The 55,331-nt window shown below is 71.6% G+C and carries 53 protein-coding genes and 1 pseudogene (2 of these 54 running past the window's edge); 27 read left to right on the top strand and 27 right to left on the bottom strand.

Annotated features, from left to right (window positions below; genetic code table 11):
* The 4 genes from narH to ACZ7MF_RS04360 form a co-directional block, all read right to left on the bottom strand.
* On the bottom strand, positions 1–1,417 hold the 5' portion of the coding sequence (narH, locus tag ACZ7MF_RS04375) for a nitrate reductase subunit beta (RefSeq protein ID WP_471474423.1). Its footprint begins 272 nt before the window's first position; only the first 1,417 of its 1,689 coding nucleotides appear in the window; the start codon lies at positions 1,415–1,417; the stop codon falls past the left edge of the window.
* Positions 1,417–5,124, bottom strand: a complete 3,708-nt coding sequence (locus ACZ7MF_RS04370; protein ID WP_471474422.1) for a nitrate reductase subunit alpha — start codon at positions 5,122–5,124, stop codon at positions 1,417–1,419. The genes narH and ACZ7MF_RS04370 overlap by 1 nt, the downstream gene beginning before the upstream one ends.
* A 217-nt stretch (positions 5,125–5,341) precedes the next feature.
* Positions 5,342–6,127, bottom strand: a complete 786-nt coding sequence (locus ACZ7MF_RS04365; protein WP_471474420.1) for an SDR family oxidoreductase — start codon at positions 6,125–6,127, stop codon at positions 5,342–5,344.
* A gap of 172 nt (positions 6,128–6,299) precedes the next feature.
* Complete coding sequence (locus ACZ7MF_RS04360) at positions 6,300–7,340, bottom strand: NAD(P)-dependent alcohol dehydrogenase (protein WP_471474419.1); 1,041 nt, start codon at positions 7,338–7,340, stop codon at positions 6,300–6,302.
* A 166-nt stretch (positions 7,341–7,506) separates the two neighbouring features.
* Here ACZ7MF_RS04360 and ACZ7MF_RS04355 point away from each other — a divergent pair, with 166 nt between their 5' ends.
* The gene (locus ACZ7MF_RS04355; RefSeq protein WP_471474418.1) at positions 7,507–8,382 is read left to right on the top strand and encodes a helix-turn-helix domain-containing protein; all 876 of its coding nucleotides are present in this window, start codon (positions 7,507–7,509) and stop codon (positions 8,380–8,382) included.
* 91 nt (positions 8,383–8,473) lie between these two features.
* On the opposite strand, the gene ACZ7MF_RS04350 is transcribed toward ACZ7MF_RS04355, so the two are convergent.
* Positions 8,474–9,109 (bottom strand): SDR family oxidoreductase, encoded by a 636-nt coding sequence (locus ACZ7MF_RS04350; RefSeq protein WP_471474416.1) that lies wholly within the window; start codon positions 9,107–9,109, stop codon positions 8,474–8,476.
* Positions 9,110–9,289: 180 nt separating this feature from the next.
* Positions 9,290–10,198, bottom strand: coding sequence for a helix-turn-helix domain-containing protein (locus ACZ7MF_RS04345; protein ID WP_471474415.1), 909 nt, complete (start codon positions 10,196–10,198; stop codon positions 9,290–9,292).
* A 362-nt stretch (positions 10,199–10,560) separates the two neighbouring features.
* On the opposite strand from ACZ7MF_RS04345, the gene ACZ7MF_RS04340 reads away from it, so the two are divergent.
* The 3 genes from ACZ7MF_RS04340 to ACZ7MF_RS04330 all read left to right on the top strand — a co-directional run bounded on the left by ACZ7MF_RS04340 (position 10,561) and on the right by ACZ7MF_RS04330 (position 13,736).
* Entirely contained in the window at positions 10,561–11,493 is a 933-nt protein-coding gene (locus ACZ7MF_RS04340) for an alpha/beta hydrolase (RefSeq protein WP_471474414.1), read from the top strand.
* Positions 11,494–11,629: 136 nt separating this feature from the next.
* Positions 11,630–12,523 (top strand): alpha/beta hydrolase, encoded by an 894-nt coding sequence (locus ACZ7MF_RS04335; RefSeq protein ID WP_471475190.1) that lies wholly within the window; start codon positions 11,630–11,632, stop codon positions 12,521–12,523.
* 46 nt (positions 12,524–12,569) lie between these two features.
* On the top strand, positions 12,570–13,736 hold the full coding sequence (locus tag ACZ7MF_RS04330; RefSeq protein WP_471474412.1) for a low temperature requirement protein A: 1,167 nt from the start codon (positions 12,570–12,572) through the stop codon (positions 13,734–13,736).
* 68 nt (positions 13,737–13,804) lie between these two features.
* Here the strand turns inward: ACZ7MF_RS04330 and ACZ7MF_RS04325 are convergent.
* Positions 13,805–14,223, bottom strand: a pseudogene (locus ACZ7MF_RS04325) (IS5 family transposase); the annotation flags it as partial.
* 73 nt (positions 14,224–14,296) lie between these two features.
* Here ACZ7MF_RS04325 and ACZ7MF_RS04320 point away from each other — a divergent pair.
* Positions 14,297–14,797, top strand: a complete 501-nt coding sequence (locus ACZ7MF_RS04320) for a hypothetical protein (protein ID WP_471474411.1) — start codon at positions 14,297–14,299, stop codon at positions 14,795–14,797.
* Between the two features lie 13 nt (positions 14,798–14,810).
* Here the strand turns inward: ACZ7MF_RS04320 and ACZ7MF_RS04315 are convergent, their stop codons facing one another.
* A complete protein-coding gene (locus ACZ7MF_RS04315; RefSeq protein ID WP_471474410.1) occupies positions 14,811–15,041 on the bottom strand; it encodes a DUF397 domain-containing protein in 231 nt (76 codons plus the stop codon).
* Positions 15,013–15,876: a helix-turn-helix domain-containing protein gene (locus ACZ7MF_RS04310; protein WP_471474409.1), complete on the bottom strand. Its 864-nt coding sequence runs from the start codon at positions 15,874–15,876 to the stop codon at positions 15,013–15,015. Before ACZ7MF_RS04310 ends, ACZ7MF_RS04315 begins: the two co-directional genes overlap by 29 nt.
* 115 nt (positions 15,877–15,991) lie before the next feature.
* On the opposite strand from ACZ7MF_RS04310, the gene ACZ7MF_RS04305 reads away from it, so the two are divergent.
* Both ACZ7MF_RS04305 and ACZ7MF_RS04300 read left to right on the top strand, forming a co-directional pair.
* Entirely contained in the window at positions 15,992–16,210 is a 219-nt protein-coding gene (locus tag ACZ7MF_RS04305; protein ID WP_471474407.1) for a hypothetical protein, read from the top strand.
* On the top strand, positions 16,207–16,620 hold the full coding sequence (locus ACZ7MF_RS04300) for an ATP-binding protein (RefSeq protein ID WP_471474406.1): 414 nt from the start codon (positions 16,207–16,209) through the stop codon (positions 16,618–16,620). The genes ACZ7MF_RS04305 and ACZ7MF_RS04300 overlap by 4 nt, the downstream gene beginning before the upstream one ends.
* 3 nt (positions 16,621–16,623) lie before the next feature.
* Here the strand turns inward: ACZ7MF_RS04300 and ACZ7MF_RS04295 are convergent, their stop codons facing one another.
* Positions 16,624–17,226, bottom strand: a complete 603-nt coding sequence (locus ACZ7MF_RS04295; RefSeq protein ID WP_471474405.1) for a TetR/AcrR family transcriptional regulator — start codon at positions 17,224–17,226, stop codon at positions 16,624–16,626.
* Positions 17,227–17,316: 90 nt separating this feature from the next.
* On the opposite strand from ACZ7MF_RS04295, the gene ACZ7MF_RS04290 reads away from it, so the two are divergent.
* A complete protein-coding gene (locus tag ACZ7MF_RS04290) occupies positions 17,317–18,099 on the top strand; it encodes an MBL fold metallo-hydrolase (protein ID WP_471474403.1) in 783 nt (260 codons plus the stop codon).
* Positions 18,100–18,129: 30 nt separating this feature from the next.
* Here the strand turns inward: ACZ7MF_RS04290 and sigJ are convergent, their stop codons facing one another.
* Positions 18,130–19,044 carry an RNA polymerase sigma factor SigJ gene (gene sigJ, locus ACZ7MF_RS04285; RefSeq protein WP_471474402.1) on the bottom strand — a complete coding sequence of 305 codons (915 nt, stop codon included), beginning with the start codon at positions 19,042–19,044 and terminating at the stop codon, positions 18,130–18,132.
* 182 nt (positions 19,045–19,226) lie between these two features.
* Between sigJ and ACZ7MF_RS04280 the strand changes: the two genes are divergently transcribed.
* Entirely contained in the window at positions 19,227–19,748 is a 522-nt protein-coding gene (locus ACZ7MF_RS04280) for a carboxymuconolactone decarboxylase family protein (RefSeq protein ID WP_471474400.1), read from the top strand.
* A 25-nt stretch (positions 19,749–19,773) separates the two neighbouring features.
* Here ACZ7MF_RS04280 and ACZ7MF_RS04275 read toward each other — a convergent pair whose 3' ends face one another.
* From ACZ7MF_RS04275 to ACZ7MF_RS04260, 4 genes are all read right to left on the bottom strand, one after another.
* The gene (locus tag ACZ7MF_RS04275) at positions 19,774–20,457 is read right to left on the bottom strand and encodes an ABC transporter ATP-binding protein (RefSeq protein WP_356860327.1); all 684 of its coding nucleotides are present in this window, start codon (positions 20,455–20,457) and stop codon (positions 19,774–19,776) included.
* Between the two features lie 33 nt (positions 20,458–20,490).
* Positions 20,491–21,990, bottom strand: coding sequence for an ABC transporter permease (locus ACZ7MF_RS04270; protein WP_471474399.1), 1,500 nt, complete (start codon positions 21,988–21,990; stop codon positions 20,491–20,493).
* 150 nt (positions 21,991–22,140) lie between these two features.
* Entirely contained in the window at positions 22,141–23,385 is a 1,245-nt protein-coding gene (locus tag ACZ7MF_RS04265) for a L,D-transpeptidase (protein WP_471474398.1), read from the bottom strand.
* 230 nt (positions 23,386–23,615) lie between these two features.
* Positions 23,616–23,969 carry a hypothetical protein gene (locus tag ACZ7MF_RS04260; RefSeq protein ID WP_016327131.1) on the bottom strand — a complete coding sequence of 118 codons (354 nt, stop codon included), beginning with the start codon at positions 23,967–23,969 and terminating at the stop codon, positions 23,616–23,618.
* 109 nt (positions 23,970–24,078) lie between these two features.
* Between ACZ7MF_RS04260 and ACZ7MF_RS04255 the strand changes: the two genes are divergently transcribed.
* A complete protein-coding gene (locus tag ACZ7MF_RS04255; protein ID WP_471474396.1) occupies positions 24,079–24,408 on the top strand; it encodes a hypothetical protein in 330 nt (109 codons plus the stop codon).
* Positions 24,409–24,547: 139 nt separating this feature from the next.
* Here the strand turns inward: ACZ7MF_RS04255 and hutH are convergent, their stop codons facing one another.
* The 3 genes from hutH to ACZ7MF_RS04240 all read right to left on the bottom strand — a co-directional run bounded on the left by hutH (position 24,548) and on the right by ACZ7MF_RS04240 (position 28,247).
* A complete protein-coding gene (gene hutH, locus ACZ7MF_RS04250; protein WP_471475188.1) occupies positions 24,548–26,086 on the bottom strand; it encodes a histidine ammonia-lyase in 1,539 nt (512 codons plus the stop codon).
* 129 nt (positions 26,087–26,215) lie between these two features.
* The gene (locus tag ACZ7MF_RS04245) at positions 26,216–27,364 is read right to left on the bottom strand and encodes a GGDEF domain-containing protein (protein WP_471474394.1); all 1,149 of its coding nucleotides are present in this window, start codon (positions 27,362–27,364) and stop codon (positions 26,216–26,218) included.
* A gap of 82 nt (positions 27,365–27,446) precedes the next feature.
* Positions 27,447–28,247: an enoyl-CoA hydratase/isomerase family protein gene (locus ACZ7MF_RS04240; RefSeq protein ID WP_356860315.1), complete on the bottom strand. Its 801-nt coding sequence runs from the start codon at positions 28,245–28,247 to the stop codon at positions 27,447–27,449.
* 210 nt (positions 28,248–28,457) lie between these two features.
* Here ACZ7MF_RS04240 and ACZ7MF_RS04235 point away from each other — a divergent pair, with 210 nt between their 5' ends.
* Positions 28,458–29,123 (top strand): hypothetical protein, encoded by a 666-nt coding sequence (locus tag ACZ7MF_RS04235; protein WP_471474393.1) that lies wholly within the window; start codon positions 28,458–28,460, stop codon positions 29,121–29,123.
* Positions 29,124–29,163: 40 nt separating this feature from the next.
* Here ACZ7MF_RS04235 and ACZ7MF_RS04230 read toward each other — a convergent pair whose 3' ends face one another.
* The gene (locus tag ACZ7MF_RS04230; protein WP_115743890.1) at positions 29,164–30,306 is read right to left on the bottom strand and encodes an adenylate/guanylate cyclase domain-containing protein; all 1,143 of its coding nucleotides are present in this window, start codon (positions 30,304–30,306) and stop codon (positions 29,164–29,166) included.
* Between the two features lie 115 nt (positions 30,307–30,421).
* On the bottom strand, positions 30,422–31,297 hold the full coding sequence (locus tag ACZ7MF_RS04225) for a biotin--[acetyl-CoA-carboxylase] ligase (RefSeq protein ID WP_471474391.1): 876 nt from the start codon (positions 31,295–31,297) through the stop codon (positions 30,422–30,424).
* Between the two features lie 110 nt (positions 31,298–31,407).
* Here ACZ7MF_RS04225 and ACZ7MF_RS04220 point away from each other — a divergent pair, with 110 nt between their 5' ends.
* From ACZ7MF_RS04220 to ACZ7MF_RS04205, 4 genes are all read left to right on the top strand, one after another.
* Positions 31,408–33,000, top strand: coding sequence for an acyl-CoA carboxylase subunit beta (locus ACZ7MF_RS04220; protein WP_471474390.1), 1,593 nt, complete (start codon positions 31,408–31,410; stop codon positions 32,998–33,000).
* A gap of 9 nt (positions 33,001–33,009) precedes the next feature.
* Positions 33,010–33,219, top strand: coding sequence for an acyl-CoA carboxylase subunit epsilon (locus ACZ7MF_RS04215; RefSeq protein ID WP_471474388.1), 210 nt, complete (start codon positions 33,010–33,012; stop codon positions 33,217–33,219).
* 111 nt (positions 33,220–33,330) lie between these two features.
* Entirely contained in the window at positions 33,331–33,459 is a 129-nt protein-coding gene (mmpB, locus tag ACZ7MF_RS04210) for a morphogenic membrane protein MmpB (protein WP_159324043.1), read from the top strand.
* Between the two features lie 33 nt (positions 33,460–33,492).
* Positions 33,493–34,116: a nucleoside triphosphate pyrophosphatase gene (locus tag ACZ7MF_RS04205; RefSeq protein WP_471474387.1), complete on the top strand. Its 624-nt coding sequence runs from the start codon at positions 33,493–33,495 to the stop codon at positions 34,114–34,116.
* Here the strand turns inward: ACZ7MF_RS04205 and ACZ7MF_RS04200 are convergent.
* Positions 34,085–34,570 carry a hypothetical protein gene (locus ACZ7MF_RS04200; RefSeq protein WP_471474385.1) on the bottom strand — a complete coding sequence of 162 codons (486 nt, stop codon included), beginning with the start codon at positions 34,568–34,570 and terminating at the stop codon, positions 34,085–34,087. The genes ACZ7MF_RS04205 and ACZ7MF_RS04200 overlap by 32 nt on opposite strands.
* 374 nt (positions 34,571–34,944) lie before the next feature.
* Here ACZ7MF_RS04200 and ACZ7MF_RS04195 point away from each other — a divergent pair, with 374 nt between their 5' ends.
* Positions 34,945–36,717 (top strand): acetyl/propionyl/methylcrotonyl-CoA carboxylase subunit alpha, encoded by a 1,773-nt coding sequence (locus tag ACZ7MF_RS04195; RefSeq protein WP_471474383.1) that lies wholly within the window; start codon positions 34,945–34,947, stop codon positions 36,715–36,717.
* A gap of 102 nt (positions 36,718–36,819) precedes the next feature.
* Here ACZ7MF_RS04195 and ACZ7MF_RS04190 read toward each other — a convergent pair whose 3' ends face one another.
* Positions 36,820–37,809: a DeoR/GlpR family DNA-binding transcription regulator gene (locus tag ACZ7MF_RS04190; protein ID WP_471474382.1), complete on the bottom strand. Its 990-nt coding sequence runs from the start codon at positions 37,807–37,809 to the stop codon at positions 36,820–36,822.
* Between the two features lie 178 nt (positions 37,810–37,987).
* Positions 37,988–39,436, bottom strand: a complete 1,449-nt coding sequence (locus tag ACZ7MF_RS04185) for an NAD(P)H-quinone dehydrogenase (RefSeq protein ID WP_471474380.1) — start codon at positions 39,434–39,436, stop codon at positions 37,988–37,990.
* A gap of 86 nt (positions 39,437–39,522) precedes the next feature.
* On the opposite strand from ACZ7MF_RS04185, the gene ACZ7MF_RS04180 reads away from it, so the two are divergent.
* The 3 genes from ACZ7MF_RS04180 (at position 39,523) to ACZ7MF_RS04170 (ending at position 43,055) form a co-directional block, all read left to right on the top strand.
* Entirely contained in the window at positions 39,523–39,960 is a 438-nt protein-coding gene (locus ACZ7MF_RS04180; RefSeq protein ID WP_104634037.1) for a gamma-glutamylcyclotransferase family protein, read from the top strand.
* 93 nt (positions 39,961–40,053) lie between these two features.
* The gene (locus ACZ7MF_RS04175; RefSeq protein ID WP_471474379.1) at positions 40,054–40,878 is read left to right on the top strand and encodes a purine-nucleoside phosphorylase; all 825 of its coding nucleotides are present in this window, start codon (positions 40,054–40,056) and stop codon (positions 40,876–40,878) included.
* Between the two features lie 521 nt (positions 40,879–41,399).
* Positions 41,400–43,055: a phospho-sugar mutase gene (locus ACZ7MF_RS04170; RefSeq protein ID WP_471475187.1), complete on the top strand. Its 1,656-nt coding sequence runs from the start codon at positions 41,400–41,402 to the stop codon at positions 43,053–43,055.
* A 94-nt stretch (positions 43,056–43,149) separates the two neighbouring features.
* On the opposite strand, the gene ACZ7MF_RS04165 is transcribed toward ACZ7MF_RS04170, so the two are convergent.
* Complete coding sequence (locus ACZ7MF_RS04165; RefSeq protein WP_471474378.1) at positions 43,150–43,854, bottom strand: PH domain-containing protein; 705 nt, start codon at positions 43,852–43,854, stop codon at positions 43,150–43,152.
* Positions 43,855–43,969: 115 nt separating this feature from the next.
* Between ACZ7MF_RS04165 and deoC the strand changes: the two genes are divergently transcribed.
* Genes deoC through ACZ7MF_RS04150 form a run of 3 tightly spaced genes read left to right on the top strand, consistent with a single transcriptional unit; the run spans position 43,970 to position 47,317 of the window.
* A complete protein-coding gene (gene deoC / locus ACZ7MF_RS04160) occupies positions 43,970–44,965 on the top strand; it encodes a deoxyribose-phosphate aldolase (RefSeq protein ID WP_471474376.1) in 996 nt (331 codons plus the stop codon).
* A gap of 5 nt (positions 44,966–44,970) precedes the next feature.
* Positions 44,971–46,425, top strand: a complete 1,455-nt coding sequence (locus tag ACZ7MF_RS04155) for an aldehyde dehydrogenase family protein (protein ID WP_471474375.1) — start codon at positions 44,971–44,973, stop codon at positions 46,423–46,425.
* Positions 46,418–47,317 carry an aldehyde dehydrogenase family protein gene (locus ACZ7MF_RS04150; protein WP_471474374.1) on the top strand — a complete coding sequence of 300 codons (900 nt, stop codon included), beginning with the start codon at positions 46,418–46,420 and terminating at the stop codon, positions 47,315–47,317. Before ACZ7MF_RS04155 ends, ACZ7MF_RS04150 begins: the two co-directional genes overlap by 8 nt.
* 69 nt (positions 47,318–47,386) lie before the next feature.
* On the opposite strand, the gene ACZ7MF_RS04145 is transcribed toward ACZ7MF_RS04150, so the two are convergent.
* Together ACZ7MF_RS04145 and ACZ7MF_RS04140 are read right to left on the bottom strand one after the other, a co-directional pair.
* Complete coding sequence (locus ACZ7MF_RS04145; protein ID WP_471474372.1) at positions 47,387–49,423, bottom strand: bifunctional serine/threonine-protein kinase/glutamate ABC transporter substrate-binding protein; 2,037 nt, start codon at positions 49,421–49,423, stop codon at positions 47,387–47,389.
* Positions 49,424–49,590: 167 nt separating this feature from the next.
* On the bottom strand, positions 49,591–49,995 hold the full coding sequence (locus ACZ7MF_RS04140; RefSeq protein ID WP_471474371.1) for a hypothetical protein: 405 nt from the start codon (positions 49,993–49,995) through the stop codon (positions 49,591–49,593).
* A gap of 192 nt (positions 49,996–50,187) precedes the next feature.
* On the opposite strand from ACZ7MF_RS04140, the gene ACZ7MF_RS04135 reads away from it, so the two are divergent.
* Positions 50,188–50,790 (top strand): uridine kinase, encoded by a 603-nt coding sequence (locus ACZ7MF_RS04135; RefSeq protein ID WP_471475186.1) that lies wholly within the window; start codon positions 50,188–50,190, stop codon positions 50,788–50,790.
* Between the two features lie 231 nt (positions 50,791–51,021).
* Here ACZ7MF_RS04135 and ACZ7MF_RS04130 read toward each other — a convergent pair whose 3' ends face one another.
* Positions 51,022–51,753, bottom strand: coding sequence for a SigE family RNA polymerase sigma factor (locus tag ACZ7MF_RS04130; protein WP_356860279.1), 732 nt, complete (start codon positions 51,751–51,753; stop codon positions 51,022–51,024).
* A gap of 208 nt (positions 51,754–51,961) precedes the next feature.
* Here ACZ7MF_RS04130 and afsQ1 point away from each other — a divergent pair, with 208 nt between their 5' ends.
* The 4 genes from afsQ1 to ACZ7MF_RS04110 form a co-directional block, all read left to right on the top strand.
* Positions 51,962–52,639, top strand: coding sequence for a two-component system response regulator AfsQ1 (gene afsQ1 / locus ACZ7MF_RS04125; RefSeq protein ID WP_003974066.1), 678 nt, complete (start codon positions 51,962–51,964; stop codon positions 52,637–52,639).
* Positions 52,636–54,252, top strand: coding sequence for a two-component system sensor histidine kinase AfsQ2 (afsQ2, locus tag ACZ7MF_RS04120; RefSeq protein ID WP_471474370.1), 1,617 nt, complete (start codon positions 52,636–52,638; stop codon positions 54,250–54,252). Before afsQ1 ends, afsQ2 begins: the two co-directional genes overlap by 4 nt.
* Positions 54,252–54,863: a hypothetical protein gene (locus ACZ7MF_RS04115; protein ID WP_471474368.1), complete on the top strand. Its 612-nt coding sequence runs from the start codon at positions 54,252–54,254 to the stop codon at positions 54,861–54,863. Before afsQ2 ends, ACZ7MF_RS04115 begins: the two co-directional genes overlap by 1 nt.
* 126 nt (positions 54,864–54,989) lie before the next feature.
* Positions 54,990–55,331, top strand: the 5' portion of a protein-coding gene (locus ACZ7MF_RS04110) for a VanZ family protein (RefSeq protein ID WP_471474367.1). Its footprint extends 210 nt past the window's final position; the window shows 342 of its 552 coding nt (coding positions 1–342); the start codon lies at positions 54,990–54,992; its stop codon lies beyond the right edge, outside the window.

The raw sequence follows: 55,331 nt of genomic DNA, 5'->3' as shown, positions 1-55,331 counted from the left end.
CGGTGCCGCCGGGGTCGGGGACGGAGCCGGTGTAGGCAGTCGGGATGACGTACCGCTCGTCGTACTTGGCGAGGGCGAGCAGCCGGTACAGCTCCAGGATGCCCGGCTCGTCGAGGCCGACCGCCTCGGCGATCCGCGGGTCCTGCTCCTCGCCGAGGTTGACGCGCCGCATGTGGGAGCGCATCGCGGCCAGCCGGCACAGGGCCGCCTCGACGGGCCCCGGATCGCCCGCGGTGAAGAGTTCGGCGAGGTAGCCGAGGGGGATGCGCAGCGTGTCGATCGCGCCGAACAGCGCGGCCGGGTCCTCCCCGTCGTGCCCGGTGCCGCTGAGGGCGTCGACGACCGGGGAGAGCGGCGGGACGTACCAGACCATCGGCATGGTGCGGTACTCCGGGTGCAGCGGCAGCGCGACGCGGTAGCGGGTGATCAGCGCGTGCACCGGGGAGCGGCGCGCGGCCTCGACCCAGTCGTGCGGGATGCCGGAGGCTTCCGCCGCGCGGGCCACCTCGGGGTCGTCGGGGTCGAGGAAGCAGCCGAGCTGGGCCTCGTACAGGTCCTTCTCGTCGGTGACGGAGGCGGCGGCGCCGACCTTGTCGGGGTCGTAGAGCATGACGCCGAGGTAGCGCAGCCGGCCGACGCAGGTCTCGGAGCAGACGGTGGGGTCCCCGGCCTCGATGCGCGGGTAGCAGAAGGTGCACTTCTCGGCCTTGCCGGTGGCGTGGTTGAAGTAGACCTTCTTGTACGGGCACCCGCTGACGCACATCCGCCAGCCCCGGCAGCGGTCCTGGTCGACCAGGACGATGCCGTCCTCGACGCGCTTGTAGAGGGCGCCGGAGGGGCAGACGGCGACGCAGGACGGGTTGAGGCAGTGCTCGCAGATGCGGGGCAGGTAGAACATGAACGCCCGCTCGTAGTCGAGCCGGACCTGCTCGCTCATCCGGGCCAGGAGCGGGTCGGCGGCGAGCTGGTCGGGGCCGCCGCCGAGGTCGTCGTCCCAGTTGGGGCCCCAGGTGATGGCGGTGGGGTGGCCGTCGATCGCCGAGCGGGGCGGGGCGGTGGGGATGTCGTCGCCGAGGGGGGCGGTGGTGAGGTTCTCGTAGTCGTAGGTCCAGGGCTGGTAGTAGTCGTCGAGGGTGGGGAGTTCGGGGTTGGCGAAGAGGCGGGCGAGACGGCGGGCGCGGCCGCCGGTGCGCGGGACGAGGCGCCCGCCCTTGAGGTGCCAGCCGCCCTTCCACTTGTCCTGGTCCTCGTGGCCGCGGGGGTAACCCTGGCCGGGGCGGGTCTCGACGTTGTTGAACCAGACGTACTCGGTGCCGGTGCGGTTGGTCCAGGTCTGTTTGCAGGTGACCGAGCAGGTGTGGCAGCCGATGCACTTGTCGAGGTTCATGACCATCGCCACCTGTGCCATGACGCGCATCAGTACGTGACCTCCTGGGAGCGGCGCCGGATCGTGGTGACGGCGTCGCGCTGGTTGCCGGTCGGGCCGTAGTAGTTGGGGGCGAAGGAGAGCTGGCCGTAGCCGCCGATGAGGTGGGTGGGCTTGACGAGCAGCTTGGTGAGGGAGTTGTGGACGCCGCCGCGGCGGCCGTTCGCCTCCGACTTGGGGACGTTCACCAGGCGTTCCTGGACGTGGTACATCAGCACCGTGCCGTCCGGGACGCGGTGCGAGACGATCGCGCGGGCGACGACGACGCCGTGTGCGTTGACGGCCTCCACCCAGTCGTTGTCGGCGGCGCCGATCGCGGCGGCGTCGGCGGGGCTCATCCAGACGACGGGGCCGCCGCGGGCCAGGGTCTGCATCAGCAGGTTCTCCTGGTACTCGGAGTGGATGGACCACTTGGCGTGCGGGGTGAGGTAGCGGACGGTCACCGCGCGGCCGTCGCCGGTCGGTGTCGGGGCGTCGCCCAGCTCGGCCAGGTTCAGCGGGGGCCGGTAGACCGGGAGTTGCTCGCCCAGCTCGGCCATCCAGTCGTGGTCGACGTAGAAGTGCTGGCGCCCTGTGAGGGTGTGCCAGGGCTTCTTGTGCTCGGTGTTGACGGTGAACGGCGAGTAGCGCCGGTCGGGCGCCTCCTTGCCGGACCATTCGAAGCTCGCCCCGACCTGCACGGGCCGCTCCTGGGTGTCGGAGAAGACCACGCGCCGCTCCCCCACCGACGCGGCCAGCTCCGCGAGCCCGGCGCCGGGGCCGACTCGGTCGGCGAGGCGGTCGAAGCCCTCGGCGGCGAGGCGGCCGTTGGTGGTGCCGGACAGGGCGAGGATCGCCTCGCAGAACTTGACGTCGGTGTCGAGCAGGGGGCGGCCGTGGGCGGGTCCGGCGGGGGCGGTGCCGCAGCGGGCGGCGAGCCAGCGGGCCTCCTCGTGCGGGTTGACGGTGACGCCCTTGACGGTCATGCCGTGTTCCTCGGCCAGCGGCCCGAAGGCGGCGAGCCGGTCGGCGACGGCCGTGTAGTCCCGTTCCACCAGCGAGACCTGAGGGGCGTTGCGGCCCGGCTCGATGGGAGTGCGGCCGTCGCGCCAGTCGGTGACCCGGCCGCCGGGCTGGGCCGTCTCGCCGGGGGTGTCGTGCTGGAGGGCGGTGGCGACCAGGTCGTGGGCCGTGTCGAGGCGGCCGGCGGCGAGTTCGCCGAAGCGGCGGGCGAGGGAGTGGAAGATCTCGAAGTCGGTGCGGGCCTGCCAGGGCGGGTTGATCGCGGGGCTGAAGGCGTGCACGAAGGGGTGCATGTCCGTGGAGGACAGGTCGTGCTTCTCGTACCAGGTGGCGGCGGGCAGCACGAGGTCGGAGAAGAGCGTCGTGGAGGTCATCCGGAAGTCGAGGCTCAGCAGCAGGTCGAGCTTGCCCTCGGGGGCGTCGTCCCGCCAGGCCACCGAGCGCGGCCGGTGCTCGGGCGGGGCCTCGTCGCTGGTCGCGCCGTCGCGGGCGCCGAGCAGGTGGCGCAGGAAGTACTCGTTGCCCTTGGCGGAGGAGCCGATCAGGTTGGCCCGCCACACGGTCAGGACGCGCGGCCAGTTGCGGGGCGCGTCGGGGTCCTCGCAGGCGAAGTCGACGGCACCCGAGCCGAGTTGCTCCGCGATCCAGTCGCCCGGCTCCTGACCGCTCTGGCGGGCCCGGCGGCCGAGGTCGAGCGGGTTGGCGTCGAAGGTCGGGTACGACGGCATCCAGCCGAGCCGGGCGGACTGGGCGACCAGGTCGGCGGTGTGCAGCCCGGCGAGGGTACCGGGCGCGGTGGGTGCGGCGAGGGCGTCGGCGGCGTGGGACTCGTACCGCCACTGGCCGGTGTGCAGGTACCAGTACGGGGTGCCCGCCATCTGCCGCGAGGGCCGGACCCAGTCGGCGGCCGTGGACAGCTGCTGCCAGCCGGTGTACGGACGGACCTTCTCCTGGCCGACGTAGTGCGCCCAGCCGCCGCCGTTGACGCCCTGACAGCCGGTGAGGATGAGCAGGGAGAGGAAGGAGCGGTAGATGGTGTCGGAGTGGAACCAGTGGTTGGTTCCGGCGCCCATCACGATCATGCAGCGGCCCCGGGTCTGCTCCGCGGTGCGCGCGAACTCCCGGGCGGTGCGGACCGCCGCGTCCGCCGGGACCGAGGTGATCCGCTCCTGCCAGGCGGGGGTGCAGGGTTCCTCGGCGTCGTCGTAGCCGGTGGGCCACTGGCCGGCGAGTCCGGGCCGGGCCACGGCGTACTGGGCGAGCAGCAGGTCGTAGACGGTGGTGACGAGCCGGCCGCCGATCTCCCGCGCCGGTACGCCGCGCACGACGGTGGCGCCGGGTTCGTCGAAGCGGGGCAGCACGACCTCGACACCGTTGTCGCCGCGGCCGCCCGTGTGCCCGTGCAGGGTGAGGAGCGGGTCGACCCCGCCGAGGTCGAGGTTCCAGCGACCGGCGCCGCCCTTGCCCCACCGGTCGCCGAGGGTGCCGTTCGGGACGACGACGTCGTCGGTGTCGGCGTCGATCAGCACCGGCATCCAGGCCCGCGCCCCGGCGTCGGCGTGCCGGCCGAGCCCGAGGTCGGCGGCGGTGACGAACTTGCCGGGTGTCCGTCGGCCCTCCGTGTACTCGTCGAGGGCGACGAGGAAGGGCAGGTCGGTGAAGCGCTTCACGTAGTCGGCGAAGTAGGGCACCTGCCGCCGCACGAAGAACTCGGTGAGCAGCACGTGCCCCATCGCCATCGCCAGCGCCCCGTCGGTACCGGGGTGCGGGTGCAGCCACTCGTCGGCGAACTTGGTGGCGTCCGCGTAGTCCGGCGAGACGACGACGACCTTCTGGCCCCGGTAGCGGGCCTCCGCCATCCAGTGCGCGTCGGGGGTGCGGGTGACGGGGACGTTGGAGCCCCACAGCATCAGGTGGGCCGCGTCCCACCAGTCGCCCGACTCCGGTACGTCGGTCTGGTCGCCGAAGACCTGCGGGGAGGCGATCGGCAGGTCGGCGTACCAGTCGTAGAAGGAGATCATCGGGGCGCCGATGAGGGAGTGGTAGCGGGCGCCGACCGCGTGCGAGGCCATGGACATGGCGGGGATCGGGGAGAACCCGGCGACCCGGTCGGGTCCGTACTCGGCGATGGTGTGCACCTGGGCGGCGGCGGCGATCTCCAGCGCCTCGTCCCAGTCGACGCGGACGAAGCCGCCGTGGCCGCGGGCGCGCTGGTAGCGGCGGCGCTGGTCGGGGTCGCCGGTCAGCTCGGCCCAGGCGGCCACGGGATCGCCGCCGTGCCGGCGTTTGGCGTCCCGGTACATTTCGACGAGGACACCGCGGGCCAACGGATGGCGAACACGGGTGGGCGAGTAGGTGTACCAGGAAAAGGAAGCGCCGCGCGGACAGCCTCGCGGCTCGTACTCGGGCCGGTCGGGGCCGACGCTCGGATAATCCGTCTGCTGGGTCTCCCAGGTGATCAGACCGTCCTTGACGTACACCTTCCACGAGCAGGAACCCGTGCAGTTGACGCCGTGCGTGGAGCGCACGACTTTGTCATGCGCCCACCGCTCCCGATAAGGACTGTCATTGACTTTCTGGTCCGTGCGGTACACGGCCCTCAGGTCGAGGGTGGTCGGGGACTTCCGCAGCAGCTGACCGGCCTTCAGCAGCCGGTCGGCGGCGTCGGCCGCGGCCTTCGCCCTGCTTCGCACCACGTTGCCATCTCCTTGCGAACGCGACGGAGCAATGCCCGTCGGGTTCCGGCGGGCATGCTGTGTGCCGCATTCAGCATCCCGCCGAAATTCGCTTGCAGAAACGGTAATTCAGTGCCCTTTGCGGAGGTGGGGGCGAAGGTTTTCATTCGCTTTGCAATAGTTGTCATGCGCATATTCTTCGACTGTGCCGACTTTCGGCCAGAAATTCCGGGAGACCTCATACGGCCACCCTCTCCGCCAGGAATTCGGCCCACGTCACCTTGCCGACCAGTGCGTCTTCCAGGGTGAGGTTCTCGCCAGAACGGTACGCGCGCCCCGCTTTCCCGGGAATGCGCACCGGCAGCTTCGGGCGCCGGCGTCCGCCGCGCGCATCGAGGTAGGAACGGGCCAGCGTGGCCAGATCGTGGACCTCGGGCCCGGTCATGTCGGGCACCCGGCCGGACGGCTCGGCCAGCGTCAGCTCGGCCAGGCGCGCGGCGACCTCGCGGGCGGCGACCGGTTGCAGACGCAGTCCCCCCGGGGCCGGGAGGACCGGCAGCCGGGTCATCTTCTCGATCATCGTCAGCGTCAGCTCGTGGAACTGGGCCGCCCGCAGCACCGTCCAGCCGATCCCCGAGCCGGCGATCGCCCGCTCCGACTCCAGCTTGGTGCGCAGCCAGGCCAGCGGGACGCGGTCGGCGCCCACGACCGAGATGTACACGAGGTGCCGTACGTCCGCACCGGCCGCGGCGCGCACCAGGGTGCGGGTCGCCTCGTCGTCGCCCTTGGGGCCGCCGGCCAGGTGCAGGACGGTGTGCACGCCGTCGACGGCGGCCTCGACGCCCTCGCCGGTGCTGAGGTCGCCGGTGACGTACGTGATGCCGTCCGCGTCGGGGCGGGGGCGCCGGGTGAGGACGCGGATGTCCCGACCCGTCGCCCGCAGCAGCGGGACGACGTGGCCGCCGAGGGTGCCGGTACCGCCGGTGACGAGGAGGGGCGTCGTGGAGGTCGGGGGGTGGGTCATGACTGCTGCTCCCGGTGTCCGTGGCGTCCGGGAGGCGGGGTGGGGGCCGATGTGGGACCGCCCCGCCCGGACGTCCGCCGTGTGTGGTGGCGGTATGACCCGGGGCGGGGCGGCTGTGTGACAGGAGGGGGGGAGGAATTCCGAGGAATCTTCCCGGGGGATCGAACCGGGGTCAGATCGTCGCGGTGTCGATCACGAAGCGGTAGCGCACGTCACTCGCGAGAACCCGCTCGTAGGCGTCGTTGACCTCGGACGCGGCGATCAGCTCGATCTCGGCGCCGATGCCGTGCTCCGCGCAGAAGTCCAGCATCTCCTGGGTCTCGGCGATGCCGCCGATCATGGAGCCGGTCAGGGACTTGCCGCCGCCGAGCAGCGCGAACAGGTTGAGGGAGACGGGCTCCTCGGGGGCGCCCACGTTGGCCAGCGTGCCCTCCGTCTTCAGCAGCCCCAGGTAGGCGGCGAAGTCGAGCGGGGCGGAGACCGTGGAGACGATCAGGTCGAAGGTGCCCGCCAGCTCCTCGAAGGTGGCCGGGTCGCTGGTGGCGTAGTAGTGGTCGGCGCCCAGCTTCAGGCCGTCGTCCTTCTTGCGCAGGGACTGCGACAGCACGGTCACCTCGGCGCCCAGGGCGTGCGCGAGCTTGACGGCCATGTGGCCGAGGCCGCCCAGGCCGACGACGGCGACCTTCTTGCCGGGGCCCGCGTTCCAGCGCCTGAGCGGGGAGTACGTGGTGATGCCGGCGCACAGCAGGGGCGCGGCCTCGTCCAGGGAGATGCCCTCGGGGATGCCGAGGACGAAGTTCTCGTCGACGACGACCTTCTCGGAGTAGCCGCCGTAGGTGGGCTCGCCGTCCTTGCCGATGCCGTTGTACGTCATCACGTTGCCGCCGGTGCAGTACTGCTCCCGGCCGGCCTTGCAGTTCTCGCACTCGCGGCAGGAGTCGACCATGCAGCCGACGCCGACGCGGTCGCCGACGGCGAACCTGGTGACGCCGGGGCCGACGGCGGAGACGACGCCCGCGATCTCGTGGCCGGGGACCATCGGGAAGATGGCCTCGCCCCAGCCCTCGCGGACCTGGTGGATGTCGGAGTGGCAGATGCCGGCGAACTTGATGTCGATCAGGACGTCGTGCTCACGCACCTCGCGCCGCTCGATGGTGGTGCGCTCCAGCGGTGCCTTGGCGGCGGGTGCTGCGTACGCGGCGACAGTGGTCATGCCGGGTTCTCCGGGATTCTCTTGGCGTGACTGGGTGATGCTTCCACCCTGCCTGCGACCTGCGGATCCACCCAGACCACGGCTTTGCGTACGACCGGCGTGCGTACCACTGACGGGGACAGGCTCGGTGCGTACGACCGGGAATACGTCCGGCAATACTGGAAGCATGGACGGACAGCTTGACCGGCGGGCCGAACTGAGCGAGTTCCTGCGCACCCGGCGGGCTCGGCTGAAGCCGGAGGACGTGGGCCTGGAGTCGTACGGGCGGCAGCGCCGGGTGCCCGGGCTGCGGCGCGAGGAGCTGGCGCAGCTGGCCGGGGTGTCGGTGGCGTACTACACCCGCCTTGAGCAGGGCAACGGGCAGAACGTGTCGGCGGAGGTCCTGGACGCGATCGCCCGCGCGCTGCGGCTGACGGACGCGGAGCAGGCGCACCTGACGCACCTGGCGAAGCCGAAGCAGCAGCGCCGGCGGGCCGGGGCGCCGCGTGGCAAGCAGCCGGTGCGGGTGGCGCTGCTCCAGCTCCTGGAGTCGATCGACACGGTGCCCGCGTACGTGACGGGCCGCCGCTCCGAGATCCTCGCCTGGAACCGGATGGCTGCGGCCCTCTTCGGCGACTGGGGCAGGCTGCCGGCCGCCGAGCGGAACTGGGCGCGGCTGGTCTTCCTGAACCCGGACTACCGCGAGCTGTTCCTCGACTGGGACCAGAAGGCCTACGACATGGTCAGCTTCCTGCGCATGGACGCGGGCCGGCACCCGGACGACCCGCGACTGTCCGCGCTCGTCGGTGAGCTCTCGGTGAAGAGCGAGGAGTTCCGCCGCCTGTGGGCCACGCACGACGTCAAGGAGAAGAGCTACGGCGTCAAGCGGATGCGACACCCGCTGGTCGGCGACCTGACCCTGTCCTTCGAGACGTTCCGCCTGGTCGACGACGACGAGCAGGCCTTCATCACGTACCACGCGGAGCCCGGCTCACCGTCGGCGGACGCACTGCGCCTGCTGGCGAGCTGGGGGACGGACGCGGCGGCTTCACTGCCGGCGTGACGGTGTGTCCGGGAGTCCTGGGGGGACAGGACGTCTCCGGCGGATCATGTGACCTTCTGGCCGGTCGGCCATTGGTCGGGGGGTGTCGGCGTCAGCCGAAGACGGGGCGATCGCCGTCCGTGCCTGGCTTGTCCACTCCCAGGTTCGCGCCCACCCATTCGGTGGGGTGCTTGATGATCTCGACGGCGAGGGCGGCCACGGACTTGCGGGACACGACCGTGCCCTTGAAGGGTTCGTTCCGGTTCGTGGTCTCGAAGTCGATCTCGTCCTCGTCCGAGAGCCATGCGGGGCGCAGGATCGTGTAGTCGAGACCGGAAGCCGCGACGGTTTCCGCGGCACGGCGGTAGGTGTCCAGGACCGGGGCGCCGATCGTCCGAGTGTTCCAGCGGCCGAACTCACCGGGTACCTCGTCGTGGATTCCCAGGGCGGTGACGAAGATCAGGCGTCGTACGCCGGCGTTCCGCATGGCGGTGACGATGTGTTCCGCCTGGACGTCGAGATCGCCGGCCAGGTTCGCGTAGACCACGTCCTGCCCGCGCACAGCCTTATCCAGAACCTCGGTGTCCAGGACATTGCCTTCGATGACGTGTGCACCGGTCGGCACGTACGCGAGACGATCACGGCTGCGCGCCAGCAATGTCAGTTCGGCGTCTTCCTTTTCCAGCATTTCCACCGCCCAGCGGGCGATTTGCCCGCCAGCTCCCAGGATCAAGACCTTGGTTGCCATTCCAGTACGCTCCCTACGGGTTCGGTGCCTACTTTTGCCACCTGTACGAGTCCACCGTGACATGGGGCGGGAGCTTTCGGGAGGGTAGGAATTCCTACCCTCCTGGACAGGTCCGGAGCGTAAGCGCTGGGCGTCGATTCCTCCGGTGGTCCGGCGGTGTCCATCGCGTAGGGACGAATTTCAGTGGCCGCTGTCGTGGCGGCGCGTGCTTTCCGGTCTGTCGGGCTGCGAATCCCGCGCGGCGGCCAGGGTGTGGGTGGCGGCCCAGGAGGCGAGGAAGGCCAGCGCTTCGTGGCTGGGCGTGCCCGGTTCGGCACTCCAGACGACGAGTTGCTGGTCGGGGTCGGTGGCACAGGCGAGTGTCTCCCAGTCGAGGGTGAGTTCACCGACGAGCGGGTGGTCGATCTTCTTCACTCCGGCGGTCTGGGCGGCGACGTTGTGGGCGGCCCACCACCGGCGGAAGTGCGGGTCCTTTATCGACAGGTCTCCGACGAGTTCGCTCAGGCGGGGGTCGTCGGGGTGGCGAGCGGCTTCCATGCGCAGGAAGGCCACACAGTCCGGCGCTATGGCACTCCAGTTCTTGTAGCGCGCTCTGATCTCGGAGTCGGAGAAGACCAGGCGGGCGTAGTTGCGCTCCTTCGCGGAGAGCTGGGAGAAGTCGGTGAGGAGGGCTGCCGCGAGGGGGTTCCAGGCGAGGATGTCCATACGGCGGCCCAGGACGATCGCGGGGAAGCCGAGGGCGTCGAGGAGGCGCCGGGTCGGGGGGCGCACCTTCTGGGTTGCGGGTCGCTGTGGGCGAGGGGCGTCCTTGCCGGCCAGTTCGAGGAGGTAGGTCCGCTGGTCGTGGTCAAGACGCAGCACGTCGGCCAGCGTCGCGAGGACCGGCGCGGACGCCTTGAGACGGCCCTGCTCCACGCGGGTGTAGTACTGGACGCTGATCGAGGCGAGCTGGGCCACTTCTTCGCGGCGCAGCCCCGGGACCCGGCGCGGCCGGCCGTCATCGGTGAACCCGATGTTCCCGGGCTTCAGATCGGCTCGTCGCGCCTTGAGGAACTGCCCGAGCTCGTTGTGGTTCGCGTCCCTGCCCATGCGACCACAGTAAGGCCGCGATCACCCGCCACGAGGCACTGCCGGGGGTAGAGACTCATACCCCCCTCGTGCCCCTTGGTCGCGCCGGTATTTCCCCCTGCCGTCAAGCCGCGGAAGACCGAATTTTTCTGCCCCTTCGTGAGCGTCACCCTTTCCCAGCGTGTTCGGTGTGTGCCCGGACGATGGGCGACCGGGGAAGGGGGGTATGGATCCTTACCCTGTACCACGGCCGGTGGATATGTGACGGTGGATTCACCGCTGGATCCGATCGCCGCGGAGAACACGAGGGTCGGCTGGAGCGCACCATTTCGGCGTCCCGGTAATTCTCGCGGAACGACATCGCTTTTCAGGAGGCGTCAGCCGTGAAAACCGTCACTTTCAAGAACAAGCACGTGGACGTCGCCGCGAACATCCACTTCCCGCCCGGCTTCGACCCCGCCCAGAAGTACCCGGCCATCGTCAGTGCCCACCCGGTCGGCAGCTGCAAGGAGCAGACCTCGGGGTCGGTGTACGGCAAGGCGTTCGCGGAGGCGGGCTTCGTCGTCCTGGCCTTCGACGCCGCTTTCCAGGCCGGCAGCGGCGGCGAGCCCCGCCAGCTGGAGGATGCGACGTGGCGGGTGGAGGACTTCCGCTGCGCCGCCGACTACCTCGTCACCCTCGACTACGTCGACGAGGACCGTATCGGCGTCTTCGGCATGTGCGCCGGCGGCGGCTACACCTGGGCCGCCGCAATGACCGAGCGCCGCTTCAAGGCGGTCGCAACGGTCACCGGAGTCAACCTGGGCCGGCTGCTGCGTCAGGGCGACATGTCTCCGGACGCGGCCGTCAAGACGCTGGAGGCCATCTCGGCCCAGCGCACCGTCGAGGCCCGCGGGGGCGAGCAGCGGCTCGACAGTTCCCTGCCGCCGTCGGTGGAGAAGGCCAAGGAGCTCGGCATGGTTCCGCCCCTCCACATCGACGTCGCGGAAGCCACCGAGTACTACAAGACTCCTCGGGGCGCCCACCCGAACGGAACCAACCTGTGGTCGTTCTCCTCCATGGCCCCCACGGTCTGGTTCGACGCCTACCACCTCGCGGACAAGCTGCTGACCCAGCCCCTGCTGCTCGTCGTCGGCAACAAGCCGGGTGAGTTCGGCGCCTACCGGGACGCCTTCGAGGTCTTCGACAAGGCCGCCTCCCAGGACAAGGAAGTACTGGTGATCCCGGGCGTCTCCCACTACGACCTCTACGACAAGCCCGAGGCCGTCGGGCCCGCACTCGACGCGCTCATCCCGTTCTTCAACAAGCACCTCTGAGCCGCCCGTCCTCGCCTTCTTCGACAGGGACGACCGCGCCCGCAGACCGCACTCTCCGGCCGGCTCGGCCGAGCACCCTCACGCCGCTCGTCCGGCCCGCCCTCATCGCACGACCTACCGGGAGCCACCCGTGAGCATGCCTTCACCCGAGACGATCGCCACGAGCATGGCCCAGGGGTTCGCCTACACCCGCCGTGTCCCGGTCCTGCGCCGACCTGACGAGTACGGCCTCTCCCACGAGGACGTCACGTTTCCCTCGCAGGACGGCACCCCGCTGGAGGGCTGGTTCATCCCGGCCGAATCCGACAAACTCGTCATCGCCAACCACCCGATGCCGGCCAACCGCTACGGCTACCCCGGGCATCTGCCCCAGTACGCCACCCCCTTCGCCGACTTCGAGGTCAACTTCCTGCCCGACTACAAGAACCTTCACGACGCCGGCTACAACGTCCTCGCCTACGACCTGCGCAACCACGGCCGCAGCGGCGAAGCCAACGGGGGCTTGGTCGGCATTGGCCAGTTCGAGTACCGCGACGTGATCGGCTCGGCGCACTACGGGCGCGAGCGCATGGGCGTCGACAACACCCGTATCGGCTTTCTCTCCCGTTGCCTGGGGGCGAACTCCACCATCGTCGCGATGTCCAGGCACCCCGAGGAGTTCGAAGGCGTCCGGGCCCTCGTCGCCGTTCAGCCGGTGTCCCTGCGCGCACTCGCGGAGACCGCCCTGGCCCGGGTGCCCGGCGGGATCGGACTGCTGGAGACGGAACTCAGGAACCTGACCGGCTTCGACCTGGATGAGCTCTCCCCGCTGGAATACGCGAAGGACGTCCGCGTGCCCACGCTCATCGCCCAGGTCCACGAGGACTCCAGCACCCGGCCCGAGGACGTCCAGAGCATCTACGACAACCTCGCCGCCGAGGACAAGGAGCTGCACTGGATCGAGGGGACCACCCGCCGCTTCGACGGCTACAACCACTTCCCCGAGCACCCCGGCCGGATGATCGACTGGTTCGCCACCCACCTCACCTGATCCTCCCCGGGCCCACCCGAAACCGAGGCTCGTAGGAGACCCCGCCATGAGCAGTCTTCCCCAGACCTTGCGACTGCGGCGCGAAGTCTCGCCACTGGAACTCTTCTACGACCTCGTCTTCGTCTTCGCCGTCTCCCAGCTCTCCCACCACCTCCTGGAGCACCTCACCTGGCGCGGCGTCGCCGAGACCGCCGTCCTGCTGGTCGCCGTCTTCGGCACCTGGGCCTACACCAGCTACGAGGCCACCTTCCTCGACATCCACCGCCAGGTCACCCGCTGGATGATCGTCGTCGCCATGGGCCTCGGGCTCTTCATGAACGCCGCGCTCCCCGGCGCCTTCGACGACCGGGCCTGGGTGTTCGTGATCCCGCTCCTCGCCATCCTCTTCTTCGCCGGCACCGTGACGGCCCTGGCGGCCCGCACCGACGCCCTGCGCGAGCACTTCCGCCGCACCCTGATCTGGATGGCAGCGTCCGCACCGCTGTGGATCGTCGGAGCCGCGGCGGGCTCCGGCCCGCGGCTGTGGTGGTGGGCCGCCGCCGCCCTGATCGACCTCACCGGCACCTGGTTCGCCCACCCTCTGCCCGGCAGCACCCTCAGCAGCCGCGAACTCGCCTTCGACGCCGAGCACATGATCGAACGCCTCCGCCTGTTCTTCATCATCCTGCTCGGCGAAACCGTCCTCACCACGGGCCGCGCCATGACCGAGGCACTCGTCGACCTGCCCAGCGTGCTCGCGACCGCCGGCGTCTTTACCGCCCTGGTGTGTCTGTGGGCGGCCTACTTCGGCGGCGGCGAGGACGTCCTCACCGACTCCGTCACCCACAGCCCCGACCCCGTCCGTTCGGTCCGCCACGGCGTCAACAGCGCCTATCTGGTCCTGGCCGCCCTGGTCGCCCTCGCCGTCGGCAGCGAACTGGCCATCGCCCACCCCACCGAGCACGGCTCGCTCACCATCGCACTGCTCCTCTTCGGCGGCCCCGTGCTCTACCTCGCCACCACCGCCTGGTTCTTCGGCACGACCACCGGCGGAGCCTGGAAGGAACGCCTCCTCGCCTGCCTCGCCCTCACTGCCGCCGGCGTGGCCGCCGTGTGGCTACCCCCGCTCGCCTCCCTCGCCCTCCTCGATCTCATCCTCATCACCACAGCCCTCACCCTCATCCGCACCCACCAACGCCTGACGGACTCCCTGAAAGCAGCAACCACGGAATGAACCGCGACCAGAGAACCGCATGCCGCACCGCGCAGTTCGCATGACGCCCCTGGAGTCTGTACGGCGGATCACTGACGGATCCAGCGCCGGATCGCTGCGGCGGTCACGGTGCCGTGAAAGACATGGGCCCGCTTGTCGTAACGGGTCGCGACGGGGCGGGTGTTCTTGAGCCGGTTGATGGTCCGCTCGACCTCGTTGCGGCGGCGGTTGGCCCGTTGGTCCTTCGGTTCCGGGATCGTGTTCCGAATGTGGCGTCCTCGCAGGTAGCGACGGTCCCGGCGGGAGCCGTATGCCTTGTCGCCGCTGACGTGGTCCGGCCGGGTCCGGGGCCGTCCACCTGACAGGCGGGGAACCCGGATCCGATTCAGGACCTCGGTCATCTGCGGAGCATCGCCCCACTGACCTGGTGTGAGCACGAGGGCCATGGGTCGGCAGCCACCTCGCCGGCGAGGTGGATCTTGGATGTCAGACCGCCCCGGGACCGCCCGCCCCATGTCCTGACCAGCAGCCGTCTGGCCAGGAGGTCACATGATCCGCCGGACAGGCCCTAGCATGGGGTGGTGTCGGATCCCGTGTGGCCGCTGTCCCCGGACGAGATACCCGAGTTGAGAACCGACAGTGGCATCGGCACCATGCTGCTGCACAACTCACGGCCGGATGCCGGCGGCCGGTTCTTTGCCACCGCATGGTTGGTGATCTTGTTCCCGGTCCTGCCGCGGGGCCGCTACTACGTGCGGCAGGGGGCGAGCAGCGAGTCTCCGGCACTCGGCGGGACGGTGCACACGACGCGCTACGAGTTCTTCGGAAGGTCCTCCATCCGAATGAGCGAAGTCATCCGATGTTACGTGTTCGGGTGGCTCGTCGTGCCGGTCTTCTTCTTGCTCCCTGCCGTGGCTGTCCTGTGGTGGTTGACGCACGACTCCGGCTGGTCCTCCGGGCTTTGGGGGTTTCTCGCGGTGGCCGTCTGGGCGACCCTGGGCACGCTCCTCTTCATTCAGTACAGGAGGCGCTGGCGACCTGTGCGCGAAGCTCACTGGGTTCCGGCCGGGCCGTCTGTCTGATCCTGGCCCGACGTCACACCGTGAGCGCGCCCCGGCTCAGCGCGGCGACGAAGGGCGCCCAGGCGCGGGCGGTGAGGAGGAGGACGGGGCCATTCCCGTCGCCGTCGCGGGAGACCTTGGAGTCCCGGACGGGGACCAGGCCGGGGACGCCGTCGGCGACTTCGAGGCAGTCGCCGCCGCTGCCGTTGCTGTAGGTCGACTTGCGCCAGAAGGCATCACTCAAGTCGATCCGGTCGCTCGCCATTTCGGTATTCCCCTGCCGCCGCCTTGATCCTGGCCAGGGACGTCTCTGGTGACAGTGCGACGGCCCTGAGCCGATCGTACGACTTGCGGTACTCCTCTACGAGCGCCGGATCATCGATGGTGACACCGTTGTGCAGCGACTCCGTGTACACCAGCGGCGGAGCGTCCGGAAAGGACATGAGCTTTGCGGTGCCAACCATGAAGGGGTGCGGGCCGCATGTCCGCAGGAGGATCTGCGGAACGATACGTCGACGCTCGGCGAGCCTCACGACCCGGTCGAGCTGTCCGGCCATTTCTCGTGACGGCAGGATGGGGTCCAGCAGCAACGACTCGTGAAGGATCGTCCAGTACGACGGGGTGTGGTGGTCCTCCTCGAAGAGGCTGGCACGCGCCATCCTGGCGCTGACCTTCGGCTCAACGTCTTCATCGAGGGCCAGGGGATGAGTCGCCAGGACAACGGCCCGCGCGTACTCCGGGGTTTGAAGCAACCCGGGAAAGAGGCTGGGACACCACTCCTCAATGGCCTTGGCGCGCTTCTCCGCCTCAAGCACCTGCTCGAAGTACGCGGCGTGCCCCGCCCGCCGCGCCTTCCGCACATCCTCGCACCGCCGCTCGAAGAACCCGTCCGTCCCCAGCACCTGGTCCGCGTGCCGGGCCAGGTCCAACGGCATGCGCCGCTCGCCGCGTTCGATGTCGCTCAGGTGCGACTTGCCGTAGAAGCTGCCCTCGACCAGCGCCTCCAGCGACAGTCCGGCCCGCTCCCGCTGGTACCTCAACTCCTTGCCGTAGAAGGTCGGGACGCTCGTCGAGCCGTCGATGTCCTTGCGCTGTGCCACCGCACAACTCCTTCCGCACTCCGGGCTGCCGACGCGAGATCCCTTTCACGGTAGGGCGCCAAACGTCACTGTGTGAGGCGTTCGTCACAGAGCGCACACGGAAAGGTGCCCGTTCATGACCCAACCGCCCCGTCCGCAGGACGACATGCCCCGCTGCGTGGAGGAGCTCCGCGCCGCCCTCGCCCTGCACGGCATCGCCCTCCCCTCCCTCGGTCTGGATCTGCCGACGTTCGCCGGCGCGTACGCCCCGCCCGCCGGTCTCGTCTCGCTCGGCAACTGCAACGCGGCCACCGCCCGTGCGCTCGCCGCGGTCCTGCGCCAGGCGGCGCCGTGACGATCTGGGAACTGAGCCTGCTCGCCACGCCGGAGGCCGTACCGGAGGTGCGCCGCCTTCTGCACCGTTACGACCACGACGTCCGCCTGTGCGTGACCGAGTTGCTGACGAACGTCATCGACCACGTGGGCGAGGGCACCCCCGCGACCGTCCGCATCGCCGTACTGCCCACCGGCCGCACGCGCGTGGAGGTCGCCGACCCCGACCCACGCGCCCTGCCCCTCCTCGCCGGACCGGCCGGTGCCACCGACGAGTCCGGGCGCGGCCTCGCCCTCCTCGACGCGCTGGCGCTGCGGTGGGGCGTGGAGCAGTGCGGGCACGGCAAGACGGTCTGGTGCGAGCTGGCGGGAGAGCCGCCGCTCGACGCCGTCCGGGCACCCGCCGCCCCGGCGGTCCGGGGCGGACGGTGAGGGTCAGGACTGGTCCAGGGCCCGTTCGATCGCGCGGCGGGCCCGGTCCGCGGCCGTCCGGTCGTGCTGGAGCTGCATGGCCGCGTTGAGCGCCAGCCCGGCCGCGACGATCTCGAACAGCGCCTGGTCGACGTCGAAGTCCGCGGGCAGCTCGCCGCTGTCCACCGCCGTGGTCAGGTCCGCCCGCAGCTGCCCCCGCCAGCGCGACCACACCTCGGCCACGGCGTCGCGGACCCGGCCGGGGCGGCCGTCGTACTCGCTGAGTGCCGCGGTCATCAGGCAGCCGCCGGGCAGCAGCGGTTCTTCCAGGTAGCCCACGGAGTTGGCGCAGACCGCGCGCAGTCGCCGCAGACCCGGCGGCTCGCCGAGTGCCGGCTCGACCACCCGGTGCCAGAAGTCCACGAACGCCTTGTCCAGCGTGGAGATCTGCAGCGTCTCCTTGGTGCCGAAGTGCTTGTGCACCCCGGACTTGCTCATCTCCAGCTCCTCGGCGAGCCGGCCGATGGTGATGCCGTCCAGCCCTTCCTCGGAGGCGATCTCGGCGGCACGGCCGAGGATCCGGCCCCTGGTGGCCTGCGCTTCGGCCGCTGAGCGTCGTGGTGACATGGGACGAATATAGCGTACGGTCGTTCGCTATTGATTTAGCGAACGACCGTACACTAACGTCCGGAGCTCCACCGACCGAAGGAGTGCGGGATGCGAGTGCGACGACTGGGCTGGGCCGGACTGGAGATCGAGGCGGGCGGCGAGCGACTGCTGATCGACTACGTGCGGGACCTCTCGCCGCTGTTCACGGGGTGGAAGCCCGGCGAGAACGTGGCGGTGCCGGGCGGGAGGGCGTCCGCCGCGCTCGTCACCCACCTGCACCGGGACCACACCGACGCGCCCGCGCTCGCGGACGTGCTGACGCCGGGGGCGCCGGTGCTGCGACCGGCGGCCGGTCACGGTGACGACGTGGACAACGTGACGACGCTCCTGGCCGAGCGAGAGCTGGTCCGGCACCGGCTGGCGGCCGAGGTCGTGGACGTCTGGTCCTCGCGCGACCTGGGGCCGTTCCGCGTCACGGCGGTCCCCGCTGTGGACGGGCTCGGCGACCCGCAGGTGAACTGGGTGGTGGAGGCCGACGGGCGGCGGATCTTCCACGGCGGCGACACGATGTTCCACGGCTTCTGGTGGCTGGTCGCGCGCCGGTTCAGCCCGTTCGACGCGGTGTTCCTGCCCGCCAACGGCGCCGTGGTCGACGCACCGCACCTGCAGCCCCCGAGCCCGGTGCCCGCCGCGTTGGACCCGCGGCAGGCCGCCGCGGTGGCGGAGATCCTCGACGCCCGGCTCGCGGTGCCGATCCACTACGAGCCGGAGCAGCCGGACAAGATCGCGGGCTACGTCGAGGTGGCCGACCCGGAGGCCGAGTTCCGCGCGCACGCCGGGCGGCGCGCACACGTACTGACCGTCGGGCAGTGGCTCGACCTGGCCACGTGACCGGGCACCGTCCGCCCGGCCTCCGCCGGCTCACGCGGCCGGGACCGTCGCCCAGGAGCGCAGCTTCTCGGGGTTGCGCATCGCCCACAGGTGGCGGACGCGCTGGTCCGAGACGCCGAAGGAGTACACCGTCACGACCGCGCCGTCCTGGCAACCGACCAGTCCCGGCCGCCCGTTGACCGTGCGTTCGAGCAGCGTCTGCCCGGACTGCCGCGGGCCGAAGCGCAGCAGGCCGCGCACGATCCGCTCGCTGCCCCGCACGGGGTGCTCCAGGGCGCGCACCACGCCGCCTCCGTCGCCGACCGCGGTCGCCTCGGGGTCGAGGAGCCGGATGAGCGCAGCGACGTCGCTGATCTCCCAAGCCCGCTTGAGAGCGCGTACGACGGCCGCGTCCTGCGCCGTCGACGTGGCGGCGGACTCCCGTGCGGTGCGGATCCCCCGGCGCGCCGTGGACGCCAGCCGGCGGCAGGCGGCGGGCGTGCGGCCGACGATCCTGGCCACCTCGGGGAACGGATAGCGGAAGACGTCGTGGAGGACGAAGGCGACCCGCTGGGCCGGGGACATCGAGTCCAGGACGACCAGGAAGGCCATGCCGACCGACTCGTCGAGGGTGATCAGATCGGCCGGGTCGGAGGCGATACCGGGGGCCCGTGCGGCGTTCCGCTCGGCGGGGTCGGCCAGCGGCTCGGGGAGCCACTGCCCCACGTAGTGCTCCCGCCGGGCCCGGGCGGAGCGCAGGTGGTTGAGGCAGACCCGGCTGACGACCGTGGTGAGCCAGGCCCCCGGGGTCCCGACGGCCTCCCGCCGGCCCGCCGGCATCGCGTACCAGCGGGCGTACGCCTCCTGGACGGCGTCCTCCGCGTCGGCCAGCGAGCCGAGCATCCGGTAGGCCACGTTGATCAGTTGCCGCCGCTCGCCGGTGACCGGCGCGGATCGGGTGGTCATTGCTTCCGACGCTCCTTCTGCCGCGTGCGCGCGTGTCCTCACCCCCCTACGACGCGACAGCGCGGCCAGGTGTGACATGCGGGCCGGAGCCCCCGGTCCGGGGCGGGGGCTCACACTTCGGGCCGCCACGGTGTCGGAGGAGTGGAACGACGTCCGAACCGACTTCGAGGAGCGACTCCGCCATGACCACCACCGAGGACACGACGACCACCACCGCGGGGCAGGACGGGACACGGTCCCGCCTGCCCGACCCCACCGGGCTCTACCCGGAGTTGCTGGCCCTCTCCGCGGCCGTGCAGAAGGCACTCCGCAACGGTCCGGTCCCGCAGGCCACCCTCGCTCTGATGCGCCTGCGCACCGCACAGCTCATCGGCAGCACCTACCACGGCGTCGCGGCGACCGACGCCCTGCGCAAGGCCGGCGAGGAGGAGCGGCGCATCACGGCCGTGGCAACCTGGCAGAGCGCCCCCTGCTTCACCGGTCCCGAGCGTGCCGCGCTGGAACTCGCGGAGGCCGTCCTCACCCCGAACCCGTTCGGGGACCGGGTGAGTGACGACCTGTTCGCCCGGCTGTCCCGGCACTACGACACCGACGGGATCTGGCACCTCACCCTGTTCCTGGGCCACATCAGCCTGTTCACCCCGGTCGCCCTCGTCGGCAAGCCGGTGCCCGGCCGGCCCCCGGGGAAGAACTACACCGACTGACGCACCGTCACCGATCGTGCCCCGGTCAGGCCGAAGCGTTCTCCTTGACGGTGATGCGGCCCTTGCGGATGGTGGCCACACGGGGGGCCTTCCTGGCGATCGCCGAGTCGTGGGTGACCATGACGAAGGTGAGGCCCAGCTCCTTCCACATGCGGTCGAGTACGTCCATGATCTCGTCGCGGGTCGACTCGTCGAGGTTTCCGGTGGGTTCGTCGGCGAGGAGCACCTTGGGCTGCTTCACCAGGGCGCGGGCGATGGCGACACGCTGCTGCTGGCCGCCGGACATCTCGCCGGGGAGGTGGCCGAGGCGTTCGCCGAGGCCGACGGAGGCCAGGGCCTCGGCCGCCTTCTCGCGCCGGTCCCTCGCCCGCACGCCGAGCGGGACCAGAGCGGTCTCGACGTTCTCCTGGGCGGTCAGGGTCGGGATCAGGTTGAAGGACTGGAAGACGAAGCCGATGCTCTCGCTGCGCACCCGGGTCAGTCGGGCCTCGGGAAGCCCCGCGAGATCGGTGCCGTCGAGGACGATCTCGCCGGAGCTGGGCCGGTCGAGGCCGCCCAGCATCTGGAGCAGGGTGGACTTGCCGCCGCCGGTGGGGCCCTGGATGACGAGCCGGTCGCCGTCGGCGATGGTCAGGTCGACGCCGTCGAGGGCGTGCACGACGGCCTTGCCGCGGGTGTAGCGCTTGGTGACGCCGCTGAGTTCGTACATGGTGCGACTCCTGGAGTACGGGGAAGGGGGGCGCTACTCGACGCGGCGCAGGGCGTCCGCCGGGCGCAGCCGAGAGGCGCGCCAGCCGCCGAAGCCGCCGGCGACGAGCCCGCCGGTCACGGCGAGGGCGACCGCGAGGGCGATGGTGGCGAGGCTGACGGGTGCGGTCAGCGCGATGTCGAGGGTCTTGGCGGCGGCCTGTCTGCCGGGGCCGCCCAGCCCGCCTCCGCCGAGGCCGCCGCCGGGACCGCCCGCACCCCCGCCGCCGCCCGCGCCGCCGCCTAGCTGGGCCTGCAGCGTCGGGCTGACGGCGGTGACGGCGTACGCGCCCGCGAGCCCCAGCGCGATGCCGAGGGCGCCGCCGACCAGGCCGTTGACGAGGGCCTCGCCGATCACCTGCCGGGTGACCCGGCCCGAGCGCCAGCCGAGCGCCTTGAGCGTGCCGAACTCGCGCACCCGGCGGGAGACGGCGGAGGAGGTGAGCAGACCGGCGACCAGGAAGGCGGCCACCAGGACCACGATCGACAACCACTTGCCTACGCCGGTGGCGAGCGAGGAGGCGGTGGACAGGGAGCCGGAGACGGTGTCGGCGAGGTCGGCGGAGGTGGTGACCGTCGTACCCGGGACGTTCTTCTGGATGGCGGACTTGACGCCGTCGATCCGCTGCGAGTCGGTCGCCTTGACGTAGATGGTGGTGACCTTGTCCTTCGCGTCGCCCAGCGTCTGGGCCTGCTTCAGCGGCAGGTAGAGGTCGGCCGCCGCGTCGCCGCTGTCGGCGGTGGCGATGCCGACGATCTCGAACTTCGTGTCCTTGACGGTGACCGTGCTGCCCGTCTTGAGCTTCTTCTCCTTGGCGTACGCCGAGTCGGCGACGGCGACCTTCGCGTCGGTCTCCGACTCCTTGAAGGTGCGTCCGCCGGTGATGGTGGACGTGGTCAGCGGGCCGAGGGCGGGCTCGGTGACGTCGGTGCCGTAGACGGAGTAGCTGTTGACGTCGAAGTCGGCGCCGCCGCCCTGGACGCGGCCCTGCGGGGACTGCCCGCCGCCCGGGCCGCCGCCCTGGCCCGTGCCGCCCGTGCCGCCCGTGCCGCCGCCGGAGGCATCCTGCTTGAACTGGCCGCGCGAGAACTCGCCGCTGACCTTGACGACTTGCAGGCTCAGGCCGCCCACCGCGTCGGCGACGCCGCTCTGCCCGGCGACCTTGCCGACGGTCTCACTCGCCAGCGACTGGAAGCCCTGCACCATGACGCGGTCGGTGCTCTGCTCCTCCTCGGAGCCGTCGTCCTGCGCGTCGAAGCGGAAGCGCGGCCGTTCGGCGGTGCCGCCGGAGGAGGCCTCGGCGGCCTTGGTGACGGTCATGTCCGTGCCCAGCCCGTACAGGGACTGCAGGACCTTGTCCTGGGCCCGGCTCATTCCGGAGGAGACGGAGTCGACGACGATGACCAGCGCGATGCCCAGCGCCAGGCCCGAGGCGACGACGAGGGCCGCCTTTCGGCGGCGGCGCAGCTCGCGCCTCAGGTACGTGAAGAACATGGCCGCAACGTAGGGACGGCCCGTGATGAAGGGATAAGGCCCGCGTAAGAGAAGGATGAGAAGCCGGGAAAGGCGCGGGCGCCCGCCACTCCCGTGCGGGGAGTGGCGGGCGCCCGTGCGAAGTAGCCTCGGCCCTCAGGGAGTTCGGCGTCAGACCGCCGAACCCGCCTTCCACTGGGCCCAGTCCATGTTCCAGCCGTTGAGGCCGTTGTCCGGGGCGATGGTCTTGTCGCCGGTGTTCTGGACGACGACCACGTCACCGATGATCGAGTTGTTGTAGAACCAGGCGCCCGGCGTGTTCGGGTCGTCGGCGCCCTTGGCGTCGGCCAGGCCCACGCAGCCGTGACTGGTGTTGACGCTGCCGAAGATGCCCTTGCCCCAGTAGTTGCCGTGGATGAAGGTGCCGGAGGTGCTCAGGCGCATGGCGTGCGGCACGTCCTTGATGTCGTACTCGCCCTTGCCGTCGTCGTCGGTGAAGCCGACGGTCGAGCCGTCCATCCGGGTCTCCTTGAACTTCTCGGAGATCACCATCTGGCCTTCGTAGGTCTTGTTGTCCGGGGAGCCGGCGGAGATCGGGATGGTCTTGACCGTCTTGCCGTCCTGCGTGACCTTCATCTGCTTGGTCTTCGCGTCGACGTAGGAGACCTGGTTGCGGCCGATCTTGAAGGTGACCGACTTCTGCTGGACGCCGTAGACGCCGTCGGCGCCCTCGACCCCGTCGAGCGCCAGCTTGAGGGTCACGGTCGAGCCCTCCTGCCAGTAGTTCTCGGGGCGGCAGTCCATGCGCTGGGTGGAGAACCAGTGGCAGGCGACCTCCTGGCCGCTGCTGCTGTTGACCGTGATGCCCTTCTGGACGGCGGCCTTGTTGGTGATCTGCTTGTCGAAGTTGATCGACACGGGCATCCCGACGCCGACGGTCTTGCCGTCGTCCGGGGTGAAGGTCCCGATGAAGCTGTTCTCCGGGGAGACCGTGGTGAACGACGCGTTCTCGTGGGCGGCGCGGCCCTCGGAGTCCTGCGCGGTCGCCGTGATCTGGTACTTGGTGGCGCGCTCCAGCTGGCCGCCGGGCTTCCAGCTGGTCTTGTCGGCGGATATCTCGCCCTTGACCTCGGTGCCGTCCGAGGCGGTCATCTTCACCTCGGTGAGCGTGCCCTTGCTCACGGTGACGCCGGCGGAGTTGTTGATGGAGGCGTTGTCCGAGCCGCCCTTGGGCGTGATCTTGATCTGCGCCTCGGACGTCTTCTTGGCCGCCGCCTCGTCGACCTCGGCCTGCGAGGTCTTGTCCCCACCCCCGGAGGTGTCGGCGTCGCTACTGGAACATGCCGAGAGCACCAGCACACCGCCGAGCAGTGCGGACGCGGCCGCCAGGCCCTTGCGCCGCTTACCGTCCGTCATCACACGCTTCTCCATCGTTGCCGATTCCCGAAACCCCGAGATACCCCGTCAATAACTTTCAACGCTACGACCGGTTCGTCCCGTTCCACATCGCTCACGGGTGTGGGGCATACCACGTTTGCCCCAGGGGGCGGACGCTGTGCGGAGAGGTGTCGGCCAGTGCGCACCGTGAGACGACGAAACCCCGGGCGGCGGTTGCCGCCCGGGGTCAGGAATTTCCCCACACCGCGTCAGCCGACCGTCATTTCCTCGTCTTCCGGGTCGTTCTCGCCGCCATCATCCTCGTCGAGGTCCCACTCGGGCGAGTCGGGGTCGTAGTCGATCTGCTCACTGCTCCAGGAGGCCTGCTGGAGCTCGACCCCGGGCACCACGCTGACCAGGTCGAACGGGTCGACGAGGTGCGCCAGGGCCTCGGCGGTGTCCTCCGTCACAGCGCGCTCGGAGTCGGCCCGTTCCGCGTCGGACAGGTCGGTGTCGTCGGCGAGGGCCTGCAGGGCGGCCCCGGTGACGGCCTCCTCGTCGTCGATCTCTAGCACCAGCTCGACGCGAATACGTACAAACCGTGATGTCTCTGGAGTGCTCATGCCCGGAGCGTAAGGCCGACCGCTCCCGTGACTTTCCTGTGACCCGCGCCTTTCACTAACATCTGCCCACACGGCCAATTCGCCAGCGCCACAAGGGGATCGATATTCCGTGTCATCCGCTCGCCGTTCGTTGCTGACCGCCGCCGCCGCGGGCGGCCTGCTCTGTGCCCTGTGGTTCGTCCCGTCGGCGAACGCGACACCCGAGACAGCGGTGCTCGAGTCCGCCGCCGCGACCCCGTCTCCGCAGGTCACGGCCCAGGCGAGAGCCGCCTCCGCCGACTCGTCCACGGACACGGCGGCCACCGGCGAGGGCCCGACCCGGCTGGCCGACACCGGCAGCTTCGACAGCACTCCGTACGTCGTCGGCGGCGCCCTCTGCCTCGGCCTCGGCGCCGGCTTCGTGGGCTACTCGGTCCGCCGGGAACGCCTCGGCCTTTGAGAGAACTTGACGTTCTTTTGGCTTTCTTGACCGCGGGAAGGCCCACTGGAAGATCTGCCCGGCCGTCCGGTGTACCCGGAGACGGTCCGAGGGAACCCGGCACCGCGCCGGACCCCCTCGGACCTGTCACCGCCGCGCGCTAGCGCAGCGGCCCCGTGACGGTCTCCGCGGCCGCGACCAGGTGCCCGGCGCGCACGAACGCCTCCGCCGCGGCGAGGTCGGGCGCCAGGTGGCGGTCCGGTCCCGGACCCTCCACACCGGCCGCCCGTACGGCCTCGACGACGGCCTGCGACGCGGGCGCCGGGGTCAGGCCCTCGCGGAGCTGGATCGCGCGCGTGGCGGCGTACAGCTCGACGGCGATCACGCGGGCCAGGTTGTCGACGGCCGTGCGCAGCTTGCGCGCCGCCGACCAGCCCATCGACACGTGGTCCTCCTGCATCGCGGAGGACGGGATGGAGTCCGCCGAGGCCGGTACGGCGAGCCGCTTCAGCTCGCCGACCAGGGCGGCCTGGGTGTACTGGGCGATCATCAGGCCGGAGTCGACGCCCGGGTCGTCGGCGAGGAACGGCGGCAGGCCGTGGCTGCGGTTCTTGTCCAGGAGCCGGTCGGTGCGCCGCTCGGCGATGGAGCCGAGGTCGGCGACGGCGATGGCGAGGAAGTCCAGGACGTAGGCGACGGGAGCGCCGTGGAAGTTGCCGTTGGACTCCACCCGCCCGTCGGGCAGGACCACCGGGTTGTCGACGGCCGCGGCCAGCTCGCGCTCGGCGACGAGTCCGGCGTGGGCCATGGTGTCGCGTCCGGCACCCGCGACCTGCGGGGCGCAGCGCACCGAGTAGGCGTCCTGGACGCGGGGGGCGTCGTCCTGGTGGTGGCCGGTCAGGCCGGAGCCCTTGAGCACGGCGGCCATGTTGGCGGCGCTGGCGGCCTGCCCGGGGTGCGGGCGGATGGCGTGCAGCTCGGGGGCGAGCACGCGGTCGGTGCCGAGCAGGGCCTCCATGGTCAGCGCGGCGGTGATGTCGGCCGACTTGTAGAGGGTGTCGAGGTCGGCGAGGGCCATGACCAGCATGCCGAGCATGCCGTCGGTGCCGTTGAGGAGGGCCAGGCCCTCCTTCTCGCGCAGCTCGACCGGGGTGATCCCGTGCGCGGCGAGCAGCTCACCGGCCGGCCGTACGGTGCCGTCGGGGCCCTCGGCGTCGCCCTCGCCCATGAGGGTGAGCGCGCAGTGCGACAGCGGGGCGAGGTCGCCGGAGCAGCCGAGGGAGCCGTACTCGTGCACGACCGGGGTGATCCCGGCATTGAGGACGTCGGCCATGGTCTGCGCGACCTCCGGGCGGACGCCGGTGTGACCGGAGCAGACGGTCTTCAGCCGCAGGAACATCAGCGCGCGGACCACCTCGCGCTCGACGCGCGGACCCATCCCGGCGGCGTGCGAGCGGACGATGTTGCGCTGCAGCTGGGCCCGCAGGTCGGGGCTGATGTGCCGGGTCGCCAGGGCGCCGAAGCCGGTGCTCACGCCGTACACGGGGTCCGGCTTGGCGGCCAGCGCGTCCACGATGGAGCGGGCCGCGGCGAGGGCCGCCACCGCCTCCTCGGAGAGCTCGATCCGGGCGCCCGCGCGCGCCACGGCGAGAACGTCGGACGCGGTGACCCCCGCCGTCCCCACCACCACAGTGTGCATATCCATATTCAGGAGCGTACGCAGTGAATTCGATGATGTCACGAGGGGATACGTCACGGATGCGTGCAGGCTGCGCCCCTTACCGCACGCCGTACCGCCGCCCTGCCGCACCGTTTGCCGGGATCGGCGTCACGGCGAGTGCCGCCCGCGGAACCGCCTGCGCTCCCCGCCCTCCTCCCGGGAGGGCTCGTCCGCGAGCCGTACGACGGGGTCGTCGGGCCCCTCGCGCCCCGCGACGACCGGCCCGGCCGCCCGCTCGGCCTTGGCACGGTACTGGGCGGCGTCCGCGAGCCGGAACAGCCGGCGGGCGGAGCGCACCGACCCGACCGGGTCCTCGGTGGACGCGACCCCGCAGGCCACGCCGTCCCCCAGCTCCAGTTCCGCCGCCCGGCGGCACAGCTCCTCGGCCGCCTTGACCACGGCGTCGGCCGTCGGCCCGACCGCGAGCAGACAGAACTCGTCCCCGCCGAGCCGCGCGGCCAGCGCCCCCGGCAGCATCGCCCCGCACAGCGACAGCACCGACCCGAACCGCTCCAGGAGCCGGTCCCCGACGGCGTGGCCGTGCGTGTCGTTCACCCGCTTGAGGCCGTTCAGGTCGCAGACGACGAGGCTGACGACGACGCCCTCCTCGCGGTGCCGCTCCACGGCCTCGTCCAGCGCGGCGTCGACGGCGCGGCGGTTGGCCAGCCCGGTGAGCGCGTCGGTGTACGCGAGCCGCCTGACCTCCTCCAGCCGCTCGGTCTGCGCGATCCCGGCGGCGACGACGGAGGCCAGGACGGTGGCGAAGTCGGCGTCGCCCCGCTCGAAGACCCGCTCCCCCACCGGCCGGGCCACGTACAGCTCGCCCCACGCCCGCCCGTGCAGCACGATCGGCGCGACCACGCAGCAGCCGCGCCCCCGGCGGCGCAGGGCGGCGACCCGCTGGTGGACGTAGCCGGGACGCCCGGCGGCGGGCCCCGCGGCCGTCTCGACCCAGGCGTCGGGCTCACCGCCACCGGCCCACCGCTCGTGCAGGAACTCGGTGATCTCCGCGAACTGGTGCACCGGGTAGGACTCGTCCTCCGGGAACTCCTCCTCGTCCTCGGCCCGCCGGCCGACGTTCACGAGGACCCGCAGCCGCCCCAGCTCCCGCTCCCACACCGACAGCGCGGCGAAGCTGCCGCCCAGCGCCAGGCATCCGCCGACGGCCGCCGCCCGCCACGCCTCCCGCGCACTGTGCGCGGCGGCCATCCCCTGCGCAAGCGCCACCACGGCCGCGAGCCGCCTGTCGTCACCCATCACTCCAGGCTAGGGAGATTCACGAAGAAACGTTACTCAAACGGGGCGAACCGGGCGATTGTCTCCAGCTCACGCGGTCGCCTCACTCGCCCGGCCACCGCGGCGCCCGCTTCTCGTTGAACGCCGCCACGCCCTCCGCGCGGTCCCCCGAGAACGCCACCGACCGCCATGCCGCGTCCTCGACCTCGAGTCCCGCGCGCAGGTCCAGCCCGTGCCCGAGGCGCAGCGCACGCTTGGCCGCACGCAGCCCCACGGGCGAGTTCGCGGCCATCCGGGAGGCCAGCTCCAGCGCCTCCTCCCGGTCCCGCCCCTCCTCCACCAGCTGGTCCACGAGCCCCAGCTCGCGCGCCTCCTCGGCCGCCACCCGCCGCGCCGTGAACACCAGCTCGGCCGCGCGCGCCGCACCCACCCGGCGCGGCAGCAACTGCGTACCGCCACCGCCAGGGATCACGCCCACCGACACCTCCGGCAGCCCCACCACGGCCGTGGGGTCGGCCACGATCACGTCGCACGACAGCGCCAGCTCGAACCCGCCGCCCAGCGCGAACCCGTGCACGGCCGCGACCGTCGGCACCGGAAGCTCCAGGACCGCGGTGTACGCCCCGCGCGTCACCGGCCGCTGCCGCAGCAGATCGGCGTCGGTGAAGGAGTTGCGCTCCTTCAGGTCCGCCCCCACGCAGAACGCCCGCTCGTGCGTCGAGGTCAGCACCACCACCCGCACGCCGCGGTCCTCGCCCAGCGCCGCGCAGGCCGCGCCCACGGAGCGGGCCATCGCGGTCGACACGGCGTTCATGGCCTTCGGCCGGTCGAGCGCGAGCTCCGCGACATGCCCCTCCCCGTGCCGCCGCACCAGGACGAACTCTCCGAACCGCTCCTCGCTCATGACACCCTCCGGTTAACGCGTGTTAACAAGTAGACCGCCCGATCATCGCAGGCGGGCCCGCCCGGGGGAAGGCCGGGCGCGCCCGGTCCCCACCGACCCCGCTTACCCGTTCGAGTGACATACGGCCGACCGCCGTACCCCGGCCCACGGCAGCCCATAGCCTCGCTCCGCCATGGCGCAGCGGGGGCGCGTGCGCACCGGGGAGGGATCATGACGACGACCGGCACACCGACAGAGCCGCGGTACGCGTGGGGCCACCGCGGCCGGCACCGCAGGCCCCGCCCCCGCAAGGTGCTGCTGGCCGCGGGCGGCCTCGCCCTGGCGGCGGGCACCCTGAGCGTCGTACGCCTGCTGCCCGAGCCCGGCGCCGACGTCGGCGGCTTCCGCGCCGGGGCGGACCCGCGCGTGGAGGGCGGCGGACGGGCCACGGCCTCGGACCGGGCCACGACCCCTGCCGCCGGCGCCGTCGGCGAACCGTCCGGAGCCGGCCCCTCCGCGACGTCCGCCATGGGCGGCCTGAGCGGCTCCCCCGGACCGGGCCTCATACCCGGTCTCGTGCCCGGCCCCTCCGCGAGCGGTCCGGCGGCCCCGCTCCCCACCGCTACGACCGTGCGCACCCCGGGCGCTCCCGACACCCGCGGGCCAGGGGAAGGAGACAGGGAAAAGGAAGAGGGACGGGAACCGGGGGAAGACACCGGCGATCGGGCTCCCGCCCCGGGGACACCGGCACCACAGCCGTCGCGGTCCGACCGCCCCGCACCGCCCCCGCCACCGGACCGCGGCACGCCACCGACGTCCGATCCGGAGCCGGAACCCGACGACCCCGGCCTGTGCGTGCCGGTCATCGGCCTCTGCGTGGACCTGCTCGGCGGCTGACGGACGACGGCCGCGCCCTACGACGGCCCAGGGCCGCGGCCTATGACTCCCCGCCGCCGTCCCGGCGCGTGAGCAGCCACGGCTCGACCACGCCGAGACCGCGCACCGGCCGCTGCCACATCGGCTGGAGCGCGAAGCGGTACACCGGCGGCTCCTCGCCCTCCTTCTCCGCCGCGGCGGCCTCCTCCGCCGCCGCCGCCTCCGAGGCGGGGGCGTCCCGGGTGCGGATCAGCTCCTCCGCGAAGGCGGTGTCGACGAGGACCGCGTCCTTGGGGGCTATCGAGGTGAGCCGGGAGGCCAGGTTGACGGTGGTGCCGAAGACGTCGCCCATCCGGGTGGTGACCGTGCCGAAGGCGATGCCGACGCGCAGTTCCGGCATGGTCTCGTCGTGGGCCATCGTCTCGACGAGGAGCAGCGCGATCTCGGCGGCCGTACCGGCGTCGTCGGCGGCGTAGAGCACCTCGTCGCCGAGGGTCTTGACCAGCCGTCCGCCGCGCGCGGCCACCAGGTCGGCGGAGGTGGTCTCGAAGGCCTCGACCAGCTCGCCGAGCTCCTCCTCCTCCATCCGCCGGGTCAGCCGCGTGAAGCCGACCAGGTCCGCGAAGCCGACCGCGAGCCGCCGGTCCACCATCTCCTCGTCGTCCCCGGCCTGGATGACCCGGCCGGCCGAGGCGGCGAGCTGGCGCCGCCAGACGTAGACGAGGAACTCCTGCAGCTCGGGAAGGAGCAGCTCGACGATGGGATACGTCACCTCGGTGCGCGTCATCCCGGGCTCGGGGGGCTCGGTCAGGCCCTCCAGGAAGGAGTCGATCTGCCACTCGGCCAACCGGGCGGTGGTCTGCCCCGTGGACCGGGCGACCTGGACGGCCATCGCCTCGCTGAGCAGCCCCGCCTCCACCAGACCGGCCAGCCGCCGCAGGGCGAGGACGTCGGCCTCGGTGAGCGCCTTGGCCTGGCCGATGTCGGCGAAGCCCATGGCCCGCCAGAAACGGGAGGCCAGTTCCATGGAGACGCCCGCGCTGCGGGCGGCCTGGAAGGGGGTGTAGCGGCGCTCGGCGCCCAGGATGAGCCCTTCGAGGCGCAGCGCGAGCGGGTCCTCGCCGGGGTCGGCGGAGTCCGGGGCGGGCTCGGGGTCCACCCGGCCGTCCCCGTCCGCGCCGGAACCGGTGTCGTCGACGGTCACGCCTGCTGCCTTTCCGATCTGCCGCGGTCAGGTTCGACCGGCCCCAACTTTACGTCAGGTGTGCCCCAGCTCACTCCCGTGCGTCCCGTACTCCGAGAGTGCCCCGGGGCCGCGCTCACGCCAACCGCAGGTGCACGATGTCCCCGGCACCCACCGGCTCCTGCACCCCCGCCCCGGTCGCGAGGACCAGCCGCCCGTCGCCGTCCACGGCCACGGCCTCCCCGACGAGCGACCGGTCCCCCGGCAGCTCCGCGCGCACCATGCGCCCGAGCGTCGCGCAGCCCGCCGCGTACGTCTCCTGCAGCCCGCTGGCCGCCGGGTCGCCGCCCGCCCCGCGCCAGCGCCCGTACCAGTCCTCCAGCGACCGCAGCACGCCGCGCAGCAGCGGGTCCCGGTCGGTGTTCACGGCCCCGGCCAGCGCGAGGGACCCGGCCCGCGGGACCGGCAGTTCGTCGGCGCGGAGCGAGACGTTGATGCCGACGCCGATGACGACGCCGTCGGGCCCGGCCCGCTCGGCGAGGATGCCGCCGGCCTTGCGCTCCTCGTCGCCGACGGTCACCAGCAGGTCGTTGGGCCACTTCAGGGCGGTGTCGACCCCGGCCACCCGGGACAGCCCGGTCGCCACGGCGACGCCGGTGAGCAGCGGCAGCCAGCCCCAGCGGGGCACGGGAACCTCGGCGGGCCGCAGCAGCACGGAGAAGAACAGCCCGGAGCGGGCGGGTGCCGTCCACTGCCGGTCCAGACGCCCCCGCGCGGCACTCTGCTCCTCGGCGACGAGGACGACCCCCTCGGCCAGGTCGCCCTCGGCGGCCCGGGCCACCAGGTCGGAGTTGGTGGACCCGGTGCGCTGCACGACGTCGACCTGCCGCCACAGCCCGCCGTCCCGCACCAGTCCCCGGCGCAGGGCCGTGCTGCTGAGGGGCGGCCGGTCCAGGTCGGACCACCTGTTGCGCGGGGCGTCCGGGGAGTCGGAGGAATCTCGGGGCGTCATGCAACCCACCCTAGGTGTGGGAAACACCGCACTGCCGAACGGAAGGCCCCCTACTACTCTACGAACGAGTAACCGTCCCCCCTTTTGAGCAGGCAGGGAGCCGCATCCCGATGTCCGAGCCGGAAGAGCAGCAGCCCGACATCCACACGACCGCGGGCAAGCTCGCGGATCTCAGGCGCCGTATCGAGGAAGCGACGCACGCCGGTTCCGCACGCGCCGTCGAAAAGCAGCACGCCAAGGGCAAGCTGACGGCTCGTGAACGCATCGACCTCCTCCTCGACGAGGGTTCCTTCGTCGAGCTGGACGAGTTCGCCCGGCACCGCTCCACCAACTTCGGCCTCGACGCCAACCGCCCCTACGGCGACGGCGTCGTCACCGGCTACGGCACCGTCGACGGCCGCCCCGTCGCCGTCTTCTCCCAGGACTTCACCGTCTTCGGCGGCGCGCTGGGCGAGGTCTACGGCCAGAAGATCGTCAAGGTGATGGACTTCGCCCTCAAGACCGGCTGCCCCGTCATCGGCATCAACGACTCCGGCGGCGCCCGCATCCAGGAGGGCGTCGCCTCCCTCGGCGCCTACGGCGAGATCTTCCGCCGCAACACCCATGCCTCCGGCGTGATCCCGCAGATCAGCCTGGTCGTCGGCCCGTGCGCGGGCGGCGCGGTGTACTCCCCCGCGATCACCGACTTCACGGTGATGGTCGACCAGACCAGCCACATGTTCATCACGGGACCCGACGTCATCAAGACGGTCACCGGCGAGGACGTCGGCTTCGAGGAGCTGGGCGGCGCCCGCACCCACAACTCCACCTCGGGCGTGGCCCACCACATGGCGGGCGACGAGAAGGACGCCGTCGAGTACGTCAAGCAGCTGCTGTCGTACCTGCCGTCCAACAACCTCTCCGAGCCCCCCGCCTTCCCGGAGGAGGCGGACCTCGCGGTCACGGACGAGGACGCCGAGCTGGACACGATCGTCCCGGACTCGGCGAACCAGCCCTACGACATGCACGCCGTCATCGAGCACGTCCTGGACGACGGCGAGTTCTTCGAGACCCAGCCCCTCTTCGCGCCGAACATCCTCACCGGCTTCGGCCGCGTCGAGGGCCGCCCGGTCGGCATCGTCGCCAACCAGCCGATGCAGTTCGCCGGGTGTCTGGACATCACCGCCTCCGAGAAGGCGGCGCGCTTCGTGCGCACCTGCGACGCCTTCAACGTCCCCGTCCTCACCTTCGTGGACGTCCCCGGCTTCCTGCCCGGCGTCGACCAGGAGCACGACGGCATCATCCGCCGCGGCGCCAAGCTGATCTTCGCCTACGCCGAGGCCACGGTCCCGCTGATCACGGTCATCACCCGCAAGGCCTTCGGCGGCGCCTACGACGTCATGGGCTCCAAGCACCTGGGCGCCGACCTCAACCTGGCCTGGCCCACCGCCCAGATCGCCGTCATGGGCGCCCAGGGCGCGGTCAACATCCTGCACCGCCGCACCATCACCGAGGCCGGTGACGACGCCGAGGCCACCCGCGCCCGCCTGATCCAGGAGTACGAGGACGCCCTCCTCAACCCCTACACCGCCGCCGAACGCGGCTACGTCGACGCCGTGATCATGCCCTCCGACACCCGCCGCCACATCGTCCGCGGCCTGCGCCAGCTACGCACCAAGCGCGAGTCCCTGCCCCCGAAGAAGCACGGCAACATCCCCCTGTAAGGAGCCGCTGTGACCATCAAGGTCGTACGGGGCAACCCCACCCCCGAAGAACTGGCCGCCGCCCTGACGGTGGTCAGAGCCCGCGCGGCGACGGCGGCCGCCGAGCCGTCCACCACCGACCGCCCGCGCGACGCCTGGTCCGACCCGTCCCGCCTCGCGACCCACAACCTGCCCCACCCGGGCCCGACGGCATGGGGCCGCACCTACTGGCCGAGCTAGGGACAACCAACCCAGGGGCGCGGGGAACCGCGCACAGAACGGCAACCCCGCGCCCCGATTTAAGTACCCGTACTCAAGTCGCCGCCCCCGGCCAAGCCCCACGCTAGTGACATGCTGTGGTCCGACCCCGAGAACGAGCCGCCCAAGGAACTGCGCGACATGCAGAACATGCTGCGGCGGCTGAGCGTCTTCCTGGCGCTGGCCATGGTCCTCGCGATGATCGTCCTCGGCCTGGGGTGAGCCGCCCCCACCCCCGGTGGCTAATGTGACCCCATGACTGCTGCTCAGCCCCGCCGCCGACTCGTCCTCGCCTCCCAGTCCCCGGCCCGGCTCGGCCTGTTGCGCCAGGCGGGGCTCGCCCCCGAGGTCCTCGTGAGCGGTGTCGACGAGGAGGCCGTCACCGCCCCCACCCCCGCCGAACTGGCCCTCGCCCTGGCCGAGGCCAAGGCGTCCGTGGTGGCCGCGAAGCCCGAGGTGCACGGCGCCCTGGTGATCGGCTGCGACTCGGTGCTGGACCTGGACGGCCAGGCGCTCGGCAAGCCGGCGGACGCGGAGGAGGCCACCGCCCGCTGGAAGGCGATGCGCGGCCGGGCGGGCACGCTGCAGACCGGCCACTGCGTCTGGGACACCGCCTCCGGCCGCCACGTCTCGGCGACCGCGTCCACGGTCGTCCGCTTCGGCGAGCCGACCGACGACGAGATCGCCGCCTACGTGGCCTCCGGGGAGCCCCTCCACGTCGCCGGGGCGTTCACCCTGGACGGCCGCTCGGCCCCCTTCATCGACGGCATCGACGGCGACCACGGGAACGTCATCGGCCTGAGCCTGCCCCTGCTGCGCCGCCTGCTCGCCGATCTCGGGACGGGTATCACGGAGTTGTGGGCGCCGGCGGAGGGCTGACCGGGGAACCGTCGCCGCCGCCCTTGCCGTCCTCGGTCCGCTGCCCGGCGGCGGGCTCCTCCCGGGCGTCGTACGTCATCAGCAGCAGCACGATCAGACCCAGTACGACGATCATGAAGATGAAGGCGCCGGGTCCGACCAGCCCCCAGGTGAAGGCCCCGAGCAGCCCGTGCACCACGGCGGCGCTGATCAGCAGGATCCGGCCGAGCCCCGCGGGCGCGCGGTCGCGCAGCGCCACGAGCAGGGCGACCAGGGCGCACAGCGCGAAGTACAGCCCGAAGACCACCCCGCCGATCTTCGAGGACACGGACATCATGTCCGGGTCCAGACCGGCCAGGGACATGTCCTGACGGTCGACGACGATCGCCAGGAACCAGTTCAGCGCCGCGACACCGACCGCCTCCACGAAGAGCACGACCGCCACGGTCCACGCCACCGGCCTGCGCACTGACACCGGTCCCCACCCACCTTCGACGGCTGCCGCACAGGACAGCTGTTACCTCAAGTACGTTCGAGACCCGAGGAACGCTACTAACGGGTAAACCTCGCCACAAGGGTTCCGGCACGAGCAAAGAATCATTGGGCCATTAGTAGGGACTCCACAAAGAAACCGAGTGGCCCGCAGCACGCCCTTACAGAGACCTTGACCACACAGGAGGGCTAGGGTTTGCCCCAGGAGTCCTGCGTACCGCGGTACTACAAGGGCTTTCGGGGGTCGAGCGAGCCTCGAATCACGCTCCGTGTGGGCAAGCTCACCATTGGGGACGGGTCGAAGTGCCGTGTCGGCAGTCCCTAAACTCGGCTTGTTTCAAGGAGGGAGCCTCAATCGTGCGCAAGGTGCTCATCGCCAATCGTGGCGAAATCGCTGTCCGTGTGGCCCGGGCCTGCCGGGACGCCGGGATCGCGAGCGTGGCCGTCTACGCGGATCCGGACCGGGACGCGTTGCATGTCCGTGCCGCTGATGAGGCGTTCGCCCTGGGTGGTGACACCCCCGCGACCAGCTATCTGGACATCGCCAAGGTCCTCAAAGCCGCCCGTGAGTCGGGCGCGGACGCCATCCACCCCGGCTACGGATTCCTCTCGGAGAACGCCGAGTTCGCACAGGCGGTCGGGGACGCCGGTCTGATCTGGATCGGCCCGCCGCCACACGCCATCCGGGACCTGGGCGACAAGGTCGCCGCCCGCCACATCGCCCAGCGGGCCGGCGCCCCCCTGGTGGCCGGCACCCCCGACCCCGTCTCCGGCGCGGACGAGGTCGTCGCCTTCGCCAGGGAACACGGCCTGCCCATCGCGATCAAGGCCGCCTTCGGCGGCGGCGGCCGCGGCCTGAAGGTCGCCCGCACCCTCGAAGAGGTCCCCGAACTCTACGACTCCGCCGTCCGCGAGGCCGTGGCCGCCTTCGGCCGCGGCGAATGCTTCGTCGAGCGCTACCTCGACAAGCCCCGCCACGTGGAGACCCAGTGCCTGGCCGACACCCACGGCAACGTGGTCGTCGTCTCCACCCGCGACTGCTCCCTCCAGCGCCGCCACCAGAAACTCGTCGAGGAGGCCCCCGCGCCCTTCCTCTCCGACGCCCAGACGCAGGAGCTGTACGCGTCCTCCAAGGCGATCCTGAAGGAGGCCGGCTACGTCGGCGCCGGCACCGTGGAGTTCCTGGTCGGCATGGACGGCACCATCTCCTTCCTGGAGGTCAACACCCGCCTCCAGGTCGAGCACCCGGTCACCGAGGAAGTCGCCGGCATCGACCTGGTCCGCGAGATGTTCCGCATCGCCGACGGCGAACCACTGGGCTACGACGACCCCGCCCTGCGCGGCCACTCCTTCGAGTTCCGCATCAACGGCGAGGACCCCGGCCGCGGCTTCCTGCCCGCCCCCGGCACCGTCACCCTCTTCGACGCACCCACCGGCCCCGGCGTCCGCCTCGACGCCGGCGTCGAATCCGGCTCCGTCATCGGCCCCGCCTGGGACTCCCTCCTCGCCAAACTCATCGTCACCGGCCGCACCCGCGCCGAGGCACTCCAGCGCGCCGCCCGCGCCCTGGACGAGTTCACCGTCGAGGGCATGGCCACCGCCCTCCCCTTCCACCGCACCGTCGTCCGCGACCCCGCCTTCGCCCCCGAACTGACCGGCTCCACCGGCCCCTTCACCGTCCACACCCGCTGGATCGAGACGGAGTTCGTCAACGAGATCAAGCCCTTCACCACGCCCGCCGACACCGACGCGGACGAGGAATCGGGCCGCGAGACGGTCGTCGTCGAGGTCGGCGGCAAGCGCCTGGAGGTCTCCCTCCCCTCCAGCCTGGGCATGTCCCTGGCCCGCACCGGCCTGGCCGCCGGAGCACGCCCCAAACGCCGCGCGGCCAAGAAGTCCGGCCCCGCCGCCTCCGGCGACACCCTCGCCTCCCCCATGCAGGGCACCATCGTCAAGATCGCCGTCGAAGAGGGCCAGGAAGTCCAGGAAGGCGACCTCATCGTCGTACTCGAAGCGATGAAGATGGAACAGCCCCTCAACGCCCACAAAACCGGCACCGTCAAGGGCCTCACCGCCGAAGTCGGCGCCTCCCTCACCTCCGGCGCCGCCATCTGCGAAATCAAGGACTGACAAGTCCCGCACCGCACGACAGGGGCGCCCGACGGACCACCTCACACGGTCCGCCGGGCGCCCCTGTCACTGCCCGCCGGACGGGGACCGCCGAACGAGGCCCTACCGGCGACGCATGTCGGCGACGCGCGCCCGCTCCGCTCCGCCCCCCTGCTCACCCAGGGCGGTGGCAGACCGCAGTCCCGCACCCGGAACCTGACGGCGCGGCCCCGGAAGCGGCACGTCCCGACGCTGCTGACGCCCCACGGAATCACCCCCCGAGGCCCCCGGAGCCCCCGAAGCCCCGGTGCCGTTCGCCGTACCACCCCCCGACGCCCCGGCCACGGCGATCTGCACGCCCTGGTCGGCCAGGGCCTGGAGCTCGGTGGCGGCGCGGTCGTCGTGGCCCGGCGACTCGTCGGTGACCAGGCGGGTGATGACATCGGTGGGCACGGTCTGGAACATGGTGTCCGTACCCAGCTTGGAGTGGTCGGCGAGGACGACGACCTCGGCGGCGGCCTGGACCAGCGCCCGGTCGACGGACGCCGACAGCATGTTGGAGGTGGACAGCCCCCGCTCGGCGGTCAGCCCGCTTCCGGACAGAAAGGCCTTGGAGACCCGCAGCCCTTGGAGCGACTGCTCGGCCCCCGACCCCACCAGGGCGTAGTTGGACCCCCTGAGCGTGCCACCGGTCATCACCACCTCGACCCGGTTGGCATGGGCGAGGGCCTGGGCCACCAACAGCGAATTGGTGACGACGGTCAGCCCGGGCACCCGCGCGAGCCGGCGGGCCAGCTCCTGCGTCGTCGTACCCGCCCCCACCACGATGGCTTCGCCCTCTTCGACGAGGCCCGCGGCTAGATCGGCGATGGCCGTCTTCTCGGCGGTCGCGAGATGGGATTTCTGCGGAAAGCCGGACTCTCGCGTGAACCCGCCCGGCAGTACCGCACCGCCGTGCCGGCGGTCGAGGAGTCCTTCTGCCTCCAGCGCGCGCACGTCCCGCCGTACGGTCACTTCGGAGGTCTGGACGACGCGGGCGAGCTCACGGAGCGACACGGCCCCGTTCGCTCGCACCATTTCGAGGATCAATTGGCGACGTTCTGCAGCGAACACGAAACTGACAGTAACCCCAACGACCGTCTGCTTTCAGCAGTATGCGCCGAATAACAGAAGTTGTTCGCATGCCACCACCGGAAGTGGTATACGGGCCTACCCCGCCCGCCTATGCCACCCGCAAGCACGGCAACTCCCCGTGACCAGCGGGGAGTCATTTCCAGCCGCGCCCGCCGGACTACTGCTCCCCGCCGGCCTTCCGGGTGTGCAACTGCCGCGCCACCTCCGCGATCGACCCGGAGAGCGAGGGATACACGGTGAAGGCGTTGGCGATCTGCTCGACCGTCAGATTGTTGTCCACGGCGATGGAGATGGGATGAATGAGCTCCGAAGCACGCGGCGCCACGACCACGCCACCCACCACGATCTCGGTACCGGGCCGGCAGAAGATCTTGACGAAGCCGTCCCGGATGCCCTGCATCTTGGCGCGCGGGTTGCGCAGCAGCGGCAGCTTCACCACGCGGGCATCGATCTTGCCGGCGTCCACGTCGGCCTGCGAGTACCCGACGGTGGCGATCTCGGGGTCGGTGAAGACGTTGGCGGACACGGTCTTCAGATTCAGCGGGGTCACGGCGTCCCCGAGGAAGTGGTACATGGCGATCCGCCCCTGCATGGCCGCCACCGAGGCCAGCGCGAAGACACCGGTGACGTCACCGGCGGCGTACACACCGGGGGCCGAGGTCCGCGAGACCCGGTCGGTCTTGATGTGCCCGGAGTCCTTGAGCCGCACCCCGGCCTCCTCCAGCCCCATCCCCTCCGTGTTGGAAATGGCGCCGACGGCCATCAGACAGTGCGACCCGCCGATGACCCGCCCGTCCGACAGCGTCACCTCGACCCGGTCCCCCACCCGCTTGACGGACTGGGCCCGCGACCGCGACATGACGTTCATCCCACGCCGCCGGAAAACATCCTCCAGCACGGCGGCCGCATCCGGGTCCTCACCCGGCAGCACCCGATCACGCGAGGACACCAGAGTGACCCGTGACCCGAGCGCCTGATAGGCCCCGGCGAACTCGGCACCGGTGACACCGGACCCCACCACGACGAGTTCCTCGGGCAGCTCCTCCAGGTCGTACACCTGGGTCCAGTTCAGGATCCGCTCCCCGTCGGGCCGCGCGTCCGGCAGCTCCCGCGGATGCCCACCCGTGGCAATGAGCACCGCATCGGCGGTCAGCGTCTCCTCGCTCCCGTCGGCGGCCCGCACCACGACCTTGCGCGACCCGTCGAGCCCCTGCATGCCCTCCAGCCGCCCGCGCCCCCGCATCACCCGCGCACCCGCACGCGTCACGGAGGCGGTGATGTCGTGCGACTGCGCCAGCGCCAGCCGCTTCACCCGCCGGTTGACCTTGCCCAGATCCACGCCCACCACCCGGGCGGCCTGCTCCATGGGCGGAGTGTCGTCGGCGACGATGATCCCCAGCTCCTCGTAGGAGGAGTCGAAGGTGGTCATCACCTCAGCCGTGGCGATGAGGGTCTTGGACGGCACGCAGTCGGTCAGCACCGACGCCCCGCCCAGGCCGTCGCAGTCGACGACGGTCACCTCCGCGCCGAGTTGAGCGGCCACCAGCGCCGCTTCGTATCCGCCGGGTCCGCCACCAATGATCACGATCCGAGTCACGTACCCCATTGTCCCGCACCCTTCAACGAGAGGCCGCCCGGGGCCACCACCGTCAAGACAGCGACGCCCGACACCCCTGCCGTACCCTTCCCCTCATGTCGCTCTACGCCGCTTATGCCGGCAACCTCGACGCGCGGCTGATGACCCGCCGCGCCCCGCACTCGCCGCTGCGCGCCACCGGCTGGCTGAACGGGTGGCGGCTGACCTTCGGGGGCGAGCACATGGGCTGGGAGGGCGCACTCGCGACCCTGGTCGAGGACCCGATCTCCCAGGTCTTCGTCTCCCTCTACGACATCGCCCCGATGGACGAGGACTCCCTCGACCGCTGGGAGGGCGTGGGCCTGGACATCTACCGCCGCACCCGGGTGCGGGCGCACACCCTGGAGGGCGAGGAGGGCGCCTGGACCTACGTCCTGAACGCCTACGAGGGCGGCCTGCCCTCCGCCCGCTACCTGGGCGAAGTGGCGGACGCCGCCGAATCGGCCGGCGCCCCCCACGACTACGTGATGGAACTCCGCAAACGCCCCTGCTGAGCACCACCTCGTCAAAACCTCCAACCCAAAAAGCACCATCCCGTGACCTCCACCATCTACGCGCGTAGCCATAAACCGGCTACCCTCTTCGGCGTGAACGCATCTCTTCTTCCGGACGACATCCAGGGCGACCCGTACGCCGCCGCCGACGCCGCCGCGGCCCGCCTGCGCGAACTCACCGGCGCCGAGACCCACGACGTCGCCCTCGTGATGGGCTCCGGCTGGGCACCGGCCGTGGACGCCCTGGGCGCCCCCGAGGCCGATCTCCAGGTCACCGACCTGCCGGGCTTCCCCAAGCCCGCGGTGCAGGGCCACGGCGGCAAGATCCGCTCGTACACCCTCGGCGACAAGCGCGCACTGGTCTTCTTGGGCCGCACCCACTACTACGAGGGCCACGGCGTCGCCGCCGTCTCTCACGGCGTCCGCACCGCCGTCGCCGCCGGCGCCAAGACGATCATCCTGACCAACGGCTGCGGCGGCCTGCGCGAGGGCATGCGCCCCGGCCAGCCGGTCCTGATCAGCGACCACATCAACCTCACCGCCACCTCCCCCATCATCGGCGCCAATTTCGTCGACCTCACCGACCTCTACTCCCCCCGCCTGCGGGCCCTGTGCAAGGAGGTCGACGCCACCCTCGAGGAGGGCGTCTACGCCCAGTTCCCCGGCCCGCACTACGAGACCCCGGCCGAGATCCGCATGGCCCGCGTCATCGGGGCCGACCTGGTCGGCATGTCCACGGTCCTCGAGGCGATCGCGGCCCGCGAGGCCGGGGCGGAGGTGCTGGGCATCTCCCTGGTCACCAACCTCGCCGCGGGCATGACGGGCGAGCCCCTCAACCACGAGGAGGTCCTCCAGGCGGGCCGCGACTCCGCCGCCCGCATGGGGACGCTGCTGACCCAGGTCCTGGGCCGGCTGTAACAGGGCTCGCCGTTCCGGCGTCGTCCGGTTCCCCCGCGGGGGCCGCGTGGCCCGGCGTCCCCTTCGCGCCCGGCGCGGGTGTGGGCGCGGGGTGGGGACGCGGCCCGGCGCTAACGGGGTGCCTCCCCCAGTGCCTGAACGGCCTGGGAGGTACCCCCACCGCCCACCCGTGCCGCCCCAGCGGCACGACTGCCCGCAGCCGCGTCGGCGTGGCGACTGCTCGCAGCGACGGCGGGGGAGCCGAGCGCGGCGAGGCGGGATGGTGGAGCGTTGGCGGGGAAAGCCGCGTACGGCGAGAAGGGGTCGTGTCGGGGGGTGTCCGCCCGCAGCGGTTGGCGCGTCAACGCCCCGAGCCTTTTCAAGTGACCGATTCCGCGCCGTTCCGAGGACGGACACCCCCCGGCGCGGCCCCGACCCACCCACCGCACGCACCGCGCTACGCGCACCCCCACCGCACCCGCACAGGCGCCGCAGGCACCCACCCACCACCGCCACCCGAGAGGCTGACCGACGTGCAAGACGTGCAAGACGACCTCCTCGCACGAGCCAAGGCATGGCTGGCCGAGGACCCCGACGCGGACACCCGCACGGAACTCGCCCGCCTCATCGACGCCGAGGACCACGCCGAGCTCACCGCACGCTTCTCCGGCACCCTCCAGTTCGGCACCGCGGGCCTGCGCGGCGAACTGGGCGCCGGCCCGATGCGCATGAACCGCTCGGTCGTCATCCGCGCCGCAGCCGGCCTCGCCGCGTACCTGAAGAAGCAGGGAACCCCCCACGGGGACGACACGGCCGGCCTCGTCGTCATCGGCTACGACGCCCGCCACAAGTCCGCCGACTTCGCCCGCGACACCGCCGCCGTCATGACCGGCGCCGGCCTCAGGGCGGCCGTACTCCCCCGCCCCCTCCCCACCCCCGTCCTCGCCTTCGCGATCCGCCACCTCGGCGCGGTCGCCGGAGTAGAAGTCACCGCCAGCCACAACCCGCCCCGCGACAACGGCTACAAGGTCTACCTCGGCGACGGCTCCCAGATCGTGCCCCCCGCCGACGCCGACATCGCCGCCGAGATCGACGCCGTGCGCACCCTCCACGACGTCCCCCGCCCCGACACCGGCTGGCAGACCCTCGACGACGACGTCCTCGACGCCTACCTCACCCGCACGGACGCCGTCCTCGCCCCCGACTCCCCCCGCACCGCCCGCACCGTCTACACCGCGATGCACGGCGTAGGCAAGGACACCCTCCTCGCCGCCTTCGCCCGAGCCGGCTTCCCACGCCCCACCCTCGTCACCGAGCAGGCCGACCCCGACCCGGACTTCCCCACCGTCGCCTTCCCCAACCCGGAGGAGCCCGGCGCGATGGACCTCGCCTTCGCGACGGCCCGCGAGTCCGCCCCCGACCTGATCATCGCCAACGACCCGGACGCGGACCGCCTGGCAGTGGCCGTACCCGACGCCGCAGAGCCCACCGGCTGGCGCATGCTCCGGGGCGACGAGGTGGGCGCCCTCCTCGCCGCCCACCTGGTCACCCGCGGAGCGCACGGCACGTTCGCGGAGTCGATCGTCTCGTCGTCCCTCCTGGCCCGCATCGCCGCGAAGGCGAACCTCCCCCACGTCGAAACCCTCACCGGCTTCAAGTGGATCGCCCGAGTCGAGAACATCCGCTACGGCTACGAGGAGGCCCTCGGCTACTGCGTAGACCCGCAGGGCGTCCGCGACAAGGACGGCATCACCGCGGCCCTCCTGATCACGGAGCTGGCCTCCACCCTCAAGCAGGCCGACCGCACCCTCCTCGACCTCCTCGACGACATCGCCGTGGAGCACGGCCTGCACGCCACCGACCAGCTCTCGGTCCGCGTGGAGGACCTCTCCCTCATCGCCGCCGCGATGCACCGCCTGCGCGAACAGCCCCCGACGACGCTCGCGGGCCTGCCTGTCACCAAGGCGGAGGACCTCACCCGGGGCACGGACACTCTCCCGCCCACCGACGGCCTGCGCTACACACTCGACGGAGCCAGGGTGATCGTCCGCCCGAGCGGCACGGAGCCCAAGCTGAAGTGCTACCTGGAGGTGGTCGTCCCGGTCGCCACGCACACCGGCCTCCCGGCGGCCAGGTCACAGGCGACGGACCTGCTGACGGCACTCAAGCGCGACCTGTCGACGGCGGCGGGCATTTAAAAACCCGGGGGTGCAAGGCACCCCCGGCCACCGGCCACCGGCACCGCCACCCGCACCCGCACCGCCGCCAGCACCAGCCCCAGCACCAGCCCCGTCACCCCACCCCGAACAGCACCCCCAGCGCCACCGCCCCGGCCACCACCGGCACGAGGATCTCGTACGCCCACCGCACCGTCACCCCGCCCTGCGAGCCCTCGGCCGCCTTCCGCGCCTCCCACAGCTCCCGCAGCTCGTCCATGACCTTGTCGGCCTCGGCCCGCACCGGCCCGTCCGCCCCGACGGCCGAGGACCCGGCACCACCGCCCCGCGAACCGAACTGCCCCATGCCCCCGAGCACGCTCCCGCGCCTGCGCCCACCGGCAACACCGGCGGCCCGCCGGTCCTCCTGCCGCGCGGCCTTCTTGCGCCCCCGCAGCGAGACCGGAATGGACCACAGCTGGAACTTGTCGCCGCCCTCGGTGAAGACCTCGTTCGAGTAGGCGGACCGGAACGACTCGACCTGCGCCCAGGGCAGGACGATCACGCGGAACGGATTGCGTACCCGCATCCGGTCGTCGTTGGCGAAGACGGCGGGCCGCACGGTGTAGGCGGCGACGAGCGGCACGAGGAAGACCAGCGCCGCGAGCGCCTTCCAGCGGGTGTCCCCCTCGCCCGTGACCAGGGCGTCGATGCCGAGCCACAGCGCGAGGGCGAGTACCAGCACGCCTCCGGAGATACCCGCGGGCGAGCGGTAGGCCCGGTCCTTGGACACGGGTCCCGAGGGCTGCGGCGAGGATGACTGGGGCTCCGGGGTGGTCATGCTGCCGATTGTGCCCGACGCCCCGCCCGACGCTCACATGCGGTGCCGGTACATCGGACGAGCCCGCGGGGGCTGTACAGACCGCTACGCGCGTAGATATGCTCCTCTGGTGACCATGCCCACCACTGCACCCGCCGCAAACGGACCCGCACAGGGCCCCGCAAACGGACCCGCACAAGGATTCGCCGACGTCACCGCGTCCGACAGCACCCTGCGCCGTTTCCTCCACGGACTGCCCGGCGTCGACACCGTCGGCCTGGAGGCGCGCGCCGCCGCCCTCGGCACCCGATCCATCAAGACCACCGCGAAGGCGTACGCCCTCGACCTGGCCATCTCGATGGTCGACCTGACGACGCTGGAAGGCGCGGACACCCCGGGCAAGGTCCGGGCGCTCGGCGCGAAGGCGGTCCGCCCCGACCCGACCGACCGCACGGCCCCGGCGACGGCGGCCGTCTGCGTCTACCCCGACATGGTGCCCACCGCCAGGGAAGCCGTCGCCGGCTCCGGCGTGAAGGTCGCCTCGGTCGCCACGGCGTTCCCGGCCGGCCGCGCCTCGCTGGCCGTCAAGCTGGCCGACGTGCGCGAGGCCGTGGCGGCGGGCGCGGACGAGGTCGACATGGTCATCGACCGCGGCGCGTTCCTCGCCGGGCACTACATCAAGGTGTACGACGAGATCACCGCGGTGCGCGAGGCGTGCGGCACATCGGCCCGCCTCAAGGTCATCTTCGAGACCGGCGAGCTGTCGACGTACGACAACATCCGCCGCGCCAGCTGGCTCGGCATGCTGGCGGGCGCGGACTTCATCAAGACCTCGACCGGCAAGGTGGCGGTCAACGCCACGCCGGCCAACACCCTCCTGATGCTGGAGGCGGTCCGCGACTTCCGCGCCCAGACCGGCGTCCAGGTGGGCGTGAAGCCGGCGGGCGGCATCCGCACCGCGAAGGACGCGATCAAGTTCCTGGTCCTGGTCAACGAGACGGCGGGCGAGGACTGGCTGGACAACCACTGGTTCCGCTTCGGCGCCTCCTCGCTGCTGAACGACCTGCTGATGCAGCGCCAGAAGCTGGCCACAGGCCGTTACTCCGGCCCCGACTACGTGACGGTGGACTGATCGACATGGCACCCGCACCCTCATCCGCACCCGCGTTCGAGTACGCACCGGCACCCGAGTCCCGCGCGGTCGTCGACATCGCCCCCTCCTACGGCCTGTTCATCGACGGCGAGTTCTCCGAGGCGGCCGACGGCAAGGTCTTCAAGACGGTCTCCCCCGCCACCGAGGAGGTCCTCTCCGAGGTCGCCGAGGCCGGCGAGGCGGACGTCGACCGCGCCGTGAAGGCCGCCCGCAAGGCCTTCGAGAAGTGGTCGGCGCTCCCAGGCAGCGAGCGTGCGAAGTACCTCTTCCGCATCGCCCGCATCATCCAGGAGCGCAGCCGGGAGCTGGCCGTCCTGGAAACCCTCGACAACGGCAAGCCGATCAGGGAGACCCGCGACGCGGACCTCCCCCTGGTGGCGGCGCACTTCTTCTACTACGCGGGCTGGGCCGACAAGCTCGACCACGCGGGCTACGGCGCCGACCCCCGCCCCCTGGGCGTGGCCGGCCAGGTCATCCCCTGGAACTTCCCCCTCCTGATGCTGGCGTGGAAGATCGCCCCGGCCCTGGCCACCGGCAACACGGTGGTCCTGAAGCCCGCCGAGACGACCCCCCTCTCCGCCCTGTTCTTCGCGGACATCTGCCGCCAGGCCGGTCTCCCCAAGGGCGTCGTCAACATCATCACCGGCGACGGCCGCGCGGGGGCGGCGCTCACCGCGCACCCCGACGTGAACAAGGTCGCCTTCACGGGCTCCACGGCGGTCGGCAAGCAGATCGCGCGCACGGTCGCGGGCACCCGCAAGAAGCTCACCCTCGAACTGGGCGGCAAGGGCGCCAACATCGTCTTCGACGACGCCCCGATCGACCAGGCCGTAGAGGGCATCGTCAACGGCATCTTCTTCAACCAGGGCCAGGTCTGCTGCGCGGGCTCCCGCCTCCTGGTCCAGGAGTCGATCCACGACGAGCTGCTGGACTCCCTGAAGCGCAGGCTCACCACCCTCCGCCTGGGCGACCCGCTGGACAAGAACACGGACATCGGCGCGATCAACTCCGCCGAGCAGCTGGCCCGTATCTCCGCCCTCGCCGACCAGGGCGAGGCGGAGGGCGCCGAGCGCTGGTCCCCGGCCTGCGAACTGCCCTCCTCCGGCTACTGGTTCGCCCCGACGCTGTTCACGAACGTCACCCAGGCGCACACGGTCGCCCGCGACGAGATCTTCGGCCCGGTCCTGTCCGTCCTCACCTTCCGCACGCCGGACGAGGCGGTCGCCAAGGCCAACAACACGCCGTACGGCCTGTCGGCGGGCATCTGGACGGAGAAGGGCTCGCGCATCCTGGCGGTCGCGAACAAGCTCCGTGCCGGTGTGATCTGGTCCAACACGTTCAACAAGTTCGACCCGACGTCGCCGTTCGGCGGCTACAAGGAGTCGGGCTTCGGCCGCGAGGGCGGCCGCCACGGCCTGGAGGCGTACCTCGATGTCTGAGCGACTCAGTGTCTTCAAGACCTACAAGCTGTACGTCGGCGGGAAGTTCCCGCGTTCCGAGAGCGGCCGAGTGTACGAGGTGACAGACGCGAAGTCCAGGTGGCTGGCGAACGCCCCTCTCTCCTCCCGCAAGGACGCCCGTGACGCGGTGGTCGCCGCGCGCAAGGCGTTCGGCGGCTGGTCCGGCGCGACGGCGTACAACCGCGGGCAGATCCTCTACCGCGTCGCAGAGATGCTGGAGGGCCGCCGCGACCAGTACGTCGCGGAGGTCGCCGACGCGGAGGGCCTGTCGAAGGCGAAGGCGGCGGCGCAGGTGGACGCCGCGATCGACCGCTGGGTCTGGTACGCGGGCTGGACCGACAAGATCGCCCAGGTGGTCGGCGGCGGCAACCCGGTCGCGGGCCCCTTCTTCAACCTGTCCTCCCCGGAGCCGACCGGCGTCGTAGCCGTCCTGGCCCCGCAGGAGTCGTCGCTCCTCGGCCTCGTGTCGGTGATCGCCCCGGTCATCGCGACCGGCAACACGGCGGTCGTGGTGGCCTCGGAGAAGTCCCCCCTCCCCGCCCTCTCCCTGGGCGAGGTCCTGGCCACCTCCGACCTCCCCGGCGGCGTGGTCAACATCCTCTCCGGCCGCACGGCGGAGATCGCCACCCCCCTCGCCTCCCACCAGGACGTCAACGCGATCGACCTCGCGGGCGCGGACGAGGAGCTGGCGAAGGAGCTGGAGATCGCGGCGGCGGACAACCTCAAGCGAGTCCTGCGTCCACAGCCTGTGGACGACGCGAACACCGACTGGACCACGACCCCGGGCACGGACCGCATGACGGCGTTCCTGGAGACGAAGACGGTCTGGCACCCGACGGGCGCGCTGGGCGCGTCGGGCTCGTCCTACTGACCGACGCCGACGGGCCGCGGCTCCTCCCCGTCCGGAGGAGCCGCGGTCTTCACTCGGCCGAGCGCGGCCTCAGGCCGAGCACGGCCTCAGCTCCGGCCGGCTCGGCGCGGTCTTCCGTCCCGTCAGCGGGGACAGGTCTTTCATGTACATTTCCGCCCACTCCTTCCCGGCCAGGATCTCCTGGAGCCCCGAGCACACCTTGCTCTTCAGGAGAGGGTCGTCCTTCCGCATGGCCACCCCGTAGGGTTCCGTGCCCGCGCCGCTGGGCAGCAGTTTCAGATGCGCCGGGTCGTTCTGGGCGTACCCGGCGAGAAGTACGTCGTCCGAGGCGACCGCGTACACGCTCGAGCGCTTGTCCAGCAGTCTTTCCACGCACTCCTTGTAGGTGTCGGGCTGCCACTTCCCCGTGGTGTACCCGTCCTCCTTCAGCTTGTCCGCGTACGTGGAGTCCCGCGCCGTGCACACCTCGACGTGGTTCCGCTTCACGTCGACGGCCTCGTCGAGGTCGTACTTCGCGGAGTTCTTGCGGACGAGAAGGCTGCTGCCCGCCTTGTAGTAGGGCCCGACGAAGTTGATGCCGTCCTGCTTCTCGCGCTCGGGCGTCATGCTGTACGAGGCGACGACCAGGTCCACTTCCCCGTTCTTCAGCTTGCTGGCCCGGTTGGCCGTGGTCACCCCGTAGAAGTCCACCTGCTCCTTGTCGTAGCCCAGTCTGTCCGCGAGGGCATAGGCGATGTCGACGTCGAACCCGCTCCACACGTCGGTGTCCTTGTTGTAGAAGCTCAGCCCGGGCTGATCCTCCTTGGCACCGATCGTCAGCCGCTTCCTGGCGCTCTTCCACTGCTCCCACGCCTGCTCCGCGTCGCCCCCGGCGGATCCCGCTCCCTGCTGCCCGGAGGCGTCGTCCCGCTCGCCCCCGGTCTCGCCCCGGGAGACGAGCCAGCCGCCACCGGCCAGCAGTACGACACACGCCGCGGCGGCCGCCGCCTTCCAGCCCGACCACCGCCCACGACCGCCGCCCGACGCCACCGGCGACGACTCGGAGGAGACGGCCCCGGAGGGGACGGCCCCGGAGGCGGGCGCGACGGGCGCCGGTGCGGTCACCGCGGGCCCCGAGGCAGGGGGCGTGGGCCGGGCCGTGGGCGGGTGTGCGGGTGTGGCGGCCCCGGCGGGGGTCGGCGTGCCGGGGTCCGCGAGGACGTCCCGGAGCATCTCCTCCGCCGTGGCCGCGTCCAGGCGCCGGTCCGTGTCCGTCGTCAACAGCCCCTGGACGACCGGGCCGAGGGGACCGGCGTACCGCAGGACGGGGTCGGGCGACTGCTGGATGCTCGCCTGCACCTCCCAGACCTCGTTGCCGCCGAAGGGCAGGCGTCCCTCGACCATCTCGTACAGGGTGACACCCAGGGCCCACAGGTCGGAGGCGGACGTGGGGCCGTGGGCGGCGGGGGCGAAGAGTTCGGGCGCCAGGTAGGGGGGCGTGCCGATGACGCCGCCGTGCCGGGTCACCCGGTCCGCGCCCTCGAAGGTGGCGATGCCGAAGTCCACCAGGACCACCTGGCCGCCGTCCCGCACCAGGACGTTGCCCGGCTTGACGTCGCGGTGCAGGACCGACGCCTCGTGGACCGCCCGCAGGCCCTGGGCCATCTGGAGGCCGATCTCCGCGGCCCTGGGCACGCCTAGGACCCGGTCGCGGCTCAGCAGGTCGGCCAGCGACTGCCCTTCCAGCAGCTTCATCACGATCCAGACCTGGTCGGCGGTCTCGATCTGGTCGTGGACCGTCACCACGTTCTGGTGCTCGATCTTGGCGAGCGCCTCCGCCTCCCGGCGGGCCCGCTGCATCGCGGCCTTCTGCGTGTCCGGGGTCATGGCCCTGCGGTCGAGAAGACCCTTCACGGCGACGAACCGGCGCAGCCGCCGGTCGTGGGCCTTCCAGACCTCCCCCATGCCGCCGCTGCCGATGGGCTCCAGCAACTCGTAGCGGCCCTCGATCACCGTATGGGGGACGGAAGGACCGCCGTGGGAGGAGAACTGGTCGGCCGGCCGCCGATCCTCGGGCTGCCCGTCAGTGCCGCCGTCAGCCCCGTTGTATCCGTCGTCGTTGTGCACCCCGGCCCCCTTGCACCTCTTGCGCGAAACGTGGATCACCACAGATTAGACGGCCGCCCCGCGCAGCCCGCGTGACGATGGGGCAGCGCGAACCGGCGCTCGCGGCAACAGGGACGGGCCGCGACCTCCTTCTCGGAGGAATCGCGGCCCGACGTACGCGGACTGCCTCAGCGCAGCAGCTCCGTCACCTGCCCCAGCACCGGCACGCTGCCGAGGGACTGGGCCTGGGCGACCGGGCCGGTCAGGGCCGTCGAGGTCAGCGGCTGGAAGTCGGCGACCTTCGTGCCGACGCCGTTGTCCAGCGGGTCGACGCCGGTGCCGGCCAGCGGGTTGGGCTTCAGGTCGGCGACCGGGCCGGTGACATGGCCGACGGTGCCGGTCACGGCCGCCAGGCCCGCCTGCGGGTCGATGTTGCCCAGGGACGTGGGGCGGGTGTGCGCCAGACCGGCGATGGTCTCGCCGCTGTCCGCGGAGGCCGTCGCCGCTCCTGCGGCCAGGGCGGCACCGGCGGTCGCGAGGGCGACCAGGGCGCGCTGTGCGTGCGGGGTGCGGGGGGACGCGTGTCGGGCCATCGCTGCTGCCACCTCTTGGTGTGGATTGCTACGGACTGCCCTGACAACAGCGCACACCGTGATCAGGTCACCGCGCAGCGCAATCGAAATGTGACGCGTGCGGCAAAGTCCACCCGCGGGGTCGTACGGCGGCCGTCGGATGCCTCAGACTGGTGTCCCGTGAGCTCCCATCCACCCATACCGACGCGAGTCGTGCTGCTCTGCGGCCCCTCCGGCTCCGGCAAGTCCCTCCTCGCCGCGCACTCCGGCCTCCCGGTGCTGCGCCTCGACGACTTCTACAAGGAGGGCACCGACCCGACGCTGCCGACGGTGCCCCTCAGCTCCGACATCGACTGGGACCACCCGGCGTCGTGGGACGCGGACGCGGCGGTCGCCGCCATCCGGGAGCTGTGCCGCACGGGACGTACCGACGTGCCCGTCTACGACATCTCGCTGAGCGCCCGCACCGGCGAGGAGAGCGTAGACATCGGACGGACGCCGCTGTTCCTCGCGGAGGGCGTCTTCGCCGCGGAACTGGTGGAGCACTGCCGGGAACTGGGCGTGCTGGCCGACGCGCTGTGCCTGAGCCGGGGCCCGCTGACGACCTTCCGCCGCCGGTTCCTGCGGGATCTGCGCGAGGGCCGCAAGTCCGTGCCGTTCCTGCTCCGCAGAGGCTGGCGGCTGATGCGTCTTGAGCGGTCGGTCATCGCCCGGCAGACGGCCCTGGGCGCCCACGCCTGCGACCGGGACGAGGCGATGGGCCGGCTGGCGGCCGCGGCGGCGGGGCGGTGCGCCACCAGCCGTACGGCCGCGTAACGCCTGGCCCCCGCATGCGGAAGCGGGACTGGACGGACCCCCCGGCCCTCCAGTCCCGCTCCCTTTCCGCCCCCGTGGATCCCCCGTGATCCCCGTCCCCCGTGTCCCCCGTTGTTCCCCCGTGGTGCTTCCCCGTGAGTAAGAGCCCGGGTCCCTCCCCCTGATACACCCCGGCTCGAAACTTTTTTCACGGGGCCCCGCCCCTCGGGCCGGTCCCCCCGGCCCGTACCTTCAGGCGACCAGTTCGCCGAAGGCGTCCTCCTGGTCACGGCCGAAGCTGAGGACCTCGTCCTCGCGCAGCCGGCGCAGCGAGCGCCAGATGCTGGACTTCACCGTGCCCACGCTGATGTCGAGGATGTCCGCGATCTCCGGGTCCGTACGGCCCTCGTAGTAGCGCAGGACCAGCATGGTGCGCTGGAGTTCGGGCAGCCGGGCGAGCGCCTGCCACAGGACGGTGCGCAGCTCGGTGCCGCGCATCGCGTCCATGTCGCCGGGCGTCTCCGGCAGTTCCTCGGTCGGGTACTCGTTGAGCTTGCGGCGCCGCCAGGCGCTGATGTGCAGGTTGGTCATGGTGCGGCGGAGGTATCCGCCGACCGCCGCCTTGTCACTGATCCGGTCCCACGCCCGGTAGGTCGAGAACAGGGCGCTCTGCAGCAGGTCCTCGGCCTCGAAGCGGTCGCCGGTGAGGTGGTAGGCGGTCGCGTACAGGGAGGAGCGGCGCTCCTGGACGTAGGCGGTGAACTCCGCCTCCGACAGGGAGCGGCGCTCCCCCCGGTCCCCCGTGTTCCCCGTTTCCCCCGTGTTCGCGTCAACCACCGTCATGTACGCGGTGTGCTGACGCCCGGTGCCGCGAGCGCACCCCCGCCCGCTCACGGCACCGGACTTCTCGGAACCCCGGTGTGCGTGCACGTCGTGCAGACGCGTGACCACTGCGCTGGTGTTGGTGCCCTTCAGCGTGTTCATCTCGCGCCCCCCGTCGTGGACTGCCGGTTGCCTGTGACGAAGAGCTTGCCCCGGTGACTTCATGGCCGTGTCCGCCGACTGTCACAGAGCTGTCACAGGGGTCCGTCACCGCTGCACCACCCTTCCTTCACAGGGTCCGGCGGCGTCGTGGGGCCCCAACCGCACCCGCAGGTCGAACACCGGCCCCCTCATGGGCCAGAATGAGCGCGTGCCTTCCCTGTTGCTGATCGAGGACGACGACGCCATCCGTACGGCCCTGGAGCTCTCCCTGACCCGCCAGGGCCACCGGGTGGCCACCGCTGCCAGTGGTGAGGACGGTCTGAAGCTGTTGCGAGAGCAGCGGCCGGACCTGATCGTGCTGGACGTGATGCTGCCCGGCATCGACGGTTTCGAGGTGTGCCGTCGCATCCGGCGCACCGACCAGCTGCCGATCATCCTGCTGACCGCGCGCAACGACGACATCGACGTGGTCGTCGGTCTCGAGTCGGGCGCCGACGACTACGTCGTCAAACCCGTCCAGGGCCGGGTCCTCGACGCCCGGATCCGGGCCGTGCTGCGGCGCGGGGAGCGGGAGTCGACCGACTCGGCGAGCTTCGGCAGCCTGGTCATCGACCGTTCGGCGATGACCGTGACGAAGAACGGCGAGGACCTCCAGCTGACGCCCACCGAGCTGCGGCTGCTGCTGGAGCTGAGCCGGCGGCCGGGGCAGGCGCTGTCCCGGCAGCAGTTGCTGCGGCTGGTGTGGGAGCACGACTACCTCGGCGACTCCCGGCTGGTGGACGCGTGCGTGCAGCGGCTGCGCGCCAAGGTCGAGGACGTGCCGTCGTCCCCGACCCTGATCCGTACCGTGCGGGGTGTCGGCTACCGGCTGGATCCGCCTCAGTGACACGGGAACACCAGGGGGGTACCCGCGGCCTGGCCGCGGCGCGCAAGGGATTCTGGTCCGGGCTGCGCTTCACCAGCCTGCGCCTGAGGCTGGTCCTCGTCTTCGGCCTGGTCGCGCTCACCGCCGCCGTGTCCGCGTCCGGCATCGCGTACTGGCTGAACCGGGAGGCGGTGCTCACCCGTACCCAGGACGCCGTGCTGCGGGACTTCGAGCAGGAGATGCAGAACCGGGCGGGCGCGCTGCCCGAGCACCCCACGCAGGACGAGGTGCAGCACACGGCGGGACAGATGGCCAACAGCAGCCAGCGGTTCTCCGTGCTGCTGGTCGCGGAGAACGCCGACGGCACGGCCGTGTACGGCAGTTCCGGCGGCCTGGGCGGCTTCGCGCTGTCCGACGTGCCCGAGTCGCTGCGCACGGCCGTGACCAAGGAGCAGAAGGTCACTTCGGCCAACAAGCACCCGTACCACCTGTACTGGCAGCGGATCACCGACGACGGCACCCCGTACCTGGTGGCCGGCACGAAGGTGATCGGCGGCGGGCCGACCGGCTACATGCTCAAGTCGCTGGAACCGGAGGCGAAGGACCTGAACTCGCTCGCCTGGTCGCTGGGGATCGCCACCGCACTCGCCCTGCTGGGTTCCGCACTGCTCGCGCAGGCCCTGGCGACGACCGTGCTGAAGCCCGTGCACCGGCTCGGGGTCGCGGCGCGGCGGCTGGGCGAGGGGAAGCTGGACACCCGGCTGCGGGTGTCCGGCACCGACGAACTGGCCGACCTGTCCCGGACGTTCAACAGCGCCGCCGAGAACCTGGAGAAGCGGGTCGCGGACATGGCGGGCCGGGAGCAGGCCTCCCGGCGCTTCGTCGCGGACATGAGCCACGAGCTGCGTACCCCGCTGACGGCGCTCACCGCGGTGACGGAAGTGCTGGAGGAGGAGCTGGAGTACGCGGGCGAGGGCGAGGGAGAGGGCGGGAGTTTCGACCCGATGGTCGAGCCCGCCGTGCGGCTGGTCGTGAGCGAGACGCGGCGGCTGAACGACCTGGTGGAGAACCTGATGGAGGTCACCCGCTTCGACGCGGGCACCGCCCGGCTGGTCCTGGACGACGTCGACGTCGCCGACCAGATCACCGCCTGCATCGACGCCCGGGCCTGGCTGGACGCCGTGGACCTGGACGCCGAGCGCGGCGTCCACGCCCGCCTCGACCCGCGCCGCCTCGACGTCATCCTCGCCAACCTGATCGGCAACGCGCTCAAGCACGGCGGGTCGCCGGTCAGGGTGTCCGTGGCGCGGGCGGACGACGAGATCGTCATCCGGGTGCGGGACAACGGTTCCGGCATCCCCGAGGACGTCCTGCCGCACGTCTTCGACCGTTTCTACAAGGCGAGCGCCTCCCGGCCGCGCTCCGAGGGCAGCGGGCTCGGCCTGTCCATCGCCCTGGAGAACGCGCACATCCACGGCGGTGAGATCACCGCGGAGAACGCCCCGGAGGGCGGTGCGGTGTTCACCCTGCGGCTGCCGCAGGACCCGTCGCCGCCCGTGGACGAGGACGACGGGGCCGGCGGGGCCGACGAGGAGACCGACGACCGGGGCAAGGACGCGAAGGGACAGGTCTGATGACCGTACGCCGTCTGCCGGCCCTCTCCGGGCTCGCGGTACTGGCCGTGCTGCTGACCGGGTGCGGCATCCGCGCCACCGAGGTGCCCACGGACTACGGTCCCGCGCCGTCGCGGGTGCGCTGCTCGCTCGCCGAGCCGGACGTGTCGACGCGGACCACGCCCGGACTGCCGGCGCAGGTGTTCCTGCTGTGCGGCTCGTCGCTGGTGGCCGTGGACCGCACGGTGCGGGTGCCGGACGGCGCCTCGGACTCGGGGCGGCGCGTGCTGGTGGCCCAGGGGCTGCTGGACGAGCTGGCGGCACAGCCGTCGGCCGCGGAGAAGGAGGCCGGTTACACGTCGGACGTGCGCCGCGGGATCACGGTGACGGGACCGCGTTCCGGCGATCCCGAGGACACGCTGCGGCTGAGTACCGCTCCGGACGACCTGACCTCGTACGCGCTCGCGCAGGTGGTGTGCACCTTCTCCGACTCCGCCGCGGCCGAGGGCGACGGTTCGGTGATCCTGGCCGGGCCCGCCGACCGGTCCGCCCGCCGCTACTCCTGCACGGACGAGGTCCGGGCCCGGCCGGGCAGCAACGAACCGCCCGCCGACGAGGTCACGGGCGGCTGACGGGCCGCACCGCGGGGCACCGGGCGGGTGCCCCGCGAAGGCCCTGCGGGGGCCATGTGGCGCAAGCCTCACCCTTGCGTGTAGGAGCCCGGAACCGCGCACGGCGGGGGGCGCGTCTAGGGGGACGTGCAGCGTCATGGGTTCCTCGGCGGCAGCGCCGCGCTCCGCATCCGTGTGACAGGAAGTGTTCTCCTGGTCGCACATCTCGCGTTCGTCGCCTGGTACGCGCTGCGGCCGCTGGACGTCCCCTGGGTACTGCCACCCAACCTGGAGCCGTTCGCCGGTATCCGCGCCGACCTGGCGCTGGGCGGGCGCGCGGCGGCCCGTTCGCTCGGCGGGTCGCTGGCCCTGCTGGCACCGCTCGGCGCCCTGCTGCCGTTGGCCGGCGGGCGGCTGCACGTCTCGCCGCTGGCGTCCCTGCTGCGCACCACGGCCGCGGCCGCCCTGCTGTCGGTGGGCATCGAGCTG

This window comes from Streptomyces sp. NPDC111628 (assembly GCF_055635195.1).
The sequence above is the reverse complement of the archived record's forward strand: the minus strand, read 5'-3'. Positions and strand labels throughout refer to the sequence as shown.

What these genes read in the sequence shown, in the direction of transcription:
- ACZ7MF_RS04365 (WP_471474420.1), bottom strand. Translation starts at nt 6,127, where the DNA reads ATGACCCACCCCCCGACCTCCACGACGCCCCTCCTCGTCACCGGCGGT.
- ACZ7MF_RS04180 (WP_104634037.1), top strand. Translation starts at nt 39,523, where the DNA reads ATGTCGCTCTACGCCGCTTATGCCGGCAACCTCGACGCGCGGCTGATG.
- ACZ7MF_RS04260 (WP_016327131.1), bottom strand. Translation starts at nt 23,969, where the DNA reads ATGAGCACTCCAGAGACATCACGGTTTGTACGTATTCGCGTCGAGCTG.
- ACZ7MF_RS04155 (WP_471474375.1), top strand. Translation starts at nt 44,971, where the DNA reads ATGGCACCCGCACCCTCATCCGCACCCGCGTTCGAGTACGCACCGGCA.
- ACZ7MF_RS04275 (WP_356860327.1), bottom strand. Translation starts at nt 20,457, where the DNA reads ATGTACGAACTCAGCGGCGTCACCAAGCGCTACACCCGCGGCAAGGCC.
- ACZ7MF_RS04280 (WP_471474400.1), top strand. Translation starts at nt 19,227, where the DNA reads ATGACCACCACCGAGGACACGACGACCACCACCGCGGGGCAGGACGGG.
- ACZ7MF_RS04295 (WP_471474405.1), bottom strand. Translation starts at nt 17,226, where the DNA reads ATGTCACCACGACGCTCAGCGGCCGAAGCGCAGGCCACCAGGGGCCGG.
- ACZ7MF_RS04350 (WP_471474416.1), bottom strand. Translation starts at nt 9,109, where the DNA reads ATGGCAACCAAGGTCTTGATCCTGGGAGCTGGCGGGCAAATCGCCCGC.
- ACZ7MF_RS04355 (WP_471474418.1), top strand. Translation starts at nt 7,507, where the DNA reads ATGGACGGACAGCTTGACCGGCGGGCCGAACTGAGCGAGTTCCTGCGC.
- ACZ7MF_RS04245 (WP_471474394.1), bottom strand. Translation starts at nt 27,364, where the DNA reads ATGGGTGACGACAGGCGGCTCGCGGCCGTGGTGGCGCTTGCGCAGGGG.
- ACZ7MF_RS04165 (WP_471474378.1), bottom strand. Translation starts at nt 43,854, where the DNA reads ATGACCACCCCGGAGCCCCAGTCATCCTCGCCGCAGCCCTCGGGACCC.
- sigJ (WP_471474402.1), bottom strand. Translation starts at nt 19,044, where the DNA reads ATGACCACCCGATCCGCGCCGGTCACCGGCGAGCGGCGGCAACTGATC.
- ACZ7MF_RS04265 (WP_471474398.1), bottom strand. Translation starts at nt 23,385, where the DNA reads ATGACGGACGGTAAGCGGCGCAAGGGCCTGGCGGCCGCGTCCGCACTG.
- ACZ7MF_RS04290 (WP_471474403.1), top strand. Translation starts at nt 17,317, where the DNA reads ATGCGAGTGCGACGACTGGGCTGGGCCGGACTGGAGATCGAGGCGGGC.
- ACZ7MF_RS04330 (WP_471474412.1), top strand. Translation starts at nt 12,570, where the DNA reads ATGAGCAGTCTTCCCCAGACCTTGCGACTGCGGCGCGAAGTCTCGCCA.
- ACZ7MF_RS04315 (WP_471474410.1), bottom strand. Translation starts at nt 15,041, where the DNA reads ATGGCGAGCGACCGGATCGACTTGAGTGATGCCTTCTGGCGCAAGTCG.
- ACZ7MF_RS04240 (WP_356860315.1), bottom strand. Translation starts at nt 28,247, where the DNA reads ATGAGCGAGGAGCGGTTCGGAGAGTTCGTCCTGGTGCGGCGGCACGGG.
- ACZ7MF_RS04360 (WP_471474419.1), bottom strand. Translation starts at nt 7,340, where the DNA reads ATGACCACTGTCGCCGCGTACGCAGCACCCGCCGCCAAGGCACCGCTG.
- ACZ7MF_RS04270 (WP_471474399.1), bottom strand. Translation starts at nt 21,990, where the DNA reads ATGTTCTTCACGTACCTGAGGCGCGAGCTGCGCCGCCGCCGAAAGGCG.
- ACZ7MF_RS04305 (WP_471474407.1), top strand. Translation starts at nt 15,992, where the DNA reads ATGACCCAACCGCCCCGTCCGCAGGACGACATGCCCCGCTGCGTGGAG.
- mmpB (WP_159324043.1), top strand. Translation starts at nt 33,331, where the DNA reads ATGCTGTGGTCCGACCCCGAGAACGAGCCGCCCAAGGAACTGCGCGAC.
- ACZ7MF_RS04115 (WP_471474368.1), top strand. Translation starts at nt 54,252, where the DNA reads ATGACCGTACGCCGTCTGCCGGCCCTCTCCGGGCTCGCGGTACTGGCC.
- ACZ7MF_RS04335 (WP_471475190.1), top strand. Translation starts at nt 11,630, where the DNA reads ATGCCTTCACCCGAGACGATCGCCACGAGCATGGCCCAGGGGTTCGCC.
- hutH (WP_471475188.1), bottom strand. Translation starts at nt 26,086, where the DNA reads ATGCACACTGTGGTGGTGGGGACGGCGGGGGTCACCGCGTCCGACGTT.
- ACZ7MF_RS04220 (WP_471474390.1), top strand. Translation starts at nt 31,408, where the DNA reads ATGTCCGAGCCGGAAGAGCAGCAGCCCGACATCCACACGACCGCGGGC.
- ACZ7MF_RS04150 (WP_471474374.1), top strand. Translation starts at nt 46,418, where the DNA reads ATGTCTGAGCGACTCAGTGTCTTCAAGACCTACAAGCTGTACGTCGGC.
- ACZ7MF_RS04205 (WP_471474387.1), top strand. Translation starts at nt 33,493, where the DNA reads ATGACTGCTGCTCAGCCCCGCCGCCGACTCGTCCTCGCCTCCCAGTCC.
- ACZ7MF_RS04225 (WP_471474391.1), bottom strand. Translation starts at nt 31,297, where the DNA reads ATGACGCCCCGAGATTCCTCCGACTCCCCGGACGCCCCGCGCAACAGG.
- ACZ7MF_RS04130 (WP_356860279.1), bottom strand. Translation starts at nt 51,753, where the DNA reads ATGAACACGCTGAAGGGCACCAACACCAGCGCAGTGGTCACGCGTCTG.
- deoC (WP_471474376.1), top strand. Translation starts at nt 43,970, where the DNA reads ATGCCCACCACTGCACCCGCCGCAAACGGACCCGCACAGGGCCCCGCA.
- ACZ7MF_RS04140 (WP_471474371.1), bottom strand. Translation starts at nt 49,995, where the DNA reads ATGGCCCGACACGCGTCCCCCCGCACCCCGCACGCACAGCGCGCCCTG.
- ACZ7MF_RS04235 (WP_471474393.1), top strand. Translation starts at nt 28,458, where the DNA reads ATGACGACGACCGGCACACCGACAGAGCCGCGGTACGCGTGGGGCCAC.
- ACZ7MF_RS04185 (WP_471474380.1), bottom strand. Translation starts at nt 39,436, where the DNA reads ATGGGGTACGTGACTCGGATCGTGATCATTGGTGGCGGACCCGGCGGA.
- ACZ7MF_RS04345 (WP_471474415.1), bottom strand. Translation starts at nt 10,198, where the DNA reads ATGGGCAGGGACGCGAACCACAACGAGCTCGGGCAGTTCCTCAAGGCG.